This window comes from Candidatus Binatia bacterium (assembly GCA_035631035.1).
Classification (GTDB): Bacteria; Eisenbacteria; RBG-16-71-46; order SZUA-252; family SZUA-252; genus DASQJL01.
Genome location: DASQJL010000032.1, coordinates 1 through 57,671 on the forward strand (window position 1 = coordinate 1; position 57,671 = coordinate 57,671).

Here is a 57,671-nt window from a genome sequence, read left to right on the forward strand (position 1 = left end):
GGCTCCGAATGTCTGCTCGGCTGCATGCTGATTGTGCGCGCGGCACCGGAGGCGCAAGCCATCCACGTGGGACATGCCGCCGCGAGCGAACGGCTCGATATGGTCGAACTCGAGGAAGCGGCGGGACGCGCACCGATACCCGTCCGCGCTCACGAACGTGCACCTGCCCCCGTCGCGCTCCCACACCGCGCGCCGGACCTGGGTCGGAATGTGGCGCGTCCCCGCGTGGCGCGTCCGCCTGGGACGAACGAGGACCGTCCGGACTTCGCCTGCGGCGTCCGACGTAGTCCGGCCGGCACCCAGCTTCCGCTTCTCGAGCCGCGCAATCAGCGCGTCGAGCGCGCGATCGAGCACCTGCGCCACGTCGCCGGACGGAACCGCATGGCTGAGCAGGGCTTGAGCATGACGAAGCTTGTCGTGGGTGCTGCGGTCGATGGTGACCCGCACGAGGTAGCGTTCGGCATCAACATGCCCTGGGGCATGTTCGCTGCGGTCATGATCCTGATCAATATGCCCTGGGGCATGTTCACCGCGGTCATGATCCCGATCAACATGCCCTGGGGCATGTTCGCCGCGGTCATGATCCACATCAACATGCCGCGGGGCATGCACACCCAGTCCCAAGTCGACATGCCCTGGGGCATGTCCATCGAACAGACTCGCATCCGCGAATCCCGGCCGACCGATCCCGGTGCCCACGGGCCGGATGACTGCGGCGGCTACAGGCGGCCGAAACGCCGGGAACCGGCGCGCCAGGTAGGATTCGATCTCCGACTTGCGTCGATGCGTCGCGGCCTCGATCAGCTCGTCCGCGTTCTCCGGCGTGATGTGCGGTGCCAGGAGCCACACCGCGGAGAGATGCATCCTGCCTTCCGCGAGCGCGTCGAAGAGCGCCGGAACCCGGCGGGCGGCCCGGGCCGCATGAATGCGCTTCGAGGCCGAGTCTTCAGAGAACCGAAGACGATCGACGCAGTAGGCAAACATGGACGCGCAGCCCTCGGGGACATACGCGCGCCGGAAATCGACCTCGGCAATGTACGCCAGGAGCATCGCCGTCAGTTCTCGGTCTCGAGTCGCCTGTACCGTCAATCCACGAAGAAGGGCCGCGTCATTGAGGTGGGTCAACGTGTAGTTGCGCATGGTGCCGTCTCTCCTCGGGGCGATGTGTGGCGAAGGCGACATGGGCCGGATCGGACGGGGCAGATCATTTGTATCATGGGGAAATGTGGCGGCGGCCAAGGGCGCAGGAGAGGATCGAAGCGCCTCCGAGTCATTCGCGATGTGAGGGTTTCGATCGGCGCTCAGAACAGTTCTCAAGAGCGCTCGATGCGCGTTGCGAAGCGCGATGGAGAACTCGCGCGAGAGAGCCGCGAGATCTCGTCAAGAATAAATTCGGGCTCATCCATTTTTCTGAAAGTATCGGAGGCGAACTGAGTCAGCATGGAGTCGGGGCTGCCGCAGGCTCATGCGTTGGCGGCCGCATAGACGCGGGGCCGAAACGCGGGGCCGAAACGCGGGGCCGAAACGCGGGCCGAAACCCGGAGCGCAACCGGCGACCCGCTTGCGAAGCCCGCCCCTGGCCTGGCCGCGCCGGGCGGGGCGCCACACCCCACTGGACAACCCCGCCCCCCTCCGCTAGACTTCCCCGCTCGTATCCTTACCGGAGGAACCATGGCCAAGATTTGCGACATCTGCGGCAAGGGCGTGCAGTTCGGGCAGAACGTGAGCCACGCGAACAACGTGACCAAGCGCCGCTGGGAAGTGAACTTGCAGACGGTGCGCGCCACGGTGGAAGGCCGCCCGAAGCGGCTGCGCGTCTGCACGCGCTGCATCCGGACCGGACGGGTCCAGAAGACCATGCCCCAGGCGCAGGCGCTCCGCGCCCGCTCGGCCTAGCCGGGCGGACCACGGCCGAGCCCCGCGGGCTCGCGCCTCAGACAGGCTGCCGCCCAGCGCGTCAGACCGGCTCGCGCGCCGCGCGGCAGCAGCCCAGCTACCGGCAGCAGCCCAGCTACAAACGCAAACGCCCGCTCCTTCCCGGAGCGGGCGTTCGCTTTGTCGGGCCGGGTGACCCCTTCCCTGGGCCGGCCCGGCTCCTCCCCTTCACACCTTAGCGCCGCAAGCGCGGCGCCGCCACCCCTCCCTCCCCCCTAGTCCATCTGCTTCCGAATGAAGGCCGGGACGTCCATGTTGTCCCGGGTGATCGCCCGTCCCCCGAACGGCCGCCGGGCGGTGCCCGGCGGAATCCGGAACGAGGGCCGCCCGTTCGAAGCGGCAGGCGCCGGCTCCGGCGTTTCCACCGCCTCGTCTTCCTCTTCCTCGACCTCATCCAGCGTGGGACGCACCGTGATCGGCCGCGGTATCGGTCGCTGATCCAGCTCGTAAATCTGCGCTGCCGCCGGGGCCGCGACCGCCGCGGGCTGCCGCGCCGCGGAGGGCACGCGCGCCGCCATCGGGATCGTCGCGGGACGCATCTTCGCCTCGGCCCGCCCGAACCCCGTCGCGATCACGGTGATCGAGAGGCCGTCGCCCATCCGATCGTCGATCACGGCGCCGAAGATCACGTTCGCCTCGTGACCCGCCGCGTCCACGACGACCGACACCGCCTCGCTGATCTCGTGCAGCGTCATCGACTCCCCGCCGGTGACGTTGACCAGCAGCGCCTCGGCCCCGGAGATCGAGATGTCGTCGAGCAGCGGGCTCGACACCGCCGACTGCGCCGCTTCGTAGGCGCGCGTCGGGCCGGTCGCATACCCCGCGCCCATGAGCGCGTTCCCCCGCTCGGCCATGACCGTCTTCACGTCGGCGAAGTCCAGGTTCACCAGACCCGGGACCGTGATCAGGTCCGAGATCCCCTTCGTGGCGTGGTGCAGCACCTGGTCCGCCGTCTTGAACGCGTCGCGGAGCGGCGTGTTCTTCTCCACGATCGCGAGCAGCCGCTGGTTCGGGATCACGATCAGCGTGTCCACGTTCTCCCGGAGCTCGCGGAGCCCCTCCTCGGCCGACTGCGCGCGCCGCCGTCCCTCGAACTCGAAGGGCTTGGTGACGACGCCCACGGTCAAAGCGCCGAGCGAGCGCGCGATGCGCGCCACGACCGGAGCCGCGCCGGTGCCGGTGCCGCCGCCCATGCCGGCGGTCACGAACACCATGTCCGAACCGGAGAGCGCCTCCTGGATCACTTCCTCGTCCGCTTCCGCCGACTGGCGCCCGACCGCGGGATTGGCTCCCGAGCCGAGGCCCTTCGTGATCGCGGTGCCCAGCTGAATCTTCCGCGGACAGCGCGACTGCACCAGCACCTGCGCGTCCGTGTTCGCCACGATGAACTCCACGCCCGTGAGGCCGGACTCCATCATGCGATTGACCGCGTTCCCGCCAGCGCCTCCGACGCCGATCACCTTGATCGAGGCTCCGGACCGCTCCCCACCCTCATCGACCAACTCGAACATCGTCATCCCCTCCCTGTTGCGTGTCCGCCGGTGCCTCCGGTCATCTCCAAAGCCCAGCTCCCCCGAACCCTCACGTCTAGACCAGCTCCTCGATCCAGCGGCGGATCCCGACCGAGATCCGCCCGAACAAACCCTCTCCGGCGACGTGCGGGCTCGCGTCGTTCCAGAACGCGTGCTGCGCCAGCCCGACGCCCGTCGCGAACCGCGGATCCGAAACCGCTTCGACCATGCCCGTCACGCCGGTCGGAATGCCCCGTCGCACCGGCAGGTCGAAGACCTGCTCCGCGAGCTCCGGCATGCCGGGAAGCGCCGAGGCGCCCCCCGTCAGCACCACGCCGGCGCCCAGGAGGTCGGCGACATGGCTCTTCCGGATCTCACGGTTGGCCATCGCGAAGATCTCCTCCACGCGCGGCTCGATCATCATGGCGAGCATGTGGCGGGAGATGTCCCGGTCGGGCCTCCCTCCCACGCTCGGCACCTTCACCGTCTCGTCGGGGCGCACCATGGAGGTCAGCGCGCACCCGCTCCCCAATTTCAAGATTTCCGCCCGCTCCACCGGCGTGCGGAGGCCGATCGCGAGATCGTTCGTCACGTTCGATCCGCCCAGGCCGATCACGGCCGTGTGGCGGATCGCGCCCTCGAAGAAGACGGCGACGTCGGTGGTCCCTCCTCCGATGTCGAGGAGCGCCACCCCCAGGTCCTTCTCATCGGGGGCGAGCACCGCGTTCGCCGAGGCGAGCGGCTCCAGCACCAGTTCCTCGACGTGCACCCCGGCGCGCTCGGCGGCGCGGATCACGTTCCGGCATGCCGCGGCGGCGCCGGTGATGATGTGCGCCTCGGCCTCGAGCCGCACGCCGCTCATCCCGACCGGATCGCGGATCCCTTCCTGGTCGTCCACGATGAATTCTTGAGGAAGGACGTGCAGGATCTCCCGGTCGGCGGGAATCGCGACCGCCTTGGCGGCTTCGATCACGCGCGCCACGTCGTTGGGGCGGATCTCGGCGTCCTTGCGCGAGACCGCGATGACCCCCCGGCTGGTGAGGCCCCGGATGTGGTCCCCGGCGATGCCGGCCCACACGCTCTTGATCGATCGTCCCGAGACCCGCTCCGCCTCTTCCAGCGCGTGCTGGATCGAGCGCACCGTCTTCTCGAGGTTCACGACGACGCCGCGCTTCAAGCCGTCGGACGGGGCGGTGCCCACGCCGATGATGCGCAGCGACTCGCCGTTTTCGTCCGGCTCGGCGACGATGACGGTGATCTTGGTCGTCCCGATGTCCAGTCCAGCGTAGATCTTGGCTTCCATTCCTCCCCTCCCGGCGCCCCTGGCTAGACCTTGGCCCGCGGATCCACGCCCGTGCGCGCGCCCGTCGAGCTGTCCGGGCCGCAGCGCACCACGACCTGCCCTCGGTACCGCGCGTCCATGACGAGGACGCGTCGGTCTCGTTCCCTGACGTCCCGGAGCGTGGCGGCGACCGCGCGCATCGCGGCCAGCGTCACCCGCTCGGGGTCGACGACGATCGGTATCTGGTCCCGCGACGTGCGGAGCACGGCACGCGCCGGCGCATCGGACGCGATCTCGGAGATCTCGGAGACCAGCCCCACCTCGGGCGCCTCGAGGAGTGCCACCAGGCGGAGCAGGTCCTGCATCCGCTCGCCCGCGAGCTTGGAGCCGGGGGCGGCGGGACGGAGCTTCAGGCCCGTGATGATCGGACGGTCGGCGACCAGGCCGCGCTTCAAGGGCGAGAGCACGGTGCCGTCGGCGTCCACCTCGAGGAGCGATCCCGCGCTCACGAGCACGAAGGTCCGCCGCTCGGTCACGCGCACGATCAGCTTGCCCGGCACGCGCGCCACCTGCGCGCGCTCCACGCGGGCGTTCTTCTCGATGGCGGCCTCCACCCGCGCCGGGTCGACGAGGAGGAGGTTGTCCCCCACGCGCGCCCCGGCCTGGGCGACGCTCGACCGGATCTCCTCCGGAGCCAGGTAGAGGAGCCCGCTCACCTCGATCGACCGCACCTGGAAGGGCTCGAGCGATCCCAGGGCGCGCGCCGCGGGCTTCACGGCGAGCGGTGCCGTGACGGCGGCGAGCGCGCTCAGGCCCAGGAGCATCACGATCCTCCGGCGGCGCCGCTTCAGCGCCGGCTTCTTCCAGGAGGGGAGCGACCGGTAGCCCGCTCTCACGCGCGCCCCGCCGCGGCGGGGGCGTTTTCCCCCTCCGCCAGGATGATCTCGCCCACCTTGTAGACGTCGCCCGCGCCGATCGTGAGGAAGAGGTCCCCCTCGCGCACGAGGTCGCGCGCGGCGCGCGCCGCCTCGTCGTAGTCGGCGGCGTAGCGCACCGTGACGCCGCTCCCGCCGCGGATCCGCTCGGCCAGCGACTCCGCCGTGACGCCCGGGATCGGCGCCTCGCCCGCGGGATAGATCGGGAGGAGCACCAGCTCGGCCGCGCCGCGGAACGCGGTCGCGAATCGGTCGGCCAGCGCGTGCGTCCGCGTGTAGCGGTGCGGCTGGAACACCGCGACGATCCGCCGCTCGTAGGTCGCGCGGAGCGCGGCGACCGCGGCCTCGATTTCCGTGGGATGGTGGCCGTAGTCGTCGATCCAGACCGCGCCGAGGAGATCCCCGCGCCGCTCCAGCCGCCGCCCCACGCCGGCGAAGCTCCGGAGCGCGCCGCGGATCGCCGCGATCGGAACGCCCAGCTCCCAGCCGACCGCGAGCGCGGCGAGCGCATTCCGCGCGTTGTGCGCCCCGGCGACCGAGAGCTCGATCGTGCCCTCGGATTCGCCGCGCACGAGCAGGTCGAACCGGACGCCCGCGGGCCCCACCTCGAGGTTCTTCCCCTCGAAGTCGAGCCCCGGCGTGAAGCCGTAGGTCAGCGCGCGGCGCTTGGCGCGCGCGCGGATCGGCGCGGCGTTCGGGTCGTCGCCGGGCAGGATGATCGTCCCGTAGAAGGGGATCCGGTTCGCGAACGCGGTGAACGCGAGCTGCACCCCCTCGAGCGACTTGTGGTAGTCGAGGTGCTCGGCATCGATGTTCGTGATCACGGCAATCGTCGGCGCCAGGAGCAGGAACGATCCGTCGCTCTCGTCCGCCTCGGCCACCAGGAAGGGTCCCTGCCCCAGCCGCGCGTGCGCGCCGACCGTCTTGAGGCGTCCGCCCACGATCACCGTCGGATCCAGGCCCCCGTTGGCGAGGATCTCCCCCACCATGGAGGTCGTCGTCGTCTTGCCGTGCGCGCCCGCCACCGCGACCGAGGTCTTGATCCGCATCAGCTCCGCGAGCATCTCCGCGCGGGGGATCACCGGGATGCCGAGCGCGCGGGCGCGGCGGATCTCGGGGTTGGTCTCGGGAATGGCGCTCGAGACCACCACGACGTCCGCGCCGACCACGTGCATGGCGTCGTGCGTGGACGCGATCCGCGCACCGATGTCGCGCAGCCGCGCGACCGCCTCCCCCTCCTTCGGGTCGGAGCCGGTCACCTCGTAGCCCAGGTTCAGCAGCACCTCGGCGATCCCGCTCATCCCGCTCCCGCCGATACCCACCAGGTGGATCCTCCGGATGCGTCCGTACACGCCTAGCTCGTCCGCTCCGCGGGGACCGCTCCCGCGAGCGATTCGATCGAGGTCACCAGCCGCTCGGCCGCGTTGGTGCGCGAGAAGGCCCGCGCGTTCCGCGCCATGCGGCGAAGCCGCGGCTCGTCCTGGAAGAGCTGGACGATCCGACGCGCCAGGTCCTCCGCCTCCAGCTCGTCGTCCCGGATCACCTCGGCGGCGCCCCGCTCCATCAGGCCCCGCGCGTTCACCGTCTGGTGGTCGTGGGTCGCGTGCGGGTAGGGGATCAGGATCGAGGGCACGCCGCACGCTGTCAGCTCGGCGATCGTCATGGCCCCGGCGCGGCAGACCGCGAGGTCCGCCACGGCGTACGCCTTCTCCATCTGGTCGAGATAGGGCAGCACGTGGACCGGGATCGAGAGCGACTTCACGCGGTCGCGGATCGCCGCCGCCTCGTCCTTCCCCGTCTGCCAGACCACCTGGATGTTCTGGAGCCGCGTCAGGCGCGGCAGCGCGTCCTGGAACGCCCGGTTGATGCTGGTGGCGCCGCGGCTCCCGCCGAACACGAGCAGCGTGCTCCGGTGCGGGTCGAGGCGCAGGAACTCGTAGGCGCTGGTCCGGTCCTGGCGGAGCAGGGATCGGCGGATGGGATTGCCGGTCACCTTCAGGTTGTTCCGCCTCCGGAAATAGTTTCGCGATTCCACGAACGAAATGTGCACCTCGTCGGCGATCAGGTTGAGCCAGCGGTTCGTCGCCCCCGGCACCGAGTTCTGCTCCTGCACCACGACCGGGATGCCCCGCAGCTTGGCCGCCAGCCCCACCGGTCCGCTCACGTACCCTCCCGTCACCACCACGACCTGCGGCTTGAGCTCGCGCAGGAGCGACTGCGCCTGCACGAAGCTCTGGATCAGCGCCACCACCGCCCGCACCGCCCCGAACCCCAGCCGCCGCGGGATCCCGCGCGCGGCGATGGTCCGGAGCGCGAACCCCGCCTGCGGCACCGCCGTGCTCTCGACGCCGCGCGCCGTGCCGACGAACACCACTTCCGAATCGGGATGCCGCCGCCGCCATTCCTCGGCGACCGCGATCCCGGGGTAGACGTGCCCCCCGGTTCCGCCGGCCGCGATCAGCAGGCGGAGCGGTGCGACCCTATCGGACGCGCCGGCGTCCGACTCCGGGCGGCCGGACGACCGCGGGCGTCCGATACCCTGTCTCCATTTGATGGGCGATGTTGAGGAGAACACCGATTACCCCCAAGTTGACGACGAGGGCCGAGCCCCCATAGCTGACGAACGGCAGCGGCAGGCCGGTGGTGGGAATCACCCCGGTCACCACTGCGATGTTCATGGCGACGTAGACCGACAGGTTGACCGTGAGGCCGGCGGCCAGGAGATAGCCGAACCGGTCCGGCGCTCCGGCCGCGACCTTGAGTCCACGCAGGAACAGAACCGAGAAGGCGGCGAGCACGCCCGCCGTTCCCAGAAGACCCAGCTCCTCCCCGATGACCGCGAAGATGAAGTCGGTGTGCGGGTCGGGGAGGAAGAACACCTTCTGCAGACCATGACCCGGCCCGGCGCCGAGGACGCCCCCGGAGCCCAGGGCCAGGATCGACTGCGACACCTGCCAGTTCTTGCCGAGCGAGTCGGAGCGGCCGTGCCCCCACTGGGAGAGCCATCCCTGGACCCGCTCCATCATGTATCCGTTGTGAGAGACGGCGAGCACCGCCACGAGCACGCCGCCGAGGACCAGCAGCGCCAGATGCGAGCGCCGCGCCCCCGAGAGGTGGAGCATGACGAATCCGGTCGAGAGGAGCGCGATCGTGCTCCCCAGATTCGGCTGGAGGAGGATGAGGAAGGCCATGAGCCCGAGCACCATGCAGGCGGGCAGCACGCCCTCGCGGAAGGACGCCATCCGCTCCCCTTTCCGGTCGAGGAGCTTGGCCAGGTAGACGACGCAGGCGACGCGCGCGATCTCGGTGGGCTGGATCGTGACCGTCGCGAGCGAGAGCCAGCGATTGGCGCCGCGCACCGCGCTCCCCAGGGCCAGCAGCGCCCCCAGGAGGAGCACCGTGCCGCCCAGCGCCCAGGGCGCGAGACGCTGCAGCACGTGGTAGTCGGTGCGGGCGACCACGACGAGAAGGGCCGCCCCGATCAGCACGCGGACGAAGTGCCGCTTCAGGAAGAAGTACTCCGAGTTGTAGCGGTGCGCCGCGAGGCTCGCGCTGGACGAGAAGACCATGACGAGTCCCAGCGCCACCAGGCAGACCACCGGAACGAGCAGCTTGAAATCGGGGCGGCGCGCGCGATCCAGGGCCACGTTCACGGCTTCACCCGCGCGGGGTCCCGCTGCAGCGCGTGCACCGCCGCTTCGAAGCGGGCGCCGCGCTCCTCGAAATTCCGGAACATGTCGTACGACGCGCAGCCCGGCGACAGCAGCACGACCCCGCCGGCCGGCGTCTCGTTGCGCGCCATGCGGACCGCGTCCTCGAGCGTCGCCGCGCGCTGGGCGGAAACGTGCGGCCACGCCCGCTCGAGGATCGGCGCCGCCTCCCCTACGTAAAGGGCGCGGCGCACCTTCTCGGCCACGAGCGAGGCGATCGCGGCGAAGTCGCCGTTCTTGTCGCGTCCGCCGGCGATCAGGGTGATCGGGGCGTCGCCGAACGACTCCAGCGCGCGCTTCATGGAATCCACGTTCGTCGCCTTGGAGTCGTTCACGTAGCGCACGCCCTCGATCTCCGCGACCAGCGCCAGCCGGTGCGGGAGCCCGCGGAACTGGCGGAGCGCCGACGCGATCGCGCGCTCCGAGATCCCGACGGCGAGCGCCGCCGCTGCGGCGGCCGCCATGTTCTCGGTGTTGTGCGGTCCCTCGAGCTTCGCCTCGCTCCGCTTCACGATCGTCCCCTCGCGCCCCTCGAACCGGAAGCGGAGCGCGCCGCCCTCTTCCCACACGCCGTCGGCGGTGGGATCGGTGAAGCCGAACCAGAGCGGCCGCGAGCGCATCGGGGCGAGCAGCGAGACGAGGAGCGGGTCGCCGAGCGGCTGGACCCGGTAGTCCCGCTCGGTCTGGTGCGCGAAGAGCCGCGCCTTGACCGCGGCGTAGCGCTCCAGCGTGCCGTGGCGGTCCAGGTGGTCGGGCGTCACGTTCAGGATCACCCCCACGTCGGGACGGAAGCGCGTGCAGGTCTCGAGCTGGAAGCTGGAGACCTCGACGACCAAAAGCCCCTCTTCCGGCACCGACTCGGCGCGCTCGGAGAGGGCCGTGCCGATGTTGCCGAGCACCTCGGTCGGCTTGCCCGCGGCGCGGCCGAACGCGCCGAGCAGCTCCACCGTCGTGCTCTTGCCGTTCGTGCCGGTCACCGCCACGATCGGCGCCTTCGCCACTGCGAATCCCAGCTCGATCTCGGCCGCGATCGGGATGCCGCGCCGCTCCGCCTCGCGGAAGAGCGGCAGGTCGAGCGGGACGCCCGGGCTCACGACGACGAGGTCGCGCCCCTCGAGGGCCGCGGGGTCGGTGCCCCCGGCGCGCAGCTCCACGCCCAGCGACTCGAGATCGGCCGCGTCGGGCGAGAGCTCCTCGGCGCGCCGGCGGTCCACCGCGCGCACGGAGGCGCCGTGGCGCCGGAGCAGCCGCGCCGCGGCGATGCCGCTCCGCGCCAGTCCCACGACCAGCGCCTTCGATCCGGCGAACCAGGGTTCCGTCGTCGCGCTCATTGCAGCTTCAGGGTGCTCAGGGCCAACAGCGCGCAGAGGGCGGCCGCGATCCAGAAACGGACCACGACCCGCGTCTCCTTCCAACCGCTCAGCTCGAAATGATGATGCAACGGAGCCATCTTGAGAACCCGTATCCCCCACAGCTTGAAGGAGACCACCTGGGCCATGACCGAGAGCGCCTCGATCACGAACACGCCGCAGACGATGGCCAGCAGGAATTCCCGCTTGATGAGCACCGCCACCGTTCCCAGGGCCGCCCCCAGGGAGAGCGAGCCCGTGTCCCCCATGAAGACGTCGGCGGGGTGGCAGTTCCACCACAGAAACCCGAGCGTGGCCCCGATGATCGCCGCGCAGAAGACCGCGAGCTCCCCGGTGCCGGCGATGTAGGGCACCTGGAGGTACTGCGAGAACTTGACGTGCCCCGTGATGTAGCACATCCCCCCGAGCGCGACCGCTCCGAAGGCGGCGAGCCCCGCCGCGAGGCCGTCCAGCCCGTCGGCCAGGTTCACCGCGTTCGACGCGCCGGTGATGACCAGGATGACGAAGGGGAGATAGAGCCATCCGAAATCCACCACCGTGCGCTTCAGGAAGGGGATGTTGGTCTCGGCCGGGTCGAGGAGCCCGTGCGCGGGATAGAAGAAGACCGCCGCGAAGACCCCGATCCCCAGCGTGATCTGGCCGGCCAGCTTGTAGCGCCCGAGGAGCCCCTTCCGGAAATTCTTCACGACGCGCAGGTAGTCGTCGATGAAGCCGACCGTCCCCATCCAGATCGTGGCGATGAGCGCGATCCAGACGTTCCGGTTCGAGAGATTGCCCCAGAGCAGCGTCGTCACCGCGATCGAGATGACCATGAGCACGCCGCCCATCGTGGGCGTCCCCGCCTTCGGCAGATGGCTCTGCGGCCCGTCGTCGCGCACCTTCTGGCCGATCTTCATCGCGCGCAGCCTCCGGATCACCGGCGGACCCAGGAAGAGCGCGATGAAGAGCGCCGTCGCGAGCGCGTAGGCCGCGCGAAACGTGATGTAGCGGAACACGTTGAACGGCGCGAAGTGCTCGTGCAGGGGATAGAGGAGGTGGTAGAACACCCGTCAGTCCCTCCCCGCCCCGGCCTGGGCGCCCGCGGCCTGAAGCGCCTGCACCACGCGCTCGAGGCGCATCCCGCGCGATCCCTTCACGAGGACGAGATCGCCCGCCCGGGCGTCCGCCGCCACCGCGGCGGCCATCGCGTCCACGTCCTCGAAGCGGCGGATCCGCGCCGCCGCCACGCCCGCGGCCTTCGCCCCCCGCTCGATCGCCGCGGCGAAGGAGCCCGCGACGTAGAGCCAGGCGTCCGCGGGCACCGCGCGGCCGACCGCCTCGTGGAGCGCCTCGCTCCCGGGACCCAGCTCGAGCATGTCGCCCAGCACCGCCCGACGCGCCCCGGGGACGGTCACGCCGCCCAGGATCCCCAGCGCCTCGCGCATCGAGGCGGGGTTTGCGTTGTAGGCGTCGTCCAGCACGGAGATGCCGCCGGCGCGCAGGATCTCGAGGCGGTGCTTCGCCGGTCGTAGCGCCGCCAGGGCGGCGAGCGCCGCGTCGCGCGGCACCATCAGCTCGTCCCCCACCGCGATCGCCGCGAGCGCGTTCCGCACGTTGTGCCGCCCGAGGAGCGAGAGCCTTCCCTCGCTGCCGTCCTCGAGGGTGAAGCGCGTGGTGCCGTCCTCGCCCACGGTGACGCGCGTGGGGCGGAGGCCCGCATCGGGATTGTCGAGCCCGTAGGTGGTCTTCCGCACGATCCGCTCGCGATTCATCGGGTAGAGGAGCGGGTCGTCGGCGTTCAGGACGAGGAGCCCCTGCGTCGGCAGCGCCTCGGCCAGCTCGCTCTTCGCGCGCGCCACTTCCTCCACCGAGCCGAGCTGCTGCAGGTGCGCGGCCGAGGCGTTCGTGAGCACGCCGATCGTCGGCTGCGCCATCGCCGCGAGATCGCGGATCTCGCCGCGCGCGCTCATGCCCATCTCGACGACCAGCGCCTCGTGCTCGGGGCGGAGCCGGGTGAGCGTGAGCGGCACGCCGATGTGATTGTTCAGGTTCCCCACGTTCTTGTGCACCCGGCGCGACGTGCCGAGCACGGCCGCGGTCATCTCCTTGGTGGTGGTCTTCCCGTTGCTGCCCGTGATGGCGACCACCGGGATCCCGGCCCGGTCGCGGCACCACCGGCCCAGCGCCTGCATGGCGCCGAGCGGGTCCGCGACACGGATCACCGGCTTCCGGGTGGCGGCCGCTTCGGGAGGAACCGCGCGGTCGCGGCCGATCAGGCTTCCCGCCGCGGCGCCCTGAAGCGCCGCCGCGATGAACTCGTGGCCGTCGGCGCGCGTGCCGGGGAGCGGGACGAAGAGATCTCCGGCCTGGAGGGCGCGGCTGTCGATGGCGCAGCCCGCGAACTCGACGTCGCGCGGCGCAACGGATGTCGTTCCGGCAGGCGAGGCCAAGGTGCCGTCCACGGCGCGGAGGACCCCCTCCAGCGTGAGCCAGCCGCGGGCGGCGGCGGTCACCCCGAAAACCCCCGCGCCCGGAGCGCCTCGCGCGCCGCCGTTCGGTCGTCGAAGGGGATCGTTCCCGTGGAGAGGATCTGGTAGGTCTCGTGCCCCTTGCCCGCGATGAGCAGGGCGTCCCCCGCCTGCGCCTCGTCGACGGCGGCGCGGATCGCTTCGGCTCGGTCCACGATCGTCGAGACCGACGCGGTGCCGCGGGCGCCCGCTTCGATCTCGCGAACGATCGCCTCGGGGTCTTCGCTGCGGGGATTGTCCGACGTGATGATGACCCGGTCGGCGAGCCGCGCGGCCGCGGCGCCCATGAGGGGGCGCTTCCCGCGGTCGCGGTCGCCGCCGCAGCCGAAGACGCAGAGGATCCGGTGCGGGCCGAACGCGCGCACCGCCTCCAGCGCGCGCTCCAGCGCGTCGGGGGTGTGGGCGTAGTCCACCAGCACCTGGAACGGCTGCCCGGCGTCCACGGGCTCGAGGCGCCCCGGCACCGCGGCGACCGACTCCAGGCCGCGCGCGATCGCCTCGGGGGGCGTCCCGGCGGCGTAGGCCGCGGCGAACGCGGCGAGGGCGTTCGCGACGTTGAACCGCCCCCGGAGTTTCAGGGCGACGGAGACGGAGCCGCGCGGATATCGGATCCGAAGTCTCGTGCCTGCCGGACCGAGCCGCGCTTCTTCCGCGACGACCTCCGCCGCCCCCACGTCCCCGGGGCCGGTTGGGCCCCCTCCCCCGTAGCCGATCGTCGGGCTCTCGGCGCGCTCGCGAATCCAGCGTCCCGCCTCGTCCTCCATGTTGAGGACGCCGGTCATGGTCTTCGTGCGGTCGCCCCGCGTCTCGGCGCGGAAGAGCCGCGCCTTGGCGTCGCGATACGCCTCCATCGTCCCGTGGAAATCGAGATGGTCCTGCGTCAGGTTCGTGAACACGCCCACGTCGAACGCGATCCCGTAGGTGCGGTCCTGCGCGAGCGCGTGGGAGGAGACCTCCATCACCACGCCCGAAGCGCCGCGGTCGCTCCAGCGGCGGAAGAGCCGCGCCAGCTCGGGGGCTTCGGGGGTGGTGTGCGCCGCGGCCTCGTGCTCCCCTTCCAGCTCGTAGCCGACCGTGCCGATCAGCCCGACGCGCTCGCCGCGCTCCTGCAGCGCCGCGCGGATCAGGTGCGTCGTGGTGGTCTTGCCGTTGGTGCCGGTCACGCCGACGACGAGAAGGTCGTGCGAGGGGTGGTCGGTCTCTTCGCCCGCGAGGATCGCGAGCGCGCGGCGGGCGCTCTTCACGCGCACTTCGGGCCAGGCGGCCTCGGGCGTGAAGCGCTCCACGATCGCGGCCAGCGCCCCCTTCTTCACGGCCTCCGGCACGAACGCGTGTCCGTCGGACTTCTCGCCGGAGATCGCCACGAACACGTCGCCGGGCTGAACGGCCCGGGAGTCGTACTGCACGCGCGTCCACTCTCCGGCCGGCGCCCCCCGCATCTCCAGGGCGCCGACGATTCGCGGCAGGGCCGCGGCTTCGCGGAGACCGGAGGCGATCACGTCCCCCGGGGGGACAGCGTGAGGGAGCACCGCGTATCGGGTCGCACGGGGCGCCCGGGCTCGGGATTCTGGTTCACGACGCTGCCCGTCCCGACGACCCGCCCCACCGGAATCGAGAGCGCGGAGAGGCGCGCGACGGCGTCCCGGATCGGGAGGCCGCGCAGGTCGGGCACGACGGCCTCGGCGGGCGACTCGGAGGCCAGCGTGAGCTCGACGACCGCGCCCGCGGGGACCACGGCGCCCGGCGCCGGCGATTGCGCCGCCACCCGTCCCGCGTCGCCCAGGATCTTCGGCGCATAGCCGGCGCGCTCCAGGATCTCCGCCGCGCGATCGGCGGCGAGGAGCCGCACGTCCGGGATGGGATCGGCGACCGGCGCGGGGGCGGAGGCCATGGGAGGCAGCACCGCGGCGGGAAGCGCGATCGGGCCGTGCCCCTGCGCCGCCCACGCGGCCACGATCTCGCGCCAGACCGGCGCGGCGACCGACCCGCCGTAGTAGGCGCCGCGGGGCTCGTCCAGGATCACGAGGCCCACCACGCGCGGATGCTCCGCGGGCGCCATGCCGAGGAAGGACGAGGTGTAGCGTCCTCCGCGATAGCCGCCGGCGGCGGCGTCGAATTTCTGCGCCGTTCCGGTCTTCCCGGCCACGTCGCACCAGGGGAGCGCCGCCTCGGTGCCCGTCCCCGAGACGACGGTCTCGCGGAGGAAGGACCGGAAGGTGCGCGCGGTCTCCTCGGAGATGACGCGGCGCACCTGCTCGACGGGAAACTGGCGCACGACCCTGCCGTTTTCGTCCACGAGCGCGCTCGCCAGCCGCGGCCGGAGCAGCGTCCCTCCGTTCGCCACGGCGGCGTAGGCCATGACCAGCTGAAGCGGCGTGACGAGGACCTCCTGCCCGATCGAGATGGTGGCCAGCGACCGGGCGGACCAGCGCGACGGAGGACGGATCTGGCCCGGCGCCTCGCCCGGCAGGGTCACCCGCGTGGGCTGTCCGAAGCCGAAGAGGCGCGCGTAGCGATAGAGCCGCTCGGCGCCCACCCGGGTCCCGATCTGCGCGTAGCAGACGTTGCTCGAGTGCGCGGTCGCGCGGTGGAACGTGAACCATCCCGTCTCGGGATGGCTGTCGTGAATCGTGAAGCCCCCGAGATTCACCTGCCCATGGTCGACGAAGATCGAGTCCTCGGGATCGAAGACCTTCTCTTCCAGGGCGGCGCATCCCGCGAGCACCTTGAACGTCGATCCGGGCTCGTACTGATCGGCGACGATGCGATTGCGGTGGCCCGTCTCCTTGTCGACCCCCGGGCCGTCCACGGTGGCCATGGCCAGGATGTCGCCGGTATTCGGGTCGACGAACACCGCCATCGCGCTCTTCGCGCCGGAGGTGGCCATCGCCTCGCGCAGCTTCATCACCGTCAGGGTCTGCGCGTCGAGGTCGATGGTGCTCACCAGGCTGGCCCCCGCCTCCGGGAGCTTCACCATGCTCCCCGGCAGCTCGTAGGCCAGCCCGCGCCCGTTCTGGAAAAGGGTCGCCCATCCGGCCGTTCCCTTCAAGTCGCGGTCGTAGACCGCCTCGAGCCCCTCGAGCCCGCTCCCCTCGTGGCCCACGACGCCGACGACCGAGCGCGCCACGTCGTCGAGGGGATAGACCCGTCCCGGCACCGGATCGACGTGCACGCCGCGCGGGAGCGCGCTGGTCGTGAGGGCGAGCTCCTGCTCCGGGCGCAGCTGCTGGCTCACGCGCACGTACATGCGGTGCCGGACGCGGCCGGCGCGGAAGCGGCTGACCGCCTCCGATCCCGCCGCCTTCTTGAGGAACGCCGCCGCGGCCGCCGCGTTCTCGACCTCGCGGGGGCGCACCGAGATCTGGCTCAGCTCGACGTTCTCGGCGAGCGGCCGGAGGTGGCGGTCGAAGATCAGACCGCGCTCGGGCTCCAGGATGACGCGCTGCGTCTGCTGCGCGGTCGCCTCCCGGGCGAGCCGGCCATGGTCCAGCACCTGGATCTGCACCAGGCGGAGGAGCAGCACGGCGAAGGCGAAGATTCCGGCCAGCGCGAGCGCCCGAAGGCGGCCCGCGTCGCGAGGGGTCAAGGGGCGACCTCCGCGTTCACGGGCAGGACCCGAAGATCATCGGGAGTGCGGGGCGCTGCGCGGCGGGCCGGGAGGATGCCTCGAACGAAACGGCCGACGTCTGCCGAAAGGCGCGCCATCGCGCCCTGTCGAGACACCACGCGGGGGAACGGCTGGGCCAGGTCCACGTCCACGAGGGCGTCGGGACCGGGACTCTGGAAGCCCTGCTTCGCCAGGGCCGCGTAGTCAAGGCCCTGGTGGAGCGCTTCCTGGATCGCGAGATCGGAGGAGAGGCGGATCCGGTTGTCCAGCGCGGCCACTTCCTTCCGGAGCCGGTCCTTCTCCATGGCCAGCGCATGGGACGAGGTCACCTGCCAGACGCGCACGAAGAGGAGCGCCGTCACCACGGTCACGCCGATCACCAGCGGGAGCGGCGGTCTCGCCTGCGCCCTCCGCTCGGCCCCGCGCACCCTGCGGAGATAGGCGCTCTTCGGAGCGGTGCGTGCGGGCTCCCGGCGTTCGGCGGGCAGGGCTTCGTCGATCACGGCCACGTGCGTCATTCCATGCCTCCACGGCGTCGCGCGGCGCGCAGGAGCGCGCTCCTCGCGCGAGGGTTTCGGGCCGACTCCTCCGCCGAGGGGCGGATCGGACGGCGCGTGAGCGGCTCCCACGGCGACGCGGGAGCTTCGGACGGGGGGAGCCAGGGATCGAAGGAGCGCGGCGGGGAGAACGCGCGCTTCACCATCCGATCCTCGAGCGAGTGATAGGCGATGACCACCAGGGTGCCGCCCGGGCGGACGATCCGCGCGGCGGCCTCGAGCAGGGCCTGAAGCTCGCCCAGCTCGTCGTTCACCGCGATGCGGAGCGCCTGGAACGCCTGCGCCATCCGGCGCGGGCGCGACGGCCCGGGATAGAGCGGCGCCAGCGCGGCGCGGAGGCCGCCTGTCGTGAGCGGCCGCTCCGTCACTGCGGCGCGGCGGATCACGCGCGCGGCGGTCTTCGCGCGCGGGAGCTCTCCGTACTCGGAGAGGAGCCGCGCGAGCTCCGGCTCGCCGATGCGGCGGATCAGCCGGTCGGCGGTCTCGGAGCGGGACGGATCGAGCCGCATGTCGAGCGGGCCCTCCGCTCCGAACGCGAGCCCGCGGGCGGGGTCGTCGAGCTGGTCCGAGGAGAGCCCCAGGTCGGCCAGGATGCCGTCCACGCGCTCGACGCCGCGCTCCTCGAGCGCCGCCTCGAGCGTGGAGAAGCGCGCCAGGGCCGCGACGAAGCGCGGTGCCATGGCCGGCGGGTTCGCCTGCGCGCGGGCGATCGCCGCGGGGTCGCAGTCGATTCCGATCACCTTGGACTCCTCCCCTCCCAGCGCCGCCAGGATCCTTGCGGCGTGTCCACCACCACCCAGGGTCGCATCGACGTACGTGCCCCGCGGCTCCGTCACCAGCAAACGCACGGCCTCATCGGCGAGAACCGGGACGTGCCCCGGCATCGAATTCGCGGAGGCGCCTACCGCGGGAAGCGGTCCGCTCCCGCCGCGCCGTCCACGCCGCTCCTCGCGAAGGGTCGGATCGGCTCGCGCCGTGCCCGCTCCTCCGGCTGCCACGCCAGCTGGCGCACGACCGATCCCTGGCCCGCGACGTCGAACAGACTGCGCACGTACGGCGACAGGCCGACCAGCCAGAGCGAAGCGCCCCGGTGCCGGTGCCGCGCGATCTTCTGCGCGAACTCCGGAAGCGCGCGGAAGTCGAGGTGGGCGACGTTCTCGAAATCGATCGAGACGACGTCCCGCGGCGAGCGCGCGCGCTCCGCGATCGTCTCCACGACGAGCGCGAGCTCACGGCGGCCCAGGGAGCCATAGAGTCGAAGCGTGGCGGAGGCGAGCCCCGAGGCCGCCTCCCACTGGAGCAACGGCCGCTCGTGCGCGGCCGGGCGTCGTGCGGAATGGAGCGGTGCGATCACAGTAGAAGTTCTCCGGCGATCTCTTCGTAGGTGCGAGGGGAGCTCTGCAGATACTTCTCGAACAGCTCGGGATTCCACAGCTCGAGGTGGTCCAGCATGCCGGCCACGAGAACGTCCTTCTCGAGCTGGGCGTGCGCGATGAGCCGCGGGGGAAGAGCGACGCGCCCCTGGGCGTCGAGCGTCTCGTCCCGCGAGTCGACGAGCATCATGCGCTGGTAGCGGCGGTTGGCTTCGTCGGAGTACGGACGCGCCCGGAGGCGCTCGTCCAGGCGGCGGAACTCGTCGGCGGGATAGAGCGCGATGCAGGTGTCGAGGCCGCGTAGGACCACGAAGGTCTCATCGGCCTCCCCCGAAAGCTGCCTGCGATAGCGCGCGGGAATGCTCACGCGACCCTTGTGGTCGATCGTGTGCGTATAGCTTCCCCGGAACGCCGCCATGCCGCCCTGACCCTCCCCACCAGCTCCGTCCCTGGAGCTACACAGTTCCCCACTTACCCCCACTTCTTGCCACAAGCGGCACTCTAGGCCCCCGGAATCGGGAGTGTCAAGCCGGATTCGCAGAAAAATAAAAAAATTATTCGATTGGGGCGCTTCGGCTTAAGCCTGGGGGGAGAGGGTGGGGAGCGAAAGCGGCGGAGGGGTCAGGCGTCCACGATTCGAGACAGCATTTCGGCGGCTCGGGCGGCCCAAAATTGGCGGTCCCAGGCCTCCCGGAGCCCATTCGGGACTACGGGCCGGGGGGCACCCGCCCGCCACGAGCCGAGGGCGGCCCCCAGCCAGGCCGCAACGCCTTCGACATCCGCCGAGGCGAAGACCCCGGGGTGGCCCGCTTCCCGGAGCAGGTCGGCCGCGGGGCCGGCGTCCAGGATGGCCAGGATCGGCCTGCCGCTGGTGAGGTACTCGTAGATCTTCCCCGTGTAGAGGAACGCGTCGGCGCGGCCGCCGTGCCCCAGGAGCGCCAGCGCGTCGGCCCGGCGCATCGCGGCGAGCGCTTCGAGATGCGGACGCGAGGGATCGAGCGCGACCACGTCGCCCAGGGCGCGGAGGAGCGGATCTCCGGCGGCGATCTCTTCGTTCCCTCCGAGAAACCGCAGCCGGAGCGACCTCGCGAGCGCCGGATCGGCCGCGAGCACCCGGCGCGCCGCCTCGAGCAGCGTGCGGGCCGTGGGGCGATGGGCGAGCTGTCCCGCGTGGAGCAGCACGAACCGGCCCTGGTCGCGCGCGGCGTCCCGCGCCGTGGACTCGAACCGGCCCGCGTCCGCCCGCCTCCAGTCATCGGGGTCGACGCCGTTCGGCAGCACGACGATCCGCTCCGGCGCGAGATCGGGATAGCGCTCGCGATAGAGCGCCGCCATCGCCTCGCTCACGACGGTGATCCGGTCCGCCGCGCGCGCCACCGCGGCCTCGAGCGCGCGATGGCGCGCGTCGTGCCATCGCGACGGAGGCGCGTAGGTGACCCGCCCGACCCAGGGATCGCGGAAGTCGGCGATCCAGGGGAGGCGGAAGCGGCGCTTCAGGGAAAGGCCCGCCACGTGGGCGCTCTCCGGGCTCGACGTGGTCCAGATCGCGTCGACGCCGCCCGCCCGGATGCGCCGCGAGGCCGCGCGCGCTCCGGCGCGGGCCCATCCGACGTAGCCGTCGGGGATCATCACCCAGGACTGCGCGCGCCGGAGCGCACGGAAGACGCCGCGGCGCCGCGATCCCTGCGCCTCCTCGAGGCGGGCCCCACCGATCCCCACGCCCCGCGTGAGCGCGAGCAGACGCTGCGCGGTGAGCGCGCGCACGCGGATCACCTCGGTGCCGGCGGGAATCTCCCCGGCGAGGGAGGGGTCGAGAATCCAGTAGTCGGGATCGCGCACGGTGACCACCGTCGAGCTCCACCCGAGGGGCTCGAGATAGCGGACGAGCTTGAGCGTGCGCTGGCAGCCCCCGCCGCCGAGCGGCGGAAAGAAGTAGGCGAGCCAGAGGAGACGGCGGGAGCCCTCCCCGCCCGCGCGCCCGGCCGGCGACGTCAACGCGCGATCTCCCCGCGCGCCACCGCCCCGGGCCGGGTCGCGGGCGCGCTCGAAAGCGCGGCCATCGCCGCGAGGAGCGCCTCCGTCTCGGCCACGGTGTCGGCGAAGCGGGCGCGGCGCGCGACCTCCTCGCGCGCCCGCGCCGCCATCGCCGCAGCGGCCGGCGCGGTGTCGCGCGCGATCTCGGCGAGGGCGCATGCGACCGCCTCGGCGTCCCGTTCCCCGACCAGGAGCCCCGTCGTGCGATGGGTGATCCACTCCCGGTTTCCCTCGATGTCGGTCACCACCGGGAGGATCTCCGCCGCCATCGCCTCGAGCAGCGACTGCGAGGTGGAATCGGAGCGCGAGAGCGAGACGTAGACCTCGTGCTCGCGAAGGAGCGCGCGGAGCGCCTCCTCCCCCACCCATCCGGTGAAGCGGACGGCGGCGGCGATCTCCAGGCGGCGCGCCTCCGCCTCGAGCGTCCCGCGGAGCGGCCCCTCCCCCGCGATCGTCGCGCGGAACGCGACGCCGCGCGCGCGCAGGATCCCCAGCGCCTGGACGAAGGTCACCGGGTCGTAGAGCGGCGACAGCGTGCGGGTCCAGAGCAGCCGCAGCTCGGGCGCGCGCGCCCGGCGCGCGGCCCAGGTCTCGCGCGGCGCGAGCGCGTCCACGTCGACGCCCCAGGGGCGCGTCCAGACCCGCCCCTCGGGCGCGCCCAGCCGCACCGCCGCGCGCGCGAGCATGTCGGCGTCCACGTGCACGCGATCGGCGCGCGCAAGGACGAAGCGCGCGCGCGCCGCATGGAACGGCGTGCGCGTGGCGTTCACGAGCAGGTCCGATCCCCACGCGACCAGGAGGAGCGGACGGAGTCCCGCGAGCGCCGCCAGGAACCCGTAGTTCGGAAGGAAATGCGCCACCGCCACGTCGGGGCGGAACGCGCGCGCTTCGCGCAGCACGGCGCCCTTGGCGCTCGCATAGCGCAGGGCGCCGATCGGAAGCGGCGCGCCCACGACGGCGCCCGGAAAGGCCGCGCCGGGCGCCGCCTTCGCGGTGAGCAGCCGGACCTCGTGCCCGCGCGCCGCGAGCGCCGACGCCCACCGCTGCGTGTGGACCACCGGCGCGTGCGCGAGGAGGAGGATCCGCACGCGGCGGCTAGGGGCGGAGCCGGCGATGCAGGCCGCTTCGCCGCTCGAGGATCAGCACGGGGCGCCGCGTGGCGCCCCACCCCTCCTTGAACCGGATGAGCCCCTCGGCGTCCGGCGGCGACGCACCGAAGTTGTATTCCAGGTACCCGGCCGCGCACAGGCTCTCCAGCACGTGCGCGATCAGGAAATTGTTCGGGCGGAGGGGCCACGAGGATTCGCGCGAGACGGGAAGCCAGCTCACCGCCTTCCCCTCGTGAAACAGGTGCAGGCTGCCCGCCACCGGCTCCGATCCCCGCGAGACCAGGTGATAGCGCGCGAGGCCGCGGGGCACGAGCGCCTCCGCGATCCGCTCGTAGAGCGAGAGCGGCTTGGGCTGGCCGCCGCGCCGGCGCACCGTCTCGACGGCGATGTCGTAGAAAGCGCGGAGATCCTCCGGCGAGACCGCCGGCCGGATCGAAAGGCCGCTCGCCTCGGCCTGCCGGATGAGCCGCCGGGTCGAGGGGGAGAAGCGCGAGGCGAGATCCCCGAAATCGGTGCCCAGCGGCAGCACGTGCGTGAACGATTCGCTCGCCGCGAGATCGTCGGGGAATTCCGCGGCCGTGCCCTCGTACCACGCCAGCGAGGCACGCAGGACGGCACGGCTCCGGATCCATTCCCGGAAGGCTTCGAGGAGCGCCCGGCGCGCGGCGGGCGGGTCGGGGTGGCCGCGGCGGACGATCGGACCGCCGTACGTGGCGAAGGGCATGGAATCCACGCTGCGCCAGAAGCCGCGCCGCCGCACCAGGGCGCCGAGGCCCGCGGCGTAGCCCGCCTCGTCCTCGATCACCAGCGCCTCCCACCGCGCGTCCTTCCACTCGTCGGTCCAGACCGAGGCCCACGAGGAGGTGTGAAAGATCGACGCCCCGTCGGCCTCGGCGACCATCGCGTCCCATCGCTCCGGGTCGGGAGGCTCGAGGCGGTGGACCTCCATCGCCCTCCGCGCGTCCTGCGCGACGGCGCTCACCGCGTCACCGCGATCCGCAGGGTCTGGACCCTCGCTCCGTCGCGGAGGGTGACCAGGTAGACGCCGGGAGCCGCCGGAGACCCCGAAGCGTCGCGCAGATCCCAGGCCGCGCTGGAGACCGGGTCGACGCGGAAGTTCCGGACGAGGTTCCCCGCGAGGTCGCGGACCTCCCCGGTCACAGCCCCGGTCAGCCCCCCGATCCGAACGGCGCCCGAGGCGCCCGTCGCCGGGTTCGGGTACGCGTAGGCGGCCGCCGAGAACCCGGGCGCGCCTGCCGCCTGCGGATGCACTTCCGATACGCCGTGCGCGGTCGCCACCCAGAGGATCCCCCGCCCCTCGTCCCACGCGAGGCCGCGAACGTCGTCGTCCACCAGTCCGTCGGCCGTCGTGAACCGCTCCATGGCGCGCGACGCGGCGTCGTAGCGCGCGAGCCCCGCCGACGTGCCGATCCACACCACCCCGCGCGGATCGTGCGCCAGGTCCTGCACCGGCACGGCGCCGATCACGTTGTTCACGTCGGCCATGCGCGCCCGGTCCAGGAGTCCGCCCGCGATCACGACCAGCCCCGCCTGCGTGCCCACGTACGCCGTGGTCGTGTCGAGCGCGACGACGGCGAGCGTCTTGGCGCTCGGAAATCCGGTGGCGAAGTGATCCCAGAGATCGTCGCCGTGCGAAGCCGTCCCGCGGCCGTCCCAGCGGTCCACGCCCACGTTGGCCGTCGCGATCCAGCCGACCCCCGCCGGGTCGAACGCAATCGCGCGGAGGTCGTTGCTCGAGAGCCCCGAGCCCCGCGCGGAGCCCTGGGTGTTGAGCGGGGTGAGCGAGTCGACGACGGCGCCGGAGGGATCGAAGACGTAGACCCCGTTCTCCAGCTCCACTCCGGCGCCGTAGACGAGCCCGTCGGGAGCCTGCCCGAACGACCAGACGTTGGTCGGGCCGGGGTAGACCCACGCGTTCGAGTCGGGATCGAAGCGCTCCACCCGGGGCCGCGGCGCTCCGGAGCCGCAGCAGTGCCCGAGCCAGAGATCGCCCTCGCGCGCGGCGAGAATGCCGAACACCGAGGTCGCCTGGAGCGCGCCCCCGGTGCTGGTGTTGCTCACGACGCTCCACGAGACGCCGTCGGTGCGGAGGACGAATCCCGCGGCCAGGCCGGGAGCGATCTCGTTCCCCGGCGTGAACCACGCCTCATGATCCCGCACCGCGACTTTCTGCAGCGACTCGACCGCCGGACCTTCCGTGCCGTAGGGGGTCCAGGCGCCGCCGCCCGCGTCGAGGCGCGCGAGCCCCGCCGACGCGCCGGCCCAGAGCGCGCCGTCCGGCGCCACGGCCAGCGCCCTGGTGCTGCCGAACGGCAGTCCCGAGCTGATGCGCGTCCATGCGCCGGCGTCCCGGCGATAGACGCCGAGCCCGTTCGATCCGGAGTAGATCGTGCCGCCGAAACGGGCCAGCGAGAGGGATCCCCCCGCGTACCCCGGCTCGACCGGCGCGAGCACGCCGTTCGCGAGAGCGCGCGGCCCCGCATCGGTGCCGATCCAGAGCGTGTCCCCCACCGCGAGCAGCGCGTGGACCGCGCCGCCGAACAGCGCGCTCCGGTCCCGCCACGCGCCCGAGGCGAACGAGGCGAGGCCGCCGCCGGTGCCCGCCCAGAGCGTGTCCCCGACGATCGCGAGCGCGCGAACGTCGTCCGAGACGAGCGCCCCCGCGGTGCTCGCGCGCGAGTCGGAGCGGCGAAGCGCCACCCGAGCGTTCGCCGGAGTCTCGGCGAAGAGCGCGACGCCCCCCGAGGTGCCGACCCAGACGCTGTCGCCGCTCCGGAGGAGCGCCTGCACGTCGTTGGAAGGAAGCCCGTCGAACGTGGTGAGCGCGCGCCTCCACCGCCCCGCGGGAGAGCGGCGCGCGATGCCGGCGTCCGCCGTGCCGATCCAGAGATCCCCGCTCGGGCTGACCGCCAGGCAGAGCCCCCGGTTGGAGGGCAGCCCTCCGGGGGTGGCGATGGTCTTCACCAAGGGCCCCGCCGGCATGGCCACCGTGACGAGTCCGCCCGTCGTGGCCGCGACCAGGCTCCCCTGCCATGCGGCCAGCCCGCGCACGTCGTTCGAGGCGACGTGGTTCCTGATGTAGAGGCGGGTGGCGGCCACGGCCTTGCCCGGGACGGCTGCCGCGACGAGCGCCGCCGCGACGAGCGCCGACGCGAGGAGCGCTGCCGCGACGAGCGCCGCCGCGACGAGGCCCTTCGCCGCGACGTGCGGCGCGACGCTCCGCGGGCGCGCGGTCACGACCCCGCCCCGCGGGTCGCGCGCAGGAAAATGCGGAGGTCCTCGGCGAGGGAGAAGCGAGCGAGATAGGCGAGCTCCGCCTCGAGACGCGAAGCGCGCCCGTTCTCGTCGGCCGGCGACACCACGCCGGGACGCACCGATTCGAGCGCAAGGCGTGCCCATGCGGGCACGCCCGCCCAGCGGTCCCGCTCGTACTCGCTGCGTCCCACCCAGCTCCGCTCTCCCGACCAGACGCGCCGCCACGCCTCGCCCGGCGCCAGGCCGCCCCCGGATCGGGCCAGGTGGCGCCTCAGGCCTCCCCAGCGCCAGGGGGCCACGAGCACCGAGAGGAAGACGTCGCTCGCCCGCTTCCGCGCGCGCAGCGAGAGCCCGCGGCTCGGCGCATGCAGCAGCGCCGCGCCCACGGGGCCGACCGCGCGCGCGCCGGAGCCGGGCACGAGATGCGCGAGCGAGCCGGCCCAGTAGATGGCGGCGCCGGAGTCGCGCAGCGCCGAGGCGAGCGCGAGGAGGTAGGGCAGCTCCTCCGCCTCGGGCACGATGCAGACGATCTGGATCCGCTCGTTCGCGACCAGCGCGCGCAGCCGCGCCGCCGCCGCTTCGGGCGCCTCGGACCCGTCCGCCATCGCCTCGGCGTGGAGCGGCTCGAAGCCCGAGGCGCGGGCCCCCTCGAGGGCGGCGCGCGCCGCCTCCATCTCGGCGCCCGATCCGAGCAGCAGCACGCGCCGGAACGCGAAGCCCTGCCGCTTCGCTCCCGCTTCGGCCCCGGCGAGGAGCGAGCGGACGGCGAGGAGGCAGAGCCATTCGAGCGGGAGGAGCAGCAGCACGAGGAGACGCGAATAGCGCGGCGTCTGGAAGAGGAACGTGGTCGCCATGAGCAGAACGCCCGCCTGGAGCACGGCGCGCCCCACCTGGAAGGCGCGGTCGATCGCGTCGCGGAAGGCCGCGCGCCGGTAGAGGCCGTTCCACGCGAGCGAGGCCACGCTCACGGCGATCGCGAAGAAGAAGAGTCCCGAGTAGGCGGCGAGCGGGTAGACCGGCTTCTCGAACCAGGCATCGAGGCCGATCCGGATGCCGTAGGCCGCGGCGCACGCGGCGGTCGCGGCGGCGATGTCGGCCGCGAGCAGCGCCGCCTGGGTCAGCCGCCCGCGGTTCTGGCTCAGCGCGTACACCAGAGCGCTCCATTTCTCGGTGAAGCGCAGGAGACCCGCCGCGTGCGCGCGCAGGGAGCGGGGCCGGGCCTGCGCGCTGGACCTCGCGTACTCGTGAACCATCCGTGCCGTGGGAACGTACAGCACCTCCCAGCCGTGGCGCCCCATGCGCTGGCACCAGTCGACGTCTTCGAAATAGAGGAAATAGCGCTCGTCCATCAGCCCGACGTCGCGCATGGCCCGCCGACGCACGAGCATCGCCGCGCCGATCACCCAGTCCACCCGCCGCAGATCGGCATGGTCCCACTCCGCCATGACGTGATCGCGCAGGACCCGGCTCTTGGCGACGAAGGGTCCGAGCGGCATGCGGCGAAGGAGGAGGGTCTTCCAATTGTAGAAGCGCCGCGCCGAGAGTTGAAGCGTCCCGTCCAGGTTCTGCAGCCGGGGCGCGAGGATTCCCGCCCGGGGGTGGTCCTCCGCGGCGGCGACCAGCGCCTCGATGGCGCCGGGCAGGATCTGGATGTCGGGATTCAGGACGAGCACGTCCCGGTCCCCCACCGCCCGGATCCCGGCGTTCACCCCGCGCGCGTACCCGACGTTCCGCCCGGGAGCGATCACCCGCACGGGCCAGGGCGCGCCGGCGAGGGCGGCGTCGAGCGGCTCCCCCGAGTTGTTCACGACGACGATCTCGGCGACGGGAGCGGGGCGCGCGGCGGCGAGCGAGGCGAGGAGCCGCGCGAGGGCGTCCCCGGTCCGGTAGTGCACGATGACCAGGGCGAGCGCCACGGGAGGCTTAGAGCGCGCCGATCAGGTCGAGCAGGCGGAGTCGCCAGACCATCCATGCCGCCTCGTGGACGATGCGGCGCGACATCTTCGACTCGCCCGCCTTCCGGTCCACGAACACGATCGGGATCTCGCGGATCCGGAACCCCTTCCGCCACGCCTTGAAGGTGATCTCGATCTGGAACGCGTAGCCGTCGGAGCGCACGCGGCTCCAGTCGATCGATTCCAGCACGCGCCGCCGAAAGCACTTGAAGCCGCCGGTCAGGTCCTTCACGCGCATGCCGGTGATGATCCGGCTGTAGACGTTGGCGGAGTAGGAGAGGATGAGCCGCTTGATCGGCCAGTTCACGACGGTGACGCCGTTCAGGTAGCGCGACCCGAGGACCAGGTCGGCGTTCTCCAGCTCGTGCAGGAAGACCGGGAGGCTCTCGGGGTTGTGCGAGAAGTCCGCGTCCATCTCGAACACGGCCTCGTAGTCGCGCTCGAGCGCGTAGCGGAAGCCCGCGACGTAGGCCGAGCCCAGCCCCTGCTTTCCCGCGCGGTGCATCACGTGCACACGCGGGTCGCTCGCGGACGCCTGGTCGGCGATCGCCCCCGTCCCGTCCGGCGAGTTGTCGTCCACGATCAGGACCTCGCACTGGGGCACGTAGGCGAAGATGCGCTCGAGCAGCGCCACCACGTTTTCCTTCTCGTTGTAGGTGGGGACGATGACCAGGGCCTTCACGCCGCCTCCCCCGGCGGGACGGGGGCGGCCACGCGCGCGCGCCGGCGCCCCAGGAAGAGCCCGGCGATCCCGAGCAGCATCGCGGCCGCGGCCGAGGCCAGCGAGATCCGGATCCCCGCCTGGAGCGAGGCGGGAAGGTAGCGGAGCCGGATCCGGTGGACGCCTGCCGGCACCTCGATGCCGCGCATCAGGTAGTTCACGCGCCGGACCTTCACCGGCGTTCCGTCGATCGTCGCGGTCCAGTCGGGATCCCACTGATCCACCTGAACGAGGAGGCCGGGCGTGGAGGTGCTGACCATATAGTCGGACCCGTTCATGTCGTAGCGCAGGCGGATCACCGAATCGGGCGCGGCGGGCTCCGGCCACTTCGGGTAGGGCGGCGGGTCCTGCCACACCGCGTACTGGCCCGGCCCGAGCACCGGCGCCGTGCGCACCATGGCGAGCGCGGCCGATTCCCCCTTCACCGGGAAGACGCGATGCACCATGTAGGCGCGCGGAGCCGTCCCCTTCACCTCGTAGACCTTCACCGGGCCGTCGAGACGCAGGGTCAGGTCGGTCGTCGTGTCGGGGTAGTAGCCGTCGGTCAGGACGTACTTGATGTTCAGGAGCCGCACGATCCGGAGGTTGGCGATGCCGACCGTGTCCATGAAGGCCTGGTAGAGGCGCGGCTTCGCGGGGTGATAGCCCATGATCGACGCGATGCCGAACGCCGAGAAGCGGGTGTCGTCCCAGCGGAGCGGAAGCACCCGGAACTCGGTCGAGTCCTTCTTCAAGAACGCGATCTCGGGCGTCTCGGCGAAGTTCTGCGCGTATTCGTTCGCGCTCCCGATCTGGGGATCCATGATCTTCCGGTCGATCCCCCAGAGGTCGACGGCCGCGACGCCGACGACGAGGAGCGCGGCCGCGGTGCGGGAGAGCCGCCCGCGCGCGTGCAGGGCCAGAACGAAGAAGGCGGCCGCGAGCAGGATTCCGGACTTGAGCGCGTCCAGCGTGGCCATGTCCAGGGCCTGGCGGGCCGTGTCCGGCGTGATGTAGTCGCGCGCTTTCGAGGCGGCGGCGAGGATCGACGGGCCGAGGAGCTGGAGCAGCACCACCGCGCCGACGCCGCCGGCACCCGCGAAGACGGCCCACCGCATCCAGCGGGCTCCGAAGTCGCCGGCGTCGCTCCCCTTCCGCTTCGCGGCGGCCGTGCCCCGCCCCCTCGCTCCCGGCGCGGGACGCGCCGGCGCCGCCGGCGCGCCGGGCTGGCCGAGGGCCGCGTCCAGCCCGAGCGCGGCCAGCACCGCGACCGCGAACTGGACCAGCACCAGGATCATCACGGGAACACGGAACTTGTTGAAGTAGGGCACGCGCTCGTAGAGGAGCTGGTAGAGCGGCGCGAAATGCTTCCCGAACGAGATCAGGAGCGCCACCGCGGCGAGAGCGACCCAGAAGCCGCGCATCGCCCCCCGCGCGCGCGCGGCGCCGTAGACGGCAAGCGCCAGCGGAACGATCCCCATGTAGTTCGGATAGTCGGTGAACGGCATCGTTCCCCAGTAGGTGCGCCCGCCGAACCCGAACATCGAGGGGATGACGAACGTGAGCATCTCCTTGGGATGGAACGACCACGACGTGGCGTACGCGAAGCCCGCGCCCGAGCCCTCGGCCGCGCTGCGGATCGAGAGCTTCGCGTATTCGTGGACGGGCAGGTAGAGGAAGCAGCTCATCCCGAACCCCAGCCCGATCCCGACCGCCAGGCCGGCCAGCGCCCGCGCGGCGTCGCCGCCCCGGCGCGCGCGCGCCGCGGCGATCGCGAGGAAGAGCGCGTAGAGGCCGAGCGCGAGCCACGTGTAGAAGACGATCTGCACGTGGGAGCGCAGGAGCTGGAGGGCCGCAGCGAACGCGAACCCCGCCAGCGCGAGCAGCGAGCCGCGCCGGGCGAATCGGTCGTAGAGCAGGAACAGGAGCGGCAGGTACGCCGCGGTCATGATCTGGCTTCCGTGCCCGAACGCGCCCACCGCGACCAGGTTCGGCGTGAGGGCGAACGCCACCGCGCCGATCAGCGCCGCGTCGGGAGCGGCGCCGAGCGCGCGCGCGAGCAGCACCATCGCCACCGCGATGAGCAGGTAGTGGGCGAGCAGCCAGGTGAGGTCGGGGAAATGGAGCGCGGTGTTCAGGAAGCCGAAGACGGGGTCGAGCGGATAGACGTAGGGGACGAACGCCAGGCTCCCGAAGCTGGGCATGCCGAGGAACTGGAACGGATTCCAGAGCGCGTAGACGTGGCGCGTCTTCAGCGCCTCCATCGCGAACTTGGAGAAGCCGGCCGGGGCCACCGAGTCGGGCGAGACGAAGACCTTCCCGAAGACGAGCGGATAGAAGAAGACGAGAACGATGGCCGACGCGATCGCCGCGGCCATGGCGGTGGAGAGTCCGGCGCGCTTCACGCCGCGTCCTCCAGGCAGACCGACGCGAAGCGCCGGGCGATGGCGTCCCAGTCGTGGCGGCGCGCGAACGCGAGGAGCCCGGCCCGGTCGGGCGGCGCCGCCAGCAGGGACCGCGCCTCGGCGATGAAGGCCTCCGCCGTATCCGCCACGCGAGCCGCGCCGTCCCACGCGTCCACCTCGTCGGTGAAGCGGGTGGCCACGCACGGGACGCCCGCGGCCGCGTACTCGTATAGCTTCACCGGATTCACCGCCTCGGTGAGCGGCGTGCGCCGGAAGGGGATCAGCCCGACCCGGAACGCGCGCACGATGCCGGGCACCTGGTCGTAGGGCTTGGGTCCGGTCCAGTGGAGGTTCGCGTTCTCGCGCGCCGCGCGCGCGAGCGCCGCGGCGGTCTCGGGGTGCGCGGGACCCACCAGGACGACGCGCGCCTCGGGACAGGCGCGCGCGAGCGCGGCCACCAGCGGCACGTCGAGCCAGGAGTGGAGGGAGCCGACATAGCCCAGCACCGGGGCGGCGGGGTCTCCGGGCAACGACGCCGGCGCGACCCGGTCGGGATCGAAGCGCGCCGCCTCGACGCCGTTGCCGATGAGCGTCGCCGCGCGCGCGCCCGCCGCGGTCGCCAGCGATTCCAGCGCGTGCGACGTCACGATGACGCGGTCGGCGCGGCGCAGGAGACGCTCCCAGCGCGGCACGAGCCGCGGTGGAACGGGAGCGAAGTGGAGCGGCGCGTCGATCATGTCGTAGACCACCCGGTCGGGGCGGAGCGCGTCCAGGAACGGCTCGGCCATGAAGTTCTGGACCAGCGCCAGCCGCTTCCGGGAACCGTCACGAAGCCCGAGCGCGCCGAGCCTCTGGAGCTGGAAGAATCCCTCCGCGAGCGGGGACGACCCGACGGCGTACGCCGCGCGGCGCAGGCCGTGGGACCGGGCGTGCAGCGGAAGGAACGGAAAGGAGACGCGGCGCACGCGGGGAGCGGCGTCGGCGGGGCGCATCGCGCCGCGGTGGCCGAGCGTCCAGGGCTCGACGAACAGGACGCGCGCCCGCTCGGGAAAACGGGTCGCGAGCTGCTGAGGACGCTGCCAGAGAGCCGACCAGGGAATGTCACTGAGCCACACGACGTCCCAATCGGGACGCACGGCTGCCTCCGGGGTCGCGCACCTCATAAGCGTATCCGTCCTCGCAACATCATGTCAAGTCGCAGGATGCGACGAATCGTCCAGCCCCCTTCCGAGTCGTTGACCGCTCCGCACCGCTCCCGTAGCTTCCGGCGATGAATCGCCCGCTCCGCGTCGCGATCGATCTCCGCCCGCTCGCCCTCGATTCCGGCGGCGGCGTCGGCCTCCTGATCGCCCAGATCGTCGAAGAGCTCGCGGGGCGGAACGTCGCCTTCACGGGCATCGCCGATCGCGAGCTGCCCCCGGGGAAGGTCCCCGCCGCGATCCCCGTCTGGACCGCGGCCGGGACGGGCGGGCGGATCCGCTGGGAGTCGTTCGCCCTCCCCGGCGTCCTGCGCGGCATCGATCCCGCGCCCGACCTCTTCCATGCGACCTGGAACCACGGCGTGCCCGCGGGACTCCCCTTCCCCTCGCTCCTCTCCCTGCACGACCTGATCCCGTGGCGCGCGCCGCGCTACGTCCCCTGGCCCCGGCCCGCGTGGCTGCATCGCGCGCTCTACCGCCGGGCCGTGCGAACCTCCGCCGGCGCCGCGGCGCGCATCGTCACGCTGAGCGAGGCGAGCCGGCGCGACATCGAGTCCGCGCTGCCCGAGACGCGCGCGAAGATCGAGGTGGTCCCCTGCGCCGTGCCGCGCGGCTTCTCCGCTCCGCCTCCCGAGGCGGTGGCCGCGCAGCACGCGCGCTTCGGCGGACCCTACTGGCTGTATCTCGGCGGGTTCGATCCCCGCAAGGGGGTGGACACCCTTCTCGACGCACTGCTTTCGCTCGAGGCGGGAGGCGAAGCTCTCCCCCCGGTCGTGCTCGCGGGCGCCCTGCGCGGCGACGCGCGCGCGCTCAAGGGCCGCGCCGCGCCGCTGGGCGCCCGGATCCACTTTCCCGGCTTCGTCCCCGACGCCGACCTGCCCGCGCTCTACGCCGGCGCGGCGCTCTTCCTCTACCCGTCGCGCGCCGAGGGGTTCGGCATCCCGCCGCTCCTCGCCATGGCCTCGGGCGTCCCGGTCGTGGCGGCCGACTCCGGCGCGGTCACCGAGACGCTGGGGGGGGCCGGCATCGTCGTGCCCCCGGGCGACGCCGCGGCGCTCGCGGCGGCGCTCCGGGCCATCCTTCGCGATCCGGATCCGCTCAGCGACCTTCGCGCGCGCGGACGCGCACGCGCCGCCGCGTTCACCGTGGACGCGCTGGCCTCGCGAATGCGAGCGGCGTACGAGCGCGCGGCGTCCCGCCCATGAGGATGGCGGTGAAGTCGCGAAATCCCAGCAAGAGCGCCCCCGCGCTGGCCCGGTCGCCCGCCACGAGCGCGCGCGCGAAGAGGACGGCGGTCCACCCCGCGTAGGCGAGCCAGGCGAGCGGCCGCTCCCAGAGGGCCGCGTGGCGGGAGAGATAGAGCGCGCCGCTCCGAAGCCGGAAGTAGGCCTTGAGCGGCGTGAGGCCGCCCCCGCTGGTGACCGACACGTGGTGCCACCCGCGCGCGGCGGGCTCGTACCAGAGCACGAAGCCCGCCTTCCGCGCGCGCGCCGACCAGTCGACGTCCTCGACGTAGATCACGTACGACTCGTCCAGGAGGCCGGTCCGCTCGAGCGCGCTGCGCGAGAGGAGCGCGGCCGCGCCGGAGACGTAATCCACGGGACGCGGTCCGTCCCCCGATCCGATCAGGGCGTCGTCCTTCTTCCCCAGCCCGCGATGGCGGATCAGGGCGAAGCCGCGCGACACGATGCCGCCCGCGAACCAGACCCGGTCGGCAGGCTCGAAGGTGAAGAGCTTGGGACTGACCGCGCCGCGCCGCGGGTCGGCCTCGAGGGCCGCGGCCATCGCGCCCAGGGCGCCCCGCTCCAGGACGAGATCGTTGTTCACGAGGAGCACCGACGCGGCGCCCCCCTCGAGCGCGAGCGCCAGCCCCGCGTTCACGCCTCCCGCAAACCAGCGGTTCTCCCCCAGGGCGAGGATGTCGACCTGGGGAAACTCCGCGCGCGCGCGATCGGGGGTGCCGTCGGGAGAGCCGTTGTCCACGAGCAGGACGCGGTCGGCGGGCGGGTCGAGGGCGAGCAGCGCGCGCAGGCACTCGCGGGTGTACTCGTACTCGCCGAAGGCGAGAACGACGGCCCAGACCGGGCGCGCGCCGCTCACCGGCACGCCGACCCCAGCTCGATCAGCGCCTCGACCAGCGCCTCCCACGTGAACCGCCCCCGAGCCTGCGCGACGCCTTCGCGCAGGCGCGGCGCCAACCCCTCGTCGAAGTAGCGCTCGATGGCGCGCGCGAGCGCCGGGGGATCGCCCGGAGGCACGAGAAGCCCGGTCACCCCCTCCTCCACCACTTCCTCCAGTCCGCCCGTGCGGGTCGCGATCACCGGGGTCCCCCCGCCGAAGGCGACCTGCGCGATCCCCGATCCGGTCGCCTCGCGATACGGAAGCGCCACCACGTCCGCCGCGGCCACGTACGCCGCCACCTCCTCGTTGGCGACGTAGCGGTCCACGACGCGCACCTTGCCGCGGAGCGCGGGATGGGCGAGCGCCTGGGCGTAGCGCTCGCGCGGCTCGTAGAACTCCCCCACCACGTAGAGAAGATCCCAGGCGTCGGGCCGCGCCAGGGCGAGCGCCGCGAGCAGATCGGCGAGCCCCTTGTACGGGCGCACGTAGCCGAAGAAGAGGATCGTCCGCCCGCGCGCCTCCAGCGCGGCGCGCGCCCGCTCGCGGTCGGGAGCCCCCGCGTGGAACACCTCGTACGAGGGATGCGGATGCACCCGGACGGGGCGGCTTCCCGCGTAGCGCTCCAGCCGCTTCGCCTCGGAGCGCGCGTGCACCAGGAACCCGTCCGCCGCGCCCAGTCCGTAGGCCGCGAGCGCGCGCATCCCCGGCGCCGCCTCGTGCGGCTCCACGTTGTGGCACAGGAAGACGCGCTTGGGCGCCGAGGCGCCCCGGGGACGCGCCGCGCGCGCCGCCGTTCCGAGCGAGGGACCGAAGAAGGGGTGCCACCAGGGCACCACGAGGAGATCGGCCGCCATCGCGCGGATCCGCCGCCCGGCGCGGAGCCAGGTCCAGGGGAGCAGGCTGTCCACGACGCGATCCGCGGGGACGGGCGGAGCGATCGCCTCCCCGCTCGCGTCGAACTGCGTCGCGCCCGGAAAGAGGAAGCCGGGGTACAGGCGCGTGAACGAAATCATCGCGACGTCATGGCGCGCCGCGAAGGCGCGGGCGAGAAGCGTCGTGTAGTGGGCGATGCCGCCGCGATAGGGGTGCGTCGGGCCGAGGAGCGCGATCTTCACGCGGCCGCCGGCGGCGCGGGCGCGCCCGCGCCGGATCTAGATCCGCTCCCGAATCGCGTACTCCGGCTCCGTCGTGCGGGTGCCCGCGATCAGCTCGCCCAGGAAGCCAAGCGAGAGGAACTGGATCCCGAGCACGATGAAGACGAGCCCGAGCACCAGCGAGGGGCGGAGGCGGAGCGGCTCGCCCAGCACCACCGGCCAGGCGGCCCAGACCGTGAAGAGGAAGCCGAGCATCGCCACGCCGATCCCCATCCGGCCGAAGACGTGGAGCGGACGCGTCGAGCTGGTGGTGAGGAACATGACCGACAGGAGATCGAGGAATCCGTTCACGAAGCGCGCCGGACCGAACTTGGTCTTGCCGTGTCGGCGCTTGTGGTGGACGACGGGCAGCTCCCCGATCGTGTATCCGTTCCAGTGGGCGAGCACCGGGATGAACCGGTGCAGCTCGCCGCGCAGGCGGACCGACTTCGCGGCCTCCGCGCGGTAGGCCTTGAGCCCGCAGTTCATGTCATGGAGCGAGACGTGCGTCATGGCCGAGGTGACGCCGTTGAAGATCTTCGAGGGGATCGTCTTCGAGATCGGATCCTGGCGGTTCTGCTTCCACCCCGACACCAGGTCGTAGCCCTCGTCCAGCTTCCGGAGGAGCGGCCCGATCTCGGCGGAGTCGTCCTGAAGGTCCCCATCCATGGTGATGATGGAGCGGCCTCGCGCTTCGGCGAAGCCGACCGACAGCGCCGCGGACTTGCCGTAGTTGCGCCGGAAGCAGATGGCGCGCAGCCCGCGGTGTCGCGGCTTCAGGGCGCGCAGCCGCTCCGCCGTGCCGTCGCTCGATCCGTCGTCCACGACGAGGATCTCGGCCCGGAGGCCGAGCGGGCGGAGATCCGCCTCGAGCTTCTCGAGGAGCGGCTCCATGTTGTCGGCTTCGTTGTAGACCGGGATGAGCACGGTGAGGTCCGGGGCGCCGCCCCGATCGAGGTCGGAGCCCGCCGCGCCCGTCATCGCCGGTGCCGCTCCGGTCAGTCCGCCGGGTTCCGCTGCCATTCCCATTGCCTCCGCAGGCCCTCGTCGAGTCCCGTGCGCGGGCGGTAGTCGAGATCGCGGCGCGCGCGCGACGTCTCCGCGGACGTATCGCGCGGGTCTCCCGTCGCGGCCGGCTCGTGCCGGCGCTTCACGGGAAGGCCCGCCGCGCGCTCCACGGCGCTCAGCAGCTCGTTGACGGTGATCCGGTGGCCTCCGCCGACATTGTACACGAGCGATGGCACCGGGCGGACGAGCGCCGCCCGCGTGGCGGCGATGGCGTCGTCCACGAACGTGAAGTCGCGGCTCTGCTCGCCGTCGCCGTAGATCGGGATGGCGTCGCCGCGCCGGGCCGCTTCGAAGAAGCGGTGAATCCCCATGTCGGGACGCTGACGCGGTCCGTAGACCGTGAAGTAGCGGAGCCCCACCGCCGGGACGCCGCACGAGTCGCGATACGCCTGGAGCAGCGCCTCGGTCGCCACCTTGGTCACGCCGTAGGGCGAGAGCGGCCGCCTCGGCTCCTCTTCCGGGGTCGGAAGCCGCTCGGGGGTGCCGTACACCGAGGAGCTCGACGCCACGACGACCCGCTCCACCCGGGTGTCGCGCAGGGCCTCGAGGAGCCGCTGGGTCGCGAGCACGTTGTGCTCGGCGTAGTCGCGAAAGGCCGGTCCCCAGGAGGCGCGCACGCCGGCGAGCGCGGCCAGGTGGACGACGTGCGTGACGCCCGGGAGCAGCGCGCCGAGATCGGCCACGCGGAGGTCGGCCTCGACCAGGCGGAACCGCCCCTGCGCGGAGGCCCGCGCCAGATTCCGGCGCTTCACCGGCTCGGGATAGTTCGGCACGAACGCATCCACGCCGACGACCTCGGCCCCCTCTTCGAGGAGGGCGTCGCAGAGGGTCGAGCCGAGGAACCCCGCCGCGCCGGTGACCAGCGCGCGCATGCCGCTAGGGCGTCCCGGCCGGAAGACGGAGCGGAGCGGCGCCGCCCCGGCCGGTGCCGAGCGAATCCTCGTAGCGCTGGAGATAGGCCGCGGCCTGGGGGTCGTCGGGATGGGCCCGCGTCCAGGTGCGGAGCACCTCCACCCCTTCCTCGCGCCGGCCGGTGCTCCAGAGCGCCGCGAAGAGGGCGTTGAACCAGTCGAAGAACTGCTGCGAGAGCTCGCACGCCTTCCGCAGCTCCGCGATGCCCGGCTCGACCTGGCCCTCGTTGAAGAGCATCAGCCCGATGTGATAGTGGAACTCGGCCGCGTTCGGGAAGCGCCGCACCCCGTCCTCGTAGACCCGGCGCGCCAGGTCCGGCCGCCCCGCCTCTTCGTAGACCCGCCCCATGTACTCGAGCAGCCCGGAGAAGTCGGGCGAGATCTTCACCGCGTCCTGGAGGATGCGCACCGCCTGGTCGGCCTGCTTGTTCTGGATCAGGTAGGTCGCGAGCTGCACATGCGCGGCCGTGTAGTTCTGGACCAGGCGGTTCGCGTTGTCGTCCTTGTAGACCGACCGGTCGTAGGCGCGGTTCTTGTCGAGGAGGCCGCGGTACTTGTAGACGTGATACAGGTTCTCGTACGTCATCTTCGGGTCGATCCCCACCGGATCGGGATGCGGCTGGATGCGGAAGACCAGCCCCTCGAACGTGAGCTGCTTGTCCATCCCCTCCTGCTCGGGCACCGTCACCGCCAGGTAGAGCGGCTTCCGCCAGGCGTTGGTCTTCACGATGTCGGCGAACGCCTGGTCCTTCACCCAGACCACGTTGTTGGTCTTCTCGTCCAGGTAGGGCTGCACCGCGGCGAGCTGGGTGTCGTTGTAGGAGAGCGGCACTTTGGGCGCCTGGTCGCGCAGCTGGGCGATGTACCACGGCGTATTGAGAAGGCTCATGTTCACGACCCGCACGTCGGGACGCACCTTCTCCACCTCCTGGATGTACCAGAGCGGGAAGGTGTCGTTGTCGCCGTTCGTGAAGACCACGGCGTCCTTCTGGAGCGGGACCAGCATGTTGTAGGCGTAGTCGTGCGCGATGTAGAAGCCCGAGCGGTCGTGGGTGTACCAGCCGGCCTTGGCCGGGAGGAGCGAGATCCCCACGAGGCTGAGGGTGGCCACGGCCACCGCGCCGCGCGTGGAGACGCCGGGGGGGAGAGGCTGGAGCGGCCGTTCGCCCGTCTCCTCGAGATCTCCGCCGGCCAGGACGGGCGCGCCTTTACCTGCGGGTGTCGCTTTCTCCGCGCTTCGCGCGGAGGGCATCGAGCTTCGCTCGGAGGTAAATGCATCCAGCACCCACGCCAGCACGGCGGTGGCGCCCATCCCCATCCAGATCGCGATCAGGTGGTACGAGTTCGTGAAGAAGTAGTCGCGCTCGCGCACCTCGTGGTCGGTGAAGTTGAGATAGAAGATGAGCATGGGGCCCATCACGAAGTGCTGGGCCGCGAAGAACCAGAAGGTCTTCTTGTCCCGCTTGTAGTTCCATGCCCCGCCGGCGAAGAAGAGGAAGTAGGGGATCGCGTTGATCAGCCGGACCGGCAGCGACGTCTCGCCGAAGCTCCCCAGGCGGCTCACCAGCTGGAACTGCTCCCAGACGTACCGGAGGTACATGTGCTCGATCTGGTACCAGAGGTCGGCGCGGCGCACGAAGGGGTTTGTCGGCCCGTACTGCTTGCGGAGCAGGTAGTCCTTCCAGGTCTCGAGCGTCGCCGGCATCCCCTCGTTGATGTGCGGCATCTGCTGGCTGCGGACGAGCAGGAAGAACTGGACCGTGAAGCCGGCCACGATCGCGAGCACCCACCAGGTGGCCAGGTTGTTGCGCACCATCTTGTCGCGGTTCAGGCCGTAGTAGGCCACGATCGCGGCCAGCATCACCAGGAACAGCCCGTTCGGAATCCCCCAGTCCTCCACCTCGTTCATGACGACGAGCATCAGGAAGAAGCCGAGGATGGCGGCCGAGGCCCAGAAGCGGCCGTTGAAGATGGCGCTCGGGCGGATGATGGCGAGCAGCAGCACCAGGCCGGGGGCGACGAGGATCGTCCCCAGGTGGACGCCGATGGAGACCGCGAGGAGATAGGCGATCAGGACCAGCAGCAGGTCGTTCCGCGCCGTGCCGATCCGGTCCCACCACCGGAAGGCGAGCCAGATCACGAACGCGATCATGAACGAGGAGAGCGAGTAGACCTCGGCTTCGATGGCGCTGTCCCAGAAGCTGGAGGCGAACGCGATGAAGAAGGCCGCCACCAGTCCGCCCGCGCGCGCCGCGATCCACTGCGCGGCCGACGCGGGCCGCCCGCCGAACGTCCGCTCCAGGGCGCGGGTCGCGACGAGGAAGGTGAAGAGGCAGCAGAGCGCCGAGGCCAGCGCGCTCATGAAGTTCACCCGCCACGCCACGCCCGCGATCGGCAGGAAGGTCATAATCCGCCCGAGCATGGTGTAGACCGGGTTCCCCGGGGGATGCGGCAGCCCCAGGATGTACGACGTCGCGATGAACTCCCCCGAATCCCAGAACGGCACGGTGGGCGTGAGGGTGCGGATGTAGGCGATCAGGGGAACGCCAAACGCCAGCGCCCCCACCAGCGCGTGCGCGCGTTTCCAGGAAATCACGTTCTCCTTTCCCCCGCCGCCACGGCGCGCTCCGCCCGCCGGCGCTCCAGGCGCTGGGCGATGGCGCGTCGCGGCGGCCGCGACAGGAAGATCAGCCCTCCGAGAAGGCTGATGACGACCGAGACGACGTACGTGAGAAACGGGATCGTGAACGACTGCTCCCGCGTGAGACCCACCGTGTGAAACAGAACCACCGCCGCCCCCTCCCGGACCCCGAGGCCGTTCATGGAAATGGGCAGCGAGACGAGGACGGCCAGCACCGGGACGAAGACGAAGTAGTAGCCCGCCGCGATCCGCACTCCCAGCGAGAGGCCGACCAGGTAGTGAACGTAGATGCGGCTGACCTGGACGACCATCGAGGCGAGGAACACGGCCAGCAGCGTGCCGCCCTGGGAGCGGTAGCCGTGCATGTCGTCGAGCAGGCGCCCCAGGGCGTCGGCGACCCCGCGGGCGCCGATCGCGCGGAAGGGCCATTCGAACGCCGTCAGCACGCGGCGCGAGAAGACGCTGAGGAAGGCGGCCACCGACGTGAGGAAGATGGCGACGAGCGCGACATAGATCGCGGTGAGGTGCAGCCGCGGCAGCACCCCGAAGGACGCGACGACCGCCAGCAGGCCGATCGCGACGACCCCGATCAGGCGTTCCATCAGCGTGGCCGAGAAGACCGGGCTCACCCGGTCGGAGTATTTCGAGGCGTCGGTGATCCGCGCGATGTCCCCGCCCACGTTGGAGGGGAGGAAGTTGTTGAAGAAGAGGCCGACGAAATAGTACGCGGCCACCTTGCGGTACGGGATCGGGACCCCCTGGGCGCGCAGGAGCCTTCCCCAGAGCCAGCTTCCCACCAGGCTGGAGAAGAGGAAGAGCCCGGCGGCGGCGGCGAGAAGACGCGGGTCGGCGGGCCGCATCGTGGCCCAGACGTTCCCCGGCGAAACCTTGGCGACGACGTAGGCGAAGAGCGCCAGGGAGAGGGCGATCTTGAGCACCGCGAGGAGCGCCTTCCGGCGCGGCGAGAGGGAGCCGAGGCCCGCCGCTCCCGGAGCGGGATCCTTCGCCATCGCCGAGAGCGCGCTCACGCGGCCCCCGCCGCCTCCGCCATCACCTGGCGGCTCTCGCGGTAGCAGGCTTCCCAATCGAAGGTGCGCGCCCAGCGGAGCGCGGCCTCGGCCATCCGGAGTCGGAGCGAGCGGTCGGTGAGCAGCCGGACCACCGCGGCGCCCAGCGCCTCGGCGTCGCCGTGCGGCACGAGGAGGCCCGTCTCCCCTTCCCGCACCGATTCCACGAGCCCGGGGCTGCGACTGGCCACGACGGGCACGCCGCAGGCGTTCGCCTCGATCACGGTGAGTCCCCAACCTTCCTTGGGCGACGGGCAGACCGCGACCTGGGCCTCGTTCAGGGCCCGCACCTTCTCGGCGTGCGGCAGCGCGCCGAGAAAGCGCACGGCGTCGCCCAGCCCCAGTGAGGCCGCCAGGGATTCGAGGTCCTTCCGGTAGGGGCCGTCCCCCACCACGTCGAGGCGCGCGGCGGGCACGTCGCGCCGGACGACCGCCATGGCGCGGATCGCGTGCTGCGCCCCCTTGTACTTGCGGAGGCGCCCCAGGAAGACGACCACCGGCTCGGCGCGTCCGGCGGGAGGCGTGGTCACTCCGTAGTCGTTCTGCGTCAAGCCGCAGCGCACCACGCGAATCCGCCGGGGGTCGATGCCGCGCCGCGCGAGGTCGTCGCGCGTGCTCTCGGAGATGGCAAGGAACGGGGTGCGGCGGTAGACCAGGGGCAGCACCGACTCGTGCGCCCAGACCAGGAGTCCCACCGCGGGCGGGGCCTCGCGGAAGACGGCCGAGCCGAAGAGATGCGGCACGACGGCGAGCACGGGAGCACCGGCGAAGAGCGGAGTGAAGAACGGAACCTTGTTGATGTCCTCGAGGACGAGGTCAAACCGCTCCCCTCGGAACCGGCGGCGATAGAGTGATCCCAGGGCAAGGTGCGCATTGTACCACGAGCCGGCGCGGTGGATTTCGATCCCCTCGATCCGGTCCTCGGCCGGCGCGCCCGGAAAGCGCTCGGCCAGCCAGACCACCCGGTCGCCGTCGCGGACGCAGCGGCGCAGGATCTCGAAGAGGTGGAGCTCCGCGCCCCCCGCCTCGGGATGCCGCGGGTCGCGCCAGTTGAACGCGAGGAGGTTCAACCAGCGCCACCGCCCGCACCCGAATCCTTCCGTCCGAGCGCGCCGATCACGAAATAGGTCGCGAACGCGACCGGCGTTCCCTCCCAGAGACCGCGCCAGCGCCCGAGCACGGCGGAGAGGAGCGGGATGCGCGGCGGATCGAGCGGGAGGCGCGCCGCCTTGAGCTTGAGGAGCGCGGCCCGCAGCGAGCGATAGAAGAGCCCCGGCACCATCCAGGCGCCGTAGCGGCTCACCACGCGCACGCCCGCCGCCCGGAGGAGGCGCTCCAGCTGGCCGATCGTGAACTCGGTCTCCCATCCCGCGAACCAGGTGCCGGTGGCGATCATCGCGTGCTTGAGCGCGGTGTAGAGATGCCAGCGCTGCGGCACGTCCACGAGAAGGAGCCCCTCTCCCTTCAGCGCGCGCACGTTCTCGCGAAGCAGCGGCATCGGATCGCGGAAGTGCTCGAGCAGCCCCTGGTGGAAGATCACGTCGAAGGCGCCGTCACGGAACGGAAGCCGAAGGGCGTCGGCGCGGACCAGGATCGGCGCCGCGCCGTGGCGGCCCGCGACCCTGCGCGCCGTCTCCAGCGAGGCCATGGAATAGTCGAGGATGAACGCCACGGCGCCCTCGGAGGCGAGCGCCACCGAGTCGCGCCCGGAGCCGGCGCCCACTTCGAGCACGCGCCGGCCGCGAACCGGGCCCTGCGCCAGGATCTGTTCCACGACGCGGCCGTCGGTCGGATAGACCGCGTCGATGTCCTCCCGCTCCTTCCAGAAGCGGGTCCAGTGGGCTTCGGTGGACGCGCGCAGGAGAGCTATTCCCCCGTGGACAGGCGCGTCGCGAGCACCTCGGGGAGGTGCGCCTCGCGGATCCTGGCCTGCGCTCCCTCGATGTCGTACGGGACGCGCACGTACTCCAGCTCGCCCGAGCCCTCGCGCAGCACCACGAAGCAGGCGCGGGGGTCGCGGTCGCGCGGCTGGCCGACGCTGCCCACGTTGATGATGTAGCGGCGCGCCGGGTCGAGCCGGAGCGTTCCCACCGGGAGCGACCGCGTGCCGCCCGGGTCGGCCATGAAGACCGCGGGCTGGTGCGTGTGGCCGATGAAGCAGACCGGCTCGGTAAAGTAGGCGAACTGCGGCTCCGCGTCGAAGCGGTCCAGCAGGTACTCCCAGTCGCGCGGCGTCGCCGGCGAAGCGTGCACGCAGAGGAACGACGCGCCCGGCGCGGTGAGCGGGAGCTTCTGGAGATATTCGCGGTTGTCGCGGGTCAGCGTGCGGGCGGTCCACTCGGCCGCGGTGCGCGCGTAGACGTTGAACCGCGCGGCCTCCGGGCCTCCGCTGGCGGCGGCGTCGTGGTTGCCGAGCAGCACCACGTCGCAGCGGGAGCGGACCAGGTCCAGGCACTCGTTCGGGCTCGCGCCGTAGCCGACCACGTCCCCCAGGCAGAGGATGCGGTCCGGCTTCCGCGCGTCGACGGCGGCCAGCACGGCCTGCAACGCTTCGAGATTGGCGTGGATGTCGGAGAGGAGGACGGTGCTCATCCGACGGAGGGTCGCGCCTCGTGGGCAATGCGGTCAAGGATTCCGTTCACGAACGATCCGGACGTATCCATGCCGTATTTCTTGGCGATCTCGATCGCCTCGTCGAGAGCGACCCGCGTGGGGGTGTCCCCGTGATAGAGAAGCTCCGCCGCCGCGACCCGGATGACCGAACGGTCCGTGGCGGCCATGCGCCCCAGCGGCCAGTTCCGGGCGATGCGGGAGACGGCGGCGTCCACTTCCGCGACGTGGGCCGAGAGGCTCTCGATCAGGGAGGCGGCGAAGCTCCGCGTATCGTCGGCGGGGCCCACCTCGTCCAGGATCTCGCCGAGGCAGCGGTCCATCGGCTCGCCGGTCACGTCGGACTGGTAACAGGCGCGGAAGGCCAGCTCGCGCGCGAGGCGCCGCGCGTTCATGGGGTCCGCGCCGCCCGGAGCGAGCGCACGAGGTTGGCCATCGCGACCGCGCCCGCCGCGCACTCCGCGCCCTTGTTGCCGTGCCGTCCGCCCGCGCGCTCCATGGCCTGCTCGTTCGAATCGGTCGTGAGCACGCCGAAGAGCGCGGGCACGCCGGTCTGCTCGGCGACGCGCGCGATCCCGCCCGCGGCGGCACCCGCCACGAAATCGAAGTGAGGGGTCTCGCCGCGGATCACCGCCCCCAGGCAGACCACGGCGTCCACGCCGCTTCGCGCCAGGTGGAGCGCGGCGACGGGAAGCTCGAAGGCGCCCGGCACGCGCGCCACCACGATCTCCTCGGTCCGCACGCCCAGGCGCGCCAGCTCCACCAGGGCCCCCTCGAGGAGGCGCTCGCACACGGCTTCGTTGAAGCGCGCGCAGGCGATCGCGACCTTGAGTCCGCGGCCGTCCAGGCGCCCTTCCACGAAGCGGGGGCGGATCGTCCGGAGCGCCGCGCCGGCCGCGGGGCCCAGATCCTGGCCCGAGCCGCCCGGGCCGCCCGGGACGGGACGCCCCTGCTGGGTCATCGCGCGCTCCTCGCCCTGCGGGCGCCGTTCTCGCGGCGGGCGCGGGCCGCCTTGGGCTCCCCGTTCTCCCGCCGCGCGCCGTTCGCCGCGGGCGTGAGCGTGGGATGGCGCAGCAGGTGGCCCAGCCGCTCCCGCTTGGTGAGGAGGTAGCGCTCGTTCACGGCGTTGGGGCGCACCTCGATCGGCTCGCGCGCCACCACGTCGATGCCGTAATCGCGGAGCGCCTCGATCTTCTTCGGATTGTTCGTGAGGAGCCGGACCTTCGTGAAGCGGAGGTCGCGGAGGATCTGCGCCGCGACCCCGTAATCGCGGAGGTCCGCCGCGAAGCCCAGCTTGAGGTTCGCGTCCACGGTGTCGAGCCCCAGATCTTGAAGCTCGTACGCCTTGAGCTTGTTCGCGAGGCCGATCCCCCGGCCCTCCTGGCGCATGTAGAGGAACACGCCGCAGCCCTCCCGGTCGATCCGGTCGAGCGCCACGGCGAGCTGCTCGCCGCAGTCGCAGCGCATCGAGCCGAACACGTCCCCCGTCAGGCACTGCGAGTGCACGCGGATCAGGCCGGGCGTCCCCTTGCCGGGCGTGCCCTTGACCAGCGCCACGTGGTGATCGCCGTCCACGCGGCTCTCGTAGACGAACACGCGGAAGGAGCCGAAGCGGGTCGGGAGCTTGGACACGGCGAGCCGCTCCACCAGGCTCTCGTGGAGATAGCGGTAACGGATCAGGTCGCGGATCGTGATGAGCGGCATGCCGTGGCGCCGCGCCAGGCGCGCCAGCTCGGGTCCGCGCGCCATGCGGCCGTCGGCCGAGAGGATCTCGCAGAGCACGCCGGCGGGCTTCATCCCGGCGAGCCGCGCCAGGTCGAGCGCGGCCTCGGTGTGCCCCGGCCGCCGCAGCACGCCGCCCCCCGACGCGCGGAGCGGGAAGACGTGGCCCGGCCGCGCCAGCTCCTCGGGACGCGTGCGCGGCGCCGCCAGCGCGCGGATCGTCGCGGCCCGGTCGTGCGCCGAGGATCCGGACGTCGTGCCCTGGAGCAGATCGACCGACACGGTGAAGGGCGTGGCGAAGCGCGCCGTGTTCATCGGCGCCATGAGCGACAGTCCCAGCGCTTCCAGACGCTCCGCGGGCATCGAGACGCAGAGGAGCCCGCGCGCGTCGCGCGTCATGAAGTTCACGTCGGCGGGCGTGCAGCGCTCCGCCGCCATCACGAAGTCCCCTTCGTTCTCGCGGTCCTCGTCGTCCACGACGACCACCATCCGCCCGGCCCGGATCGCGCGCAGCGCGGTCCCGACCGCATGGATGCGGTCCGCGCCGTGCAGGGCTCTCCGTTCGGCCTGGGTCATCGCGCGCTCCCTGGGTTCCGGCTCATCGGCGCCACGCTCATCGGGACACCGCCTCGGCCGCGAGCAGGCGCTCCAGGTAGCGGGCGATCAGATCGGCTTCCAGGTTCACCCGCGTTCCCTTCGCGTAGCCCGAGGCGATCGTGTGCTCCAGCGTGTAGGGGATGAGCGCCACCTCGAAGCGGGCGTCGTTCCGTCCCGCGACGGTGAGGCTCACGCCGTCCACCGCGATGGAGCCCTTCATCGCGACGAGGCGCCGAAGCGGTTCGGGCGTCTCGATCCCCACGCGCACGCCGTCCTTCTCGCGCTCCACGGAGACCACGGTCGCGACGGCATCCACGTGCCCCTGCACCCAGTGGCCGCCCAGCTCGTCCCCCACCCGGAGCGCGCGCTCCAGATTGACGCGGGAGCCGGCCGCGAGCGCTCCCACCGTGGTGCGCGCGACGGTCTCGGGAACGGCCGTCACCTCGAACACGCCGTCCCGCACGCGCTCCACCGTGAGGCAGACGCCGTTCACGGCGACGCTGGCCCCGGCCTCGGGGTCGGGGTCGAACCCCGATCGGATCGCGAGCCCCATCCCTCCGGCCGTCTTCCAGATCCGCTCCACGGTTCCGACGAGGGCCACGATGCCGCTAAACATGACCGTCCTCCTCGCGCGACGCGTCCGCGCCCCATGCGGCCCGCGGCTCGATCGGACCCGAGAGCCAGACGTCCCGCCCCAGGCGCCGCACCGCGAGCCTGCCCACCGCGATCGCCTCCTCGAGGCGTTCCCGGCCGAGATCGGCGGTCCAGGTCGGCGCCGAGGCGCCGCCCAGCAGCACCGGCGCGATCCCCACCGCCACCTCGTCGGCAAGGCCCTCGCGCAGCAGCGTGGTGTGCACCGTGGGCCCCCCCTCGACGAGCACGGCGTAGCGCCCTTCGTCGGCCAGGCGGCGCAGCACCGCGCCCGCGGGCACGCGGCCCCGCGCATCGGGGTCGAAGCGCCACACCGTGGCACCGCGGGTCTCGTACTCCCGCGCGCGCGCGGCGTCGGGCGAGCAGGTGGCGATCACGAGCGGCGCCGCGGCCGCCGTACGGACCAGCCGCGAATCGAGCGGCGTGCGAAGCGTCGAGTCGAGCACCACGCGCCAGGGCTGCGCCCCCGCGCGCCCGCGGCCGAGCCGAACCGTGAGGAGCGGGTCGTCCCGCAGCGCCGTGCCGGAGCCGATCAGCACCGCGTCGCTCTCGGCGCGCAGCCGGTGCACCAGGCGCTGCTCTTCGGGACCGCCCAGCCCGCGGGACTCGCCGCTGGCGGCGGCGACCCTTCCGTCCAGGGAGACCATCGACTTGAGGGTGACCCAGGGAAGCCCCGTGGCGCGCCACTTGAGGTAGGGCGGGTTGAGCGCGCGGCATTCCTCCGCGCGAAGGCCGAGCGCCACGTCGATGCCCGCGCGGCGGAGCGCCTCGACCCCCTTCCCGTCCACGAGCGGGTTCGGGTCGAGCATCCCGACCACCACGCGATGGATCTTCGCCTCGCGGATCGCGTCCACGCAGGGCGGCGTTCGACCCACGTGCGCGCAGGGCTCCAGGGTGACCACCAGGGTGGCGCCGGCGGCGTCCGGTCCCGCCTCGAGGAGGGCCCGCGTCTCGGCGTGCGCCTCGCCGGCGCGCTCGTGCCACCCGCGCGCGACGACGGAGCCGCCGCGGAGCACGACCGCGCCCACGCGCGGATTGGGGTGGGTGGTGCCGATGCCCCGGCGTGCCCAGCGGATGGCCTCCGCCATGGCGCGGTCCTCCGCGGCGCTCGGGCGCGCGTCATCCGCCCCCGGCCCTTTCGGGACCTCGTTCGTTCGTATCGGCGATGAAAGGCTCAATGAAAAAACCCCGCAGGCAGACACCCGCGGGGCGGCCGGAAGGGCCATGGCGCCAGGAAACGGCGGACCCATCCTACGATCATCCTTCTCCCATCCAGACTGTGACTGTCGGCTCCGGAATCGCGCCGGATCCTGCCCTGGACCTTGGCCCCGGGCTCGCGGGCTATGACCGCCGGTGGGGACTTTCACCCCGCCCCGAAGGATGTCTGCTGGAAGGAGAATAGGGCTTGGGGGCGCCCGGCGCAACCCCCCCGGGTCTAGCGCAGGAGGACGGCCTTGCGCGACCGCGACCCCTCGGCGGTGTCCATGTGGATGAAGTAGGCCGCGCTCCCGACGTCGCGACCGCGGTCGTCCTTGCCGTCCCAGCGCACCGCGTGCTCTCCGGGTGGAAGCGGAGCGTCGACGAGGACGCGCACGCGCGCCCCGGCCACGTTGTAGACGGCGACGCGGACACGGCCGGGGCGTCCCACCGTGAAGCGGATCAGGGTGGAGGGGTTGAAGGGGTTCGGCGCCGGCGCCTCGATGCGATCGGGCGCGGCCGGCGCACCCTCGCTCAGCTCCACGGAAGTCGGGGTGGTGCAGTACGGCGTCTCCATCTCCTCGACCAGGGTGCGCCAGAGGAGGAGATTCCGGCGCGCCGCGTTCGGCATTTCGGCCAGGGAGAAGCCGAGCATCACGACGCGCGCGCTGTCGGTGCCGGCCAGGGCCGCGCGCCGCTCCGTCCCCGCCATCATGGTGTTCGGATAGCGCAGCCAGGCCCGGCCGCTCGCTCCGGCGCAGGTCGATACGGAGAGGGCGTCGAAGCGGTTCAGCGTGGGACAACCGCCGTTCAACGGGAAGGGCTCCGAGGCGATCCTCGTCCCCGATGCGCCCGTCAGCGTGGGCAGGAGCGAGTCCTGGGGCGACGTCTCCCAGACGTCGCGTCCGAAGGTCGCGCCCACGGTGCACGCGAGGAAGGTCCCCGTGTCGGCCCCGTTCGTCGTCAGGTCGTAGGCGAGATTGTCCCCGGCCAGGATCAGCCCCCGGTTCTTCCCGCTCGTCCCGAGCCAGGAGCTGAGAAGCGCCTGGTCCTGGGCGCTCAAGGTCAGCTGGGAGCGCTCCCCCACGTCCCAGAGGATCGCCGAGTACATCGTGGCGAGCGATGCCGCGCTCACGCCCGGCCAGAGCACGCCGTTGTTGGCGGGATCGCCGCCTCCCGGCGTGTTGCCGAGGCCGGCCGTGGCGGCATTCACGTCGAAACGGTCGTAGCGCACGCCGAGCGCCGCCAGCGCCTGGTCCACGCCGGTCGTGGCGTCGGGCCCGGCGAACGCGTTCACGTAGAGCACGCGCGCGCTGTCGGTCGGGCAGGCTCCGGTCGGGGTGAAGGCGCCGGGAAGGATGCTGGCCGTGAAGTAGTGCCCGCTCCCGGCGTCGACCGGAAGCGTGATCACGGCATTGGCCGAGTCGGTGGCGCTGAAGTAGTAGCGGAGCTGCGTCCCGCGCGGGTAGGCGGCCGCCGGCACGTCGCCGTAGTAGATGTCGGGAGCCGCCGCGCCCACCGGAAGGAGCGGCGTCGCCGTGAAGGGGGCGCCGTTCAGGCTGTAGAAGAACTGCGCCAGCTTGAGCCCCTGGGAGGCGCCGATCCGGACGGTGGTGCTGTCGCCGCGCGGCGTGTTGAAGTTGTCGTTGCCGAGGAATGCGGTGGTCTTGAACGTATCGTTCATCAGGCTCGATTCCGAGGTGGCCAGCGAGGGTCCGGCCTGCCCGAGCACCCGGATGTCCAGGTTGTCGATATAGAGCAGCGTTCCGGGCGCCGAGGAGACGCCGTCGCAGAAGACCGCCGCGTAGTCCTTGATCTCCAGGCGCACCTGCACCGATTCCGCCCCGGCCGCGCTCGCCAGAGGCACGCTCTGCCGCAGCCACTCGTTCTCACTGCCGTAATAGAGCAGTCCCGTCGGATCGCTCCAGTTCGACCAGGCCAGCCCCGGCTGCTTCGAGCGCACCCCCAGGCCGTAGTAGAAGCACCCGCCGAAGGGCAGGTTCCGGTAGACGTCGAAGGCGAGGAACACCTGGTCGGCGCCGTTGGTGGCGACGCGCGGGGAGATCAGCTGGTCGTCGATGCGCGGGACCAGGTTGCCGGTGAGCGGCTCGATCGGAGTCCAGGCTTTCGACGTGTTGGAATTGCAGAGCTGTTGGGTGTTCCCGGCATTGGTCACTCTCCAGAAATCACCCACGGACGGAAAGGTGGAGACGCTCCAGGTGCCGGTCCCCGCCTCCATGTCGTCGAAGAAGCGCAGGTCGGCCGCCCCCGCCCTCACGGTCACGTTGTCGACCGACCATCCTTCTCCGTCCGGGTAGAGCCCGTCGGCCGAGCTCCCCTGGACGTCGGTCGTCAGCAGGAAGCGGAACCGGACGGCCGGCCCCTTGGCGATGATCGAGTCGGGGATCTGGACGCTGAACGTGTCGCAGACGCCGGAGTTGGGAATCTTTCCCGTGAACGACGCGAGGGTGACCCAGTCGTCGGCCACGGGATCATTCACCTGGACGTATCCGAAATCGAAGCCGGGCTCCAGATTCAGGCGGTGCTTGAAGCCGAGCTTGACCGGCGAGCTGGCCCCCGTCAGATCGACGTAATTCGTCAGCGCCTGGACCCAGCTGTTGTCGTAGCCGTGCCGGTCGGGGTCGCCGGTCCAGGAAGAATCGATGAGCCCGGCCCAGAAGGCATTCCCCTGGCAGGCCACCGTCGGAGCGATGTGCCACGCCGTCGGGGTGCCCGACTTGTCCACGTGGGTCCATCCGCCCTCGTTGCCGGGACTGGAGAAGCTCTCGAAATCGGCGTGGTAGACCGTGACCGTGTCGGTGGTGCTGAGCGCGGGAGCGAGCGACGCGCGGGCGATCGAGACGGGGGCGACGTCGCCCGTGCTGCGCGCCGGGGCCCGCTGGGCGAGCGCCAAGGCCGCCCCGGCCGGAGAGGCGGAAACGAGCCCAAGAAGGCCCAGCGCGGCCGAGACGATCGCGGTGCGGAAACGCAAGATGCTGACGGCCGAAGGACGGGTCACCCGTTCATTTTACCATCTTCGGAGCGGCCGGTTCCGAGGGAACCGGGCGCTGCGGGGCGCGCCGCTCCAAGTCCTGCGCCCGCCTCAGATATCAGCCGGTGCCCGGCTCCGCCCGCACGACCGGCACGGCCCCCAGGAGACGCGCGAGCCCGCGAACCGACCGGAGCGCCTCGTCCCCCGTGGCCGCGGCGAGCGGCTCGAACTTCCCTTCCCGGAGCGGAAGTCCGAGCCGAACGGCCTCCGCCGCGGCTCGCGCCAGGTAGTGCCGCGCGCCCATGTCGGCGAACACCGTGTCCGGGGCGCCTCCCCGCGATCCCTTTCCCCGGCCGGCCTCGGTTCCCAGCCGCGCGAGGATCAGCGCGAGCTGTCCGCGGGTCATCGGATCGTCCAGATGGAGCGAGCCGTCCGGGAACGCCTCGATCCAGTGCCGCACCACGGAGGCGCGGAGCCATCGCGCGCCCCAGGCCTGATCCAGCTCCGGCCAGTTGAGCCGCTGGACTTCGTCGGACCGCCAGGCGGCGCGATCGGGGTCGGCACCGAGCTCGACGGCCAGGATCACGCCCAGCTCGCCGCGCGAAACCGTGGAGTGGCCGCCCAGCTTGGTGTAGTCGCCGGGGATGCCCGCCGCCACGTAGCTTCCCTCGAGCAGTCCGGCGAGCGCCTCGCGCGCGCGGGCATGCCCCGGATCCAGCTCGAGCGCCCGCGCGAAGGAAGAGCGCGCGGGCTCCTTCTGCCCGTCCGCCAAGTAGGCGACGCCGAGCAGGTAGAAAGGCTCCGGGCTTCGGGGATCGAGCGCGGCCGCGCGGTCCAGCTCCGCCTTGGCGTCCCGGTAGCGGCGGATCGCGGTGAAGAACCTCCCCCGGGCCAGGTGGACCGGCGCGCTCTCGGGCGCCAGCGCGAGCGCGCGGTCGAGCGCGCGCCGCGCGGTCGCCGCGTCCGCGGCCGCGATCGCGGTGTCGGCCTCGGCGATCAGGGCGGCGGGGTCGGACGAGGACGCCGCGCCGGGATGGACCGAGGGCCCGCGCGCGCCGGAGCAGCCGGCCGCGAGAAGGGCCAGCGCCACGGCCCAGAGCACCGCGCGCTCAGCCACGCAGGAGCCTCCGCTCCTTGAAGCTGGCGTAGCTCTCCCGCGCGACGACGACGTGGTCGAGCAGGTCGATGCCCAGGATCCGCCCCGCTTCCAGGAGCCGCCGCGTGATGGCCAGGTCCTCCTCGCTGGGGGTCGGATCCCCCGAGGGGTGGTTGTGCGCGAGCACCACGCTCGCCGCGGACATCGCCACGGCCGGCAGGAAGACCTCGCGCGGGTGGACGATGCTCGCGTTCAGGCTCCCGATCGAGATGATCTCGCGCCGGAGGACCTGGTTTCGGGAGTTCAGGTAGAAGCCCACGAAGTGCTCCCGGTTCATCGCGCGAATGTCACGCGTCAGCTCGTAGACGCTCTCGGGGCCGCGCACGAGGGGCGTCGTGTCCCCGTCGGGCCAGAGCCTGCGGCCCAATTCGGCCGCCGCGAGGAGCTGCGCCGCCCGGGCCCGTCCCACGCCCCGGATCGTGAGCAGATCCTCGGGCGCGGCCTGATGGAGCCGCCGCACGTTGACCGCACCGGTGACCCGGGCCGCCGCCGCGAGCGCCGGCGTGCCGGCGCTCCCCGTTCCCAAAAGGACCGCGATCAGCTCGGCGTCGGTGAGGACGCCGGCGCCCAGCTCGAGCAAGCGCTCGCGCGGACGGTCCGCGGGGTCGATCTCGTGAAGTTCCAGACGTCGCTCCGGCTCCAAGGCTTCCTCCTGACGAGGGAGCCGGGGCACGGCGAAGCTCGAGGAGCCATGATCCTAGAACGGATCAGCCGGCGGCGAGAAGGGACTTCAGATCTTTCCGGTACAGAACAACCTGGGCGCGGGAGCGGAGCCGCGCCGTCCAGGCCTCGATGCGCCGATCCACGATGTCGCGCCAGACCTCGTCGCGGTGGCGCGCGAAGTCCACCGGGGGCGGCACCGTGACGCTCTCCACGATCATGTAGATCGTCCCCATCGAGCTCTTCACGGGGGGAAGCACCTTGCCGGGGCGGCTCGCGAAGATCCGCTCGAGCAGGACCGAGTCGCTCGCCACGCGGGGGTCGCGATCCTTGAAGTCGGGAATGGGGCCGGAGCGCGCGAAGGGCCGGCTCATCCGCATCCCGCCCATGCCGTCGAAGAGCGCCTCGACGTTCTCGCCGCGCCCGACCGCTTCGCGGAGCTTCTGGTCGACCGAGTCGGCCAGGGCGCGTCGCTGCGCCATCTGGTACTCGGCGATCGCGCGCTCCTTGACCTCCGTGAACGGCGCGGGGGCCGGCTCGACCTCCCGGACGCGGCGCGCGACCAGGTATCCCTCGCCCACCTGGACCGGCTCGGGCGTCGTGGCGCCGTCGGCGATCCCGCCGATCGCCGTGGCCACGGTCTCGAAGGGACCGATCCCGGGCAGCGCCTCGCCGGCCTGGGTCGGGCCGCTGCGCACAGCACCACCGCGCGCGGCGGCCAGCGAATCGAACGAGGCCCCGGCTTCGAGGGAGTCGATGAAATTCTTCGCCGCGAGGAAGGCGAGCGAATCGGCCACGGGCTGTCCCAGCACGGTCTGGATCTCGGCGCGAGCGTCGGACAGCGGCCGGAGCGTGTCCCCGGTGCGCTCGTCCACCTTGATCAGGTGGAACGCGTTGCGCGCCTCGATCACGTCGCTCAGCTGGCCGACCGGGATCGTGAAGATGACGTCGGCCAGCTCCTTCATGAGGCGGCTCTTGGTCACGTCGCCGATGAGGCCGCCCTGCTCGCCGCTCTCGCGGTCATCCGAGACCTCCTTCGCCACCGCGGCGAAGTCCTCCCCCTTTGCGATCCGGTCGTGCGCCGCGTTTGCCCGCTGGAGCGCTTTCTCGCGCGCCTCGGGACCGTCGGACGGCCGGTACTGGAAGAGGATGATCCGGGGCTTCGCCGTGGCCGGCGTGGTGAACTCGAGCGGACGCTCGTGGTAGTAGGCCGTGATCGCGCTGTCGGGGACCGGCACGCTGTCGGGGTGCGCCCGCTTGAAATAGACGTAGTCGAAAACCCACTCCGGCTTCGTCTTGAAGTCCTCTTTGTGGGCTTCGTAGTAGCTCTCGGCCTCCTTCTCCAGCGCCCACCGCTTGACCATCTCGGCGTTCGAGCTCGCCGCTTGGCGCACGGCCTCGTAGGGCGGCACGAACCCGGGATCGATCCGGTCCACGCGCACCACGAACAGCGAATCGTGCGCCGCCCGCGGGCCGACGATCGCGCCGGGCCGCATCGTATAGAGGGAATCGAGGAACGAGCCCTCGAGGAGGATCGGCTCTTCGATCGGCTGGCCGCGGTAGAGATCCACCGCCTGCGCGACGCCGCCCGTCTCGTTCGCAACGCGCGGGCCGGGGGCGCCGCTACGGAGCCCCGCCATCGTCCCGCGGAAGACGCGCTGGATCGCCTCGTCGCGCCGCTGCTTTCGCACCTCGGCCGGCAGGGCCGCGGCCAGCGAATCGAGCCACGCCCGGTTGGACTTCTTGATCTTGGCCGCCTTCCGCCGCTTCTCGAGGAGCTTCTCGATCTCCTTGGCCGTGGGAGCGGCGCCCGTGTCGATCTCGGCCGACGAGCGCGCGATCACGGTGGCGGTCAGGCGGGGCACGGCGTACGTCTGCGGATGCAGGCGGAGCTCCTCCCGGCCAAGCGAATCGGCCAGCCCCTCGCGGACTTGCGCGTCGGCGCGCCGCTTCGCCTGTCCGGCCACCTCGCGGAAGCTCTGGATGCGCGCGGCGCGCCGGTCCACCAGGCGGATCACGACGTAGTGGGCCCCGGCCCGGATCGGCGTCTTGATCCAGGTGCCGGGAGCGGCGGCGCGGATGGCGTCCTGGATCACCTCGGAGCGCCCGAGCCCCCGAATCGGATCGGAGAGGCGGAACCAGCCCGTGTCATGGAGTCCGCCGTAGACCTTGGCCGCCGTCTCGACGGGCGCCCCGGACTGCATCGCTCCGACGAGATCGCTCGCGGCCTTCTGGGCACTCGTGACGGCGGCATCCTTCGCCGAATCGCCGGAGGCCGCCTCGATCGGAACCCGCACGTACTGGATCCAGGCGGAATCGGGGGTCTCGAACTCCTGCTGGTGCGCGTCGTAGTAGGCGCGGATCTGCCTGGCTTCGGCCTCGGGCTCCAGCGACACGGCCTCCGGACCCAGCACGAAGTAGCGCACCGTGGCCTGGCTCGCCAGATCCTGGTAGGCCTTTCGCACTTCGGGCTCGCGGGGTCCGAACCGCCGCTCCATCCACCGCGAGTAATCCTCGAGGAGGATCCCCATCGCGACCTGATCGCGCAGCAGCGCGTAATTCGACGTCGGCGAGCGCTTGAAGGCGAGGAACTTCGCCTCGTCCACCTTCCCGTTCACCTTGAAGAAGGCGTTCGCCTTCATGCGCGCGTCCACGACGTCCTCGTTCACCCTCATGCCGCGGCGATGGGCGTCGGCCAGCCACAGCCGCTCGCGGATCAGCTCGTCGAGGAGGTTCTTCCGGAGCTGGCGCTTCTCGTCGTCGGTCAGCTTCCGCCCGGCCTTGGCCTCGACCTCCTGGAAATAGGGCGCGGCGAGGCGATCCCACTCGCTCTGAAGGAGGGGAACGCCGTCCACGACGCCGAGGAGGTCGACGCCCGGCCGGGGGGACGGTCTGGCGGCGGGAGCGCGCGGAGATGCCACGGGCGCCGAAAGGGCGGCGACCGCGACGGCAAGCACCGGTACCGCGAGCAGCGTCGGACGGAGGCGCGCGAATCGGGAAGGAATGGAGCGGATGTTCACGAGAGATTGAGTCTAGAAACCGCGGAGGAGCATGTCCACGAGAGAAACGAAATCAGGCCCTCGGCGGGCGGCTCTCGCGAAGTGTGGGGGGCTTATCGTTCGCGAGTCTGCCGTCACAACCGAGGGCCTGTTCTACCCTCTCGGTCCCCCGGAACCACGCTCGATCGGAGTGCCGTGCCTTCCCACGCGCCGGCAACTCTCCCCTTCACCGCTTTCCTGGCCTTCACGAGCGTTCTTGCGTGACTCGTGAGGCGAGGACCCTTGCCCCAACACGTCGAGCTTCAGTCCGAGGGCCCGAGAGAGTCCAAGACTCCCCTGGCGAATTCGCCTATGGCACCCACCGTGCCATGCTCCGGAGCGGCCCCGGTCGGTCGGCGTTGCATTGATGTAACGTCTTGGTACTACGTAGTATGACTCATGAGTGTGCCAGGGTGACCGCGTAGACGCCGGTTAGGTTTAGTACTGCACCTGTGGGACGGGATGGCACATCGAGAGGCACAATATGGGGCTATATCATTTGTAAATAGGTATTTATGAGATATGGGTCAGTTAGACACAGACGGGGCGTCCCGTCTCACCTTTGATCTGCGGGACCGGACCGCGCCGTAGCGGTCCAGCATGCGGTAGAGTGTCCGGCGTGGAACGCCGAGCACCCGCGCGGCCTCGGTCTTGTTGCCGCCGACCTCTTCAAGCACCTGAAGCACGTACTCCTGGATCGTCTCGTCCAGGGTGGCCCGCTTGATCTCCACACTCCGGCCCTGGCTGTCCCGGCTGCCGGTGCGGGCGTGCACGATCAGCTTATCGGGGAGATCGGTCAGCTCCACGATCGACCCGGGCGCGAGCGCCACGGCCCGGTCCACGACGTTCTCCAGCTCCCGCACATTGCCCGGCCAGGCGTAGGCCTGCAGCGCCATCATGGCCGAAGCCGAGAATCCCAGGAGCGGACGGTTGGAGAGCGCGCCGAAGCGGCGGAGGAAGTGCTCGGCCAGGAGCGGAATGTCCTCCGGGCGCTCGGCCAGGCGCGGCACGCGCAGCGTGACCACGTTCAGGCGGTAGTAGAGGTCCTCGCGGAATCGTCCGGCGCGCACCAGCGCGTCCAGGTCTTGATGGGTCGCCGTCACCATGCGCACGTCCACCGGAATGGTCTCGTTCGATCCCACCGGCTTCAGCTCGTGCTCCTGGAGCACGCGGAGCAGCTTCGCCTGCATCGGGAGCGACATGTCTCCGATTTCGTCCAGGAAGATCGTGCCGTGGTTCGCCTCGACGAAGAGTCCGGGGCGGCGCTCGATCGCGCCCGTGAAGGCGCCTTTGACGTGTCCAAAGAGCTCCGATTCCAGGAGCGCTTCGGAGAGGCTCGTCACGTTCACCGCGACGAACGGGCGCGCCGACCGCGGGCTTCCCTGGTGGATCGTCCGGGCGATCAGCTCCTTCCCGGTGCCGCTGTCCCCCTGGATCAGCACGCTCGACTTGGTCGCGGCCACGCGGGAGACCAGCTTGAACAGCTCCACCATGGCCGGATTCCGGCCGATGATCGGGCGCGCTTCCGTGCTCTCGGCGGCGGCCGTGCCCGCGGCCGCGGCACTCCTCTGGAGCCGGCGGCGCTCCATGGCGCGCTCCACGGTGAGACGGACTTCCTGGAGCGTGAACGGCTTCCGCACGTAGTCGAAGGCGCCCTCGTGGAGCGCCTTGATCGCGGTCTCATAGGTGCCGAAGGCGGTCACCATGATGACCGCGGCTCCGGGCATCTCGCGGCGGATGCGGCGCAGGAGCTCGATGCCGTCCATGTCGGGAAGCTGCACGTCGCAGAGCGCGACGTCGAAGGGGCGGGCGGGAGCGAGGGCGAGCGCTTCTTCCCCGCGGGCCGCGAGCGTCACCTCGTAGCCTTCCTGCTGGAAGATGTCGCGGAGGAGTCCCGAGGAGCCGGGATCGTCATCCACGACGAGCATGGTGGGCCTGTGTCGCGCCATGAGGCCGCGTCACCGCCCTTCCGTGGGGCGAGCCGCCATGCGCCGCATTGTATCCGAGTCGCGCCATGAGGGAAGAAAAACGATGCGGGGTCGATGCTTCGGTTGCCCGCTCCCGGAGCCTTCCACTAGGATGGGCGCCACTCGAGGACGAGCCCGGCTGCCGCGAAGCCCGGCACCCACGGAGGCGATCGCATGGCACCGCCCGATTCCGATTCCGAAGTCGCCGAGAGACTTTCGGTCGAAGACCTCCGGGAAGTCTGGAATCTCCTGGTCCCCGAGGACCGGATCGAGAGCTTCCGCGCATTGCCCCGACCGGAGGCCGAGGACCTCTTCCTCGAGCTCTCCGCCCGCGACCAGACCGAGCTGGTCCTGGCCCTGCCCGCGCCGGAGCGCCGCTCGTGGGTGCGGCTCCTCCCGCCCGACGACGCGGCCGACCTGATCCAGGAGGCCGGGTCGGAGCACCGCGAGGCGCTCCTCCAGCTCCTCGACGAACCCACGCGCAAGGACGTGCACGCCCTGCTCGCCTACGCCGAGGACGACGCCGGCGGGCTGATGAACCCGCGCTACGCACGCGTGCGCCCCGAGATGAGCGCGGACGAGGCCCTCACCTATCTGCGCCGGCAAGCCAGCGAGCAGACCGTGTCGCTGCCCTACGCCTATGTGCTCGGACCGGATCAGAAACTGATGGGCGTC

At 71.8% G+C, this 57,671-nt stretch carries 46 protein-coding genes and 1 riboswitch (1 of these 47 running past the window's edge); of the genes, 3 read left to right on the top strand and 43 right to left on the bottom strand.

The window, feature by feature from the left end:
• Window positions 1–1,140: hypothetical protein (locus tag VE326_02945; GenBank protein ID HYJ32153.1), on the bottom strand; the 1,140-nt coding region annotated here is incomplete at its 3' end.
• 531 nt (window positions 1,141–1,671) lie between these two features.
• On the opposite strand from VE326_02945, the gene rpmB reads away from it, so the two are divergent.
• A complete protein-coding gene (gene rpmB, locus VE326_02950) occupies window positions 1,672–1,896 on the top strand; it encodes a 50S ribosomal protein L28 (protein HYJ32154.1) in 225 nt (74 codons plus the stop codon).
• A gap of 254 nt (window positions 1,897–2,150) precedes the next feature.
• Here rpmB and ftsZ read toward each other — a convergent pair whose 3' ends face one another.
• From ftsZ to VE326_03065, 23 genes are all read right to left on the bottom strand, one after another.
• The gene (gene ftsZ / locus VE326_02955) at window positions 2,151–3,452 is read right to left on the bottom strand and encodes a cell division protein FtsZ (protein HYJ32155.1); all 1,302 of its coding nucleotides are present in this window, start codon (window positions 3,450–3,452) and stop codon (window positions 2,151–2,153) included.
• Between the two features lie 70 nt (window positions 3,453–3,522).
• Window positions 3,523–4,749, bottom strand: a complete 1,227-nt coding sequence (gene ftsA, locus VE326_02960) for a cell division protein FtsA (protein ID HYJ32156.1) — start codon at window positions 4,747–4,749, stop codon at window positions 3,523–3,525.
• Window positions 4,750–4,772: 23 nt separating this feature from the next.
• Entirely contained in the window at window positions 4,773–5,624 is an 852-nt protein-coding gene (locus tag VE326_02965) for an FtsQ-type POTRA domain-containing protein (GenBank protein ID HYJ32157.1), read from the bottom strand.
• A complete protein-coding gene (murC, locus tag VE326_02970) occupies window positions 5,621–7,015 on the bottom strand; it encodes a UDP-N-acetylmuramate--L-alanine ligase (protein ID HYJ32158.1) in 1,395 nt (464 codons plus the stop codon). Before murC ends, VE326_02965 begins: the two co-directional genes overlap by 4 nt.
• Window positions 7,016–7,017: 2 nt before the next feature.
• Entirely contained in the window at window positions 7,018–8,238 is a 1,221-nt protein-coding gene (murG, locus tag VE326_02975; GenBank protein HYJ32159.1) for an undecaprenyldiphospho-muramoylpentapeptide beta-N-acetylglucosaminyltransferase, read from the bottom strand.
• A complete protein-coding gene (gene ftsW / locus VE326_02980) occupies window positions 8,144–9,316 on the bottom strand; it encodes a putative lipid II flippase FtsW (GenBank protein HYJ32160.1) in 1,173 nt (390 codons plus the stop codon). The genes murG and ftsW overlap by 95 nt, the downstream gene beginning before the upstream one ends.
• Entirely contained in the window at window positions 9,313–10,704 is a 1,392-nt protein-coding gene (gene murD, locus VE326_02985; GenBank protein HYJ32161.1) for a UDP-N-acetylmuramoyl-L-alanine--D-glutamate ligase, read from the bottom strand. The genes ftsW and murD overlap by 4 nt, the downstream gene beginning before the upstream one ends.
• Window positions 10,701–11,789, bottom strand: a complete 1,089-nt coding sequence (gene mraY, locus VE326_02990) for a phospho-N-acetylmuramoyl-pentapeptide-transferase (GenBank protein ID HYJ32162.1) — start codon at window positions 11,787–11,789, stop codon at window positions 10,701–10,703. The genes murD and mraY overlap by 4 nt, the downstream gene beginning before the upstream one ends.
• Window positions 11,790–11,792: 3 nt before the next feature.
• Window positions 11,793–13,235 carry a UDP-N-acetylmuramoyl-tripeptide--D-alanyl-D-alanine ligase gene (murF, locus tag VE326_02995; protein HYJ32163.1) on the bottom strand — a complete coding sequence of 481 codons (1,443 nt, stop codon included), beginning with the start codon at window positions 13,233–13,235 and terminating at the stop codon, window positions 11,793–11,795.
• Window positions 13,232–14,779: a UDP-N-acetylmuramoyl-L-alanyl-D-glutamate--2,6-diaminopimelate ligase gene (locus VE326_03000; GenBank protein HYJ32164.1), complete on the bottom strand. Its 1,548-nt coding sequence runs from the start codon at window positions 14,777–14,779 to the stop codon at window positions 13,232–13,234. The genes murF and VE326_03000 overlap by 4 nt, the downstream gene beginning before the upstream one ends.
• On the bottom strand, window positions 14,746–16,836 hold the full coding sequence (locus VE326_03005; GenBank protein ID HYJ32165.1) for a penicillin-binding transpeptidase domain-containing protein: 2,091 nt from the start codon (window positions 16,834–16,836) through the stop codon (window positions 14,746–14,748). Before VE326_03005 ends, VE326_03000 begins: the two co-directional genes overlap by 34 nt.
• Complete coding sequence (locus tag VE326_03010; protein HYJ32166.1) at window positions 16,833–17,375, bottom strand: hypothetical protein; 543 nt, start codon at window positions 17,373–17,375, stop codon at window positions 16,833–16,835. The genes VE326_03005 and VE326_03010 overlap by 4 nt, the downstream gene beginning before the upstream one ends.
• Entirely contained in the window at window positions 17,372–18,298 is a 927-nt protein-coding gene (rsmH, locus tag VE326_03015) for a 16S rRNA (cytosine(1402)-N(4))-methyltransferase RsmH (GenBank protein ID HYJ32167.1), read from the bottom strand. The genes VE326_03010 and rsmH overlap by 4 nt, the downstream gene beginning before the upstream one ends.
• Before the next feature lie 17 nt (window positions 18,299–18,315).
• Window positions 18,316–18,768 (bottom strand): hypothetical protein, encoded by a 453-nt coding sequence (locus tag VE326_03020; protein HYJ32168.1) that lies wholly within the window; start codon window positions 18,766–18,768, stop codon window positions 18,316–18,318.
• Window positions 18,765–19,205, bottom strand: a complete 441-nt coding sequence (gene mraZ, locus VE326_03025; GenBank protein ID HYJ32169.1) for a division/cell wall cluster transcriptional repressor MraZ — start codon at window positions 19,203–19,205, stop codon at window positions 18,765–18,767. Before mraZ ends, VE326_03020 begins: the two co-directional genes overlap by 4 nt.
• A 203-nt stretch (window positions 19,206–19,408) precedes the next feature.
• Window positions 19,409–20,782 (bottom strand): glycosyltransferase, encoded by a 1,374-nt coding sequence (locus VE326_03030; protein HYJ32170.1) that lies wholly within the window; start codon window positions 20,780–20,782, stop codon window positions 19,409–19,411.
• Entirely contained in the window at window positions 20,779–21,909 is a 1,131-nt protein-coding gene (locus VE326_03035) for a glycosyltransferase family 4 protein (GenBank protein HYJ32171.1), read from the bottom strand. Before VE326_03035 ends, VE326_03030 begins: the two co-directional genes overlap by 4 nt.
• Before the next feature lie 7 nt (window positions 21,910–21,916).
• A complete protein-coding gene (locus VE326_03040; protein HYJ32172.1) occupies window positions 21,917–22,912 on the bottom strand; it encodes a GNAT family N-acetyltransferase in 996 nt (331 codons plus the stop codon).
• Complete coding sequence (locus VE326_03045) at window positions 22,909–25,188, bottom strand: hypothetical protein (GenBank protein ID HYJ32173.1); 2,280 nt, start codon at window positions 25,186–25,188, stop codon at window positions 22,909–22,911. Before VE326_03045 ends, VE326_03040 begins: the two co-directional genes overlap by 4 nt.
• Window positions 25,185–27,122 carry a glycosyltransferase family 2 protein gene (locus VE326_03050; protein ID HYJ32174.1) on the bottom strand — a complete coding sequence of 646 codons (1,938 nt, stop codon included), beginning with the start codon at window positions 27,120–27,122 and terminating at the stop codon, window positions 25,185–25,187. The genes VE326_03045 and VE326_03050 overlap by 4 nt, the downstream gene beginning before the upstream one ends.
• Before the next feature lie 7 nt (window positions 27,123–27,129).
• On the bottom strand, window positions 27,130–27,843 hold the full coding sequence (locus VE326_03055; protein HYJ32175.1) for a polyprenol monophosphomannose synthase: 714 nt from the start codon (window positions 27,841–27,843) through the stop codon (window positions 27,130–27,132).
• Complete coding sequence (locus tag VE326_03060) at window positions 27,840–30,266, bottom strand: YfhO family protein (protein ID HYJ32176.1); 2,427 nt, start codon at window positions 30,264–30,266, stop codon at window positions 27,840–27,842. Before VE326_03060 ends, VE326_03055 begins: the two co-directional genes overlap by 4 nt.
• The gene (locus VE326_03065) at window positions 30,263–31,402 is read right to left on the bottom strand and encodes a glycosyltransferase (protein HYJ32177.1); all 1,140 of its coding nucleotides are present in this window, start codon (window positions 31,400–31,402) and stop codon (window positions 30,263–30,265) included. Before VE326_03065 ends, VE326_03060 begins: the two co-directional genes overlap by 4 nt.
• A 134-nt stretch (window positions 31,403–31,536) precedes the next feature.
• Between VE326_03065 and VE326_03070 the strand changes: the two genes are divergently transcribed.
• Complete coding sequence (locus VE326_03070; GenBank protein HYJ32178.1) at window positions 31,537–32,670, top strand: glycosyltransferase family 1 protein; 1,134 nt, start codon at window positions 31,537–31,539, stop codon at window positions 32,668–32,670.
• Here VE326_03070 and VE326_03075 read toward each other — a convergent pair.
• The 19 genes from VE326_03075 to VE326_03165 form a co-directional block, all read right to left on the bottom strand.
• The gene (locus VE326_03075; protein HYJ32179.1) at window positions 32,606–33,565 is read right to left on the bottom strand and encodes a glycosyltransferase family 2 protein; all 960 of its coding nucleotides are present in this window, start codon (window positions 33,563–33,565) and stop codon (window positions 32,606–32,608) included. The two genes, VE326_03070 and VE326_03075, sit on opposite strands and share 65 nt — an antisense overlap.
• Complete coding sequence (locus VE326_03080) at window positions 33,562–34,701, bottom strand: glycosyltransferase (protein ID HYJ32180.1); 1,140 nt, start codon at window positions 34,699–34,701, stop codon at window positions 33,562–33,564. The genes VE326_03075 and VE326_03080 overlap by 4 nt, the downstream gene beginning before the upstream one ends.
• A gap of 36 nt (window positions 34,702–34,737) precedes the next feature.
• Window positions 34,738–35,742: a glycosyltransferase family 2 protein gene (locus VE326_03085; GenBank protein ID HYJ32181.1), complete on the bottom strand. Its 1,005-nt coding sequence runs from the start codon at window positions 35,740–35,742 to the stop codon at window positions 34,738–34,740.
• Window positions 35,718–36,659 (bottom strand): NAD-dependent epimerase/dehydratase family protein, encoded by a 942-nt coding sequence (locus VE326_03090; protein HYJ32182.1) that lies wholly within the window; start codon window positions 36,657–36,659, stop codon window positions 35,718–35,720. The genes VE326_03085 and VE326_03090 overlap by 25 nt, the downstream gene beginning before the upstream one ends.
• A gap of 4 nt (window positions 36,660–36,663) precedes the next feature.
• Window positions 36,664–39,294, bottom strand: coding sequence for a DUF2723 domain-containing protein (locus VE326_03095; GenBank protein HYJ32183.1), 2,631 nt, complete (start codon window positions 39,292–39,294; stop codon window positions 36,664–36,666).
• Window positions 39,291–40,367, bottom strand: coding sequence for a lysylphosphatidylglycerol synthase transmembrane domain-containing protein (locus VE326_03100; protein HYJ32184.1), 1,077 nt, complete (start codon window positions 40,365–40,367; stop codon window positions 39,291–39,293). The genes VE326_03095 and VE326_03100 overlap by 4 nt, the downstream gene beginning before the upstream one ends.
• Window positions 40,364–41,476, bottom strand: coding sequence for a glycosyltransferase family 4 protein (locus VE326_03105; protein ID HYJ32185.1), 1,113 nt, complete (start codon window positions 41,474–41,476; stop codon window positions 40,364–40,366). The genes VE326_03100 and VE326_03105 overlap by 4 nt, the downstream gene beginning before the upstream one ends.
• A complete protein-coding gene (locus tag VE326_03110) occupies window positions 41,473–42,180 on the bottom strand; it encodes a class I SAM-dependent methyltransferase (protein HYJ32186.1) in 708 nt (235 codons plus the stop codon). The genes VE326_03105 and VE326_03110 overlap by 4 nt, the downstream gene beginning before the upstream one ends.
• 92 nt (window positions 42,181–42,272) lie before the next feature.
• On the bottom strand, window positions 42,273–42,998 hold the full coding sequence (locus VE326_03115) for a metallophosphoesterase family protein (GenBank protein HYJ32187.1): 726 nt from the start codon (window positions 42,996–42,998) through the stop codon (window positions 42,273–42,275).
• A complete protein-coding gene (gene nusB / locus VE326_03120) occupies window positions 42,995–43,411 on the bottom strand; it encodes a transcription antitermination factor NusB (protein HYJ32188.1) in 417 nt (138 codons plus the stop codon). The genes VE326_03115 and nusB overlap by 4 nt, the downstream gene beginning before the upstream one ends.
• Window positions 43,408–43,977: a 6,7-dimethyl-8-ribityllumazine synthase gene (gene ribH / locus VE326_03125; GenBank protein ID HYJ32189.1), complete on the bottom strand. Its 570-nt coding sequence runs from the start codon at window positions 43,975–43,977 to the stop codon at window positions 43,408–43,410. Before ribH ends, nusB begins: the two co-directional genes overlap by 4 nt.
• Window positions 43,974–45,314 (bottom strand): bifunctional 3,4-dihydroxy-2-butanone-4-phosphate synthase/GTP cyclohydrolase II, encoded by a 1,341-nt coding sequence (locus tag VE326_03130; protein HYJ32190.1) that lies wholly within the window; start codon window positions 45,312–45,314, stop codon window positions 43,974–43,976. Before VE326_03130 ends, ribH begins: the two co-directional genes overlap by 4 nt.
• Before the next feature lie 37 nt (window positions 45,315–45,351).
• A complete protein-coding gene (locus VE326_03135; protein ID HYJ32191.1) occupies window positions 45,352–45,951 on the bottom strand; it encodes a riboflavin synthase in 600 nt (199 codons plus the stop codon).
• The gene (ribD, locus tag VE326_03140) at window positions 45,944–47,074 is read right to left on the bottom strand and encodes a bifunctional diaminohydroxyphosphoribosylaminopyrimidine deaminase/5-amino-6-(5-phosphoribosylamino)uracil reductase RibD (GenBank protein ID HYJ32192.1); all 1,131 of its coding nucleotides are present in this window, start codon (window positions 47,072–47,074) and stop codon (window positions 45,944–45,946) included. Before ribD ends, VE326_03135 begins: the two co-directional genes overlap by 8 nt.
• 168 nt (window positions 47,075–47,242) lie before the next feature.
• A riboswitch (FMN riboswitch) is annotated at window positions 47,243–47,371 on the bottom strand.
• Window positions 47,372–47,421: 50 nt separating this feature from the next.
• Window positions 47,422–50,202, bottom strand: a complete 2,781-nt coding sequence (locus tag VE326_03145) for a hypothetical protein (GenBank protein ID HYJ32193.1) — start codon at window positions 50,200–50,202, stop codon at window positions 47,422–47,424.
• Between the two features lie 91 nt (window positions 50,203–50,293).
• Window positions 50,294–51,292, bottom strand: coding sequence for a tetratricopeptide repeat protein (locus tag VE326_03150; protein HYJ32194.1), 999 nt, complete (start codon window positions 51,290–51,292; stop codon window positions 50,294–50,296).
• Entirely contained in the window at window positions 51,285–51,974 is a 690-nt protein-coding gene (gene radC / locus VE326_03155; GenBank protein HYJ32195.1) for a DNA repair protein RadC, read from the bottom strand. The genes VE326_03150 and radC overlap by 8 nt, the downstream gene beginning before the upstream one ends.
• Before the next feature lie 64 nt (window positions 51,975–52,038).
• Window positions 52,039–55,011 carry a peptidyl-prolyl cis-trans isomerase gene (locus VE326_03160; protein ID HYJ32196.1) on the bottom strand — a complete coding sequence of 991 codons (2,973 nt, stop codon included), beginning with the start codon at window positions 55,009–55,011 and terminating at the stop codon, window positions 52,039–52,041.
• Between the two features lie 545 nt (window positions 55,012–55,556).
• A complete protein-coding gene (locus tag VE326_03165; protein ID HYJ32197.1) occupies window positions 55,557–56,978 on the bottom strand; it encodes a sigma-54 dependent transcriptional regulator in 1,422 nt (473 codons plus the stop codon).
• Window positions 56,979–57,170: 192 nt separating this feature from the next.
• Between VE326_03165 and mgtE the strand changes: the two genes are divergently transcribed.
• Window positions 57,171–57,671 carry the 5' end (the start) of a magnesium transporter gene (mgtE, locus tag VE326_03170; GenBank protein HYJ32198.1) on the top strand. 837 nt of this gene lie beyond the right edge of the window, so 501 of the gene's 1,338 nt are visible here — the first part of the coding sequence; its start codon is at window positions 57,171–57,173; its stop codon lies beyond the right edge, outside the window.

Coding starts and splice junctions, on each gene's coding strand:
- rpmB (HYJ32154.1), top strand. CDS start 1,672: ATGGCCAAGATTTGCGACATCTGCGGCAAGGGCGTGCAGTTCGGGCAG.
- ftsZ (HYJ32155.1), bottom strand. CDS start 3,452: ATGACGATGTTCGAGTTGGTCGATGAGGGTGGGGAGCGGTCCGGAGCC.
- ftsA (HYJ32156.1), bottom strand. CDS start 4,749: ATGGAAGCCAAGATCTACGCTGGACTGGACATCGGGACGACCAAGATC.
- murD (HYJ32161.1), bottom strand. CDS start 10,704: ATGAGCGCGACGACGGAACCCTGGTTCGCCGGATCGAAGGCGCTGGTC.
- VE326_03010 (HYJ32166.1), bottom strand. CDS start 17,375: ATGACGCACGTGGCCGTGATCGACGAAGCCCTGCCCGCCGAACGCCGG.
- rsmH (HYJ32167.1), bottom strand. CDS start 18,298: ATGCCGGGGCACGTCCCGGTTCTCGCCGATGAGGCCGTGCGTTTGCTG.
- mraZ (HYJ32169.1), bottom strand. CDS start 19,205: ATGGCGGCGTTCCGGGGAAGCTATACGCACACGATCGACCACAAGGGT.
- VE326_03070 (HYJ32178.1), top strand. CDS start 31,537: ATGAATCGCCCGCTCCGCGTCGCGATCGATCTCCGCCCGCTCGCCCTC.
- VE326_03085 (HYJ32181.1), bottom strand. CDS start 35,742: ATGGCAGCGGAACCCGGCGGACTGACCGGAGCGGCACCGGCGATGACG.
- VE326_03090 (HYJ32182.1), bottom strand. CDS start 36,659: ATGCGCGCGCTGGTCACCGGCGCGGCGGGGTTCCTCGGCTCGACCCTC.
- VE326_03115 (HYJ32187.1), bottom strand. CDS start 42,998: ATGAGCACCGTCCTCCTCTCCGACATCCACGCCAATCTCGAAGCGTTG.
- nusB (HYJ32188.1), bottom strand. CDS start 43,411: ATGAACGCGCGGCGCCTCGCGCGCGAGCTGGCCTTCCGCGCCTGTTAC.
- ribH (HYJ32189.1), bottom strand. CDS start 43,977: ATGACCCAGCAGGGGCGTCCCGTCCCGGGCGGCCCGGGCGGCTCGGGC.
- VE326_03130 (HYJ32190.1), bottom strand. CDS start 45,314: ATGACCCAGGCCGAACGGAGAGCCCTGCACGGCGCGGACCGCATCCAT.
- VE326_03135 (HYJ32191.1), bottom strand. CDS start 45,951: ATGTTTAGCGGCATCGTGGCCCTCGTCGGAACCGTGGAGCGGATCTGG.
- ribD (HYJ32192.1), bottom strand. CDS start 47,074: ATGGCGGAGGCCATCCGCTGGGCACGCCGGGGCATCGGCACCACCCAC.
- VE326_03165 (HYJ32197.1), bottom strand. CDS start 56,978: ATGGCGCGACACAGGCCCACCATGCTCGTCGTGGATGACGATCCCGGC.